Source organism: Steroidobacter gossypii (genome assembly GCF_016801985.1).
Classification (GTDB): Bacteria; Pseudomonadota; Gammaproteobacteria; order Steroidobacterales; family Steroidobacteraceae; genus Steroidobacter; species Steroidobacter gossypii.
Genome location: NZ_JAEVLS010000002.1, coordinates 576,715 through 634,385, shown reverse-complemented (window position 1 = coordinate 634,385; position 57,671 = coordinate 576,715). Strand labels below are relative to the sequence as shown.

Annotated in this window: 52 protein-coding genes and 1 pseudogene (2 of these 53 only partly in view); 17 read left to right on the top strand and 36 right to left on the bottom strand. The window is 62.0% G+C overall.

Features of this window, described 5'->3' with window-relative positions; genetic code table 11:
• The 7 genes from ispC to rpsB form a co-directional block, all read right to left on the bottom strand.
• Window positions 1-920, bottom strand: the 5' portion of a protein-coding gene (gene ispC / locus JM946_RS09925; protein WP_203167133.1) for a 1-deoxy-D-xylulose-5-phosphate reductoisomerase. 286 nt of this gene lie to the left of the window's left edge; only the first 920 of its 1,206 coding nucleotides appear in the window; the start codon lies at window positions 918-920; its stop codon lies beyond the left edge, outside the window.
• Window positions 917-1,711, bottom strand: coding sequence for a phosphatidate cytidylyltransferase (locus JM946_RS09920; RefSeq protein ID WP_203167132.1), 795 nt, complete (start codon window positions 1,709-1,711; stop codon window positions 917-919). Before JM946_RS09920 ends, ispC begins: the two co-directional genes overlap by 4 nt.
• The gene (uppS, locus tag JM946_RS09915) at window positions 1,711-2,463 is read right to left on the bottom strand and encodes a polyprenyl diphosphate synthase (protein WP_322110920.1); all 753 of its coding nucleotides are present in this window, start codon (window positions 2,461-2,463) and stop codon (window positions 1,711-1,713) included. Before uppS ends, JM946_RS09920 begins: the two co-directional genes overlap by 1 nt.
• Window positions 2,464-2,483: 20 nt before the next feature.
• Entirely contained in the window at window positions 2,484-3,041 is a 558-nt protein-coding gene (gene frr, locus JM946_RS09910) for a ribosome recycling factor (protein ID WP_203167131.1), read from the bottom strand.
• A 35-nt stretch (window positions 3,042-3,076) separates the two neighbouring features.
• Complete coding sequence (gene pyrH / locus JM946_RS09905) at window positions 3,077-3,823, bottom strand: UMP kinase (RefSeq protein ID WP_203167130.1); 747 nt, start codon at window positions 3,821-3,823, stop codon at window positions 3,077-3,079.
• 204 nt (window positions 3,824-4,027) lie between these two features.
• A complete protein-coding gene (gene tsf, locus JM946_RS09900; protein ID WP_203167129.1) occupies window positions 4,028-4,927 on the bottom strand; it encodes a translation elongation factor Ts in 900 nt (299 codons plus the stop codon).
• A gap of 7 nt (window positions 4,928-4,934) precedes the next feature.
• Window positions 4,935-5,957, bottom strand: coding sequence for a 30S ribosomal protein S2 (rpsB, locus tag JM946_RS09895; protein WP_203167128.1), 1,023 nt, complete (start codon window positions 5,955-5,957; stop codon window positions 4,935-4,937).
• Window positions 5,958-6,267: 310 nt separating this feature from the next.
• Here rpsB and map point away from each other — a divergent pair, with 310 nt between their 5' ends.
• Genes map through dapD form a run of 4 tightly spaced genes read left to right on the top strand, consistent with a single transcriptional unit; the run spans window position 6,268 to window position 11,854 of the window.
• Window positions 6,268-7,035 (top strand): type I methionyl aminopeptidase, encoded by a 768-nt coding sequence (map, locus tag JM946_RS09890; protein ID WP_203167878.1) that lies wholly within the window; start codon window positions 6,268-6,270, stop codon window positions 7,033-7,035.
• Between the two features lie 52 nt (window positions 7,036-7,087).
• Entirely contained in the window at window positions 7,088-9,784 is a 2,697-nt protein-coding gene (gene glnD / locus JM946_RS09885; RefSeq protein ID WP_203167127.1) for a [protein-PII] uridylyltransferase, read from the top strand.
• Window positions 9,781-10,980: a succinyldiaminopimelate transaminase gene (gene dapC / locus JM946_RS09880; protein WP_203167126.1), complete on the top strand. Its 1,200-nt coding sequence runs from the start codon at window positions 9,781-9,783 to the stop codon at window positions 10,978-10,980. The genes glnD and dapC overlap by 4 nt, the downstream gene beginning before the upstream one ends.
• A gap of 55 nt (window positions 10,981-11,035) precedes the next feature.
• On the top strand, window positions 11,036-11,854 hold the full coding sequence (gene dapD / locus JM946_RS09875) for a 2,3,4,5-tetrahydropyridine-2,6-dicarboxylate N-succinyltransferase (protein WP_203167125.1): 819 nt from the start codon (window positions 11,036-11,038) through the stop codon (window positions 11,852-11,854).
• Here dapD and phoU (JM946_RS09870) read toward each other — a convergent pair whose 3' ends face one another.
• The 5 genes from phoU (JM946_RS09870) to JM946_RS09850 form a co-directional block, all read right to left on the bottom strand.
• Window positions 11,855-12,583, bottom strand: a complete 729-nt coding sequence (phoU, locus tag JM946_RS09870; RefSeq protein ID WP_203167124.1) for a phosphate signaling complex protein PhoU — start codon at window positions 12,581-12,583, stop codon at window positions 11,855-11,857.
• A gap of 7 nt (window positions 12,584-12,590) precedes the next feature.
• Window positions 12,591-13,520, bottom strand: a complete 930-nt coding sequence (pstB, locus tag JM946_RS09865) for a phosphate ABC transporter ATP-binding protein PstB (protein ID WP_203167123.1) — start codon at window positions 13,518-13,520, stop codon at window positions 12,591-12,593.
• A gap of 5 nt (window positions 13,521-13,525) precedes the next feature.
• The gene (gene pstA, locus JM946_RS09860; RefSeq protein WP_203167122.1) at window positions 13,526-14,476 is read right to left on the bottom strand and encodes a phosphate ABC transporter permease PstA; all 951 of its coding nucleotides are present in this window, start codon (window positions 14,474-14,476) and stop codon (window positions 13,526-13,528) included.
• Window positions 14,476-15,399, bottom strand: coding sequence for a phosphate ABC transporter permease subunit PstC (gene pstC / locus JM946_RS09855; protein WP_203167121.1), 924 nt, complete (start codon window positions 15,397-15,399; stop codon window positions 14,476-14,478). The genes pstA and pstC overlap by 1 nt, the downstream gene beginning before the upstream one ends.
• 107 nt (window positions 15,400-15,506) lie before the next feature.
• The gene (locus tag JM946_RS09850; protein WP_203167120.1) at window positions 15,507-16,511 is read right to left on the bottom strand and encodes a PstS family phosphate ABC transporter substrate-binding protein; all 1,005 of its coding nucleotides are present in this window, start codon (window positions 16,509-16,511) and stop codon (window positions 15,507-15,509) included.
• 321 nt (window positions 16,512-16,832) lie between these two features.
• On the opposite strand from JM946_RS09850, the gene dapE reads away from it, so the two are divergent.
• A complete protein-coding gene (gene dapE, locus JM946_RS09845; protein WP_203167119.1) occupies window positions 16,833-17,978 on the top strand; it encodes a succinyl-diaminopimelate desuccinylase in 1,146 nt (381 codons plus the stop codon).
• 11 nt (window positions 17,979-17,989) lie between these two features.
• Here the strand turns inward: dapE and JM946_RS09840 are convergent, their stop codons facing one another.
• The 8 genes from JM946_RS09840 to JM946_RS09805 form a co-directional block, all read right to left on the bottom strand.
• Window positions 17,990-18,478 carry a disulfide bond formation protein B gene (locus JM946_RS09840; RefSeq protein ID WP_203167877.1) on the bottom strand — a complete coding sequence of 163 codons (489 nt, stop codon included), beginning with the start codon at window positions 18,476-18,478 and terminating at the stop codon, window positions 17,990-17,992.
• Between the two features lie 15 nt (window positions 18,479-18,493).
• Window positions 18,494-19,243: a phosphate signaling complex protein PhoU gene (gene phoU / locus JM946_RS09835; protein WP_203167118.1), complete on the bottom strand. Its 750-nt coding sequence runs from the start codon at window positions 19,241-19,243 to the stop codon at window positions 18,494-18,496.
• 183 nt (window positions 19,244-19,426) lie between these two features.
• Window positions 19,427-20,770 carry a putative porin gene (locus JM946_RS09830; RefSeq protein WP_203167117.1) on the bottom strand — a complete coding sequence of 448 codons (1,344 nt, stop codon included), beginning with the start codon at window positions 20,768-20,770 and terminating at the stop codon, window positions 19,427-19,429.
• A 176-nt stretch (window positions 20,771-20,946) separates the two neighbouring features.
• Window positions 20,947-22,281: a phosphate regulon sensor histidine kinase PhoR gene (gene phoR, locus JM946_RS09825; protein ID WP_203167116.1), complete on the bottom strand. Its 1,335-nt coding sequence runs from the start codon at window positions 22,279-22,281 to the stop codon at window positions 20,947-20,949.
• Window positions 22,282-22,284: 3 nt separating this feature from the next.
• Window positions 22,285-22,980 carry a phosphate regulon transcriptional regulator PhoB gene (gene phoB, locus JM946_RS09820; RefSeq protein WP_203167115.1) on the bottom strand — a complete coding sequence of 232 codons (696 nt, stop codon included), beginning with the start codon at window positions 22,978-22,980 and terminating at the stop codon, window positions 22,285-22,287.
• Window positions 22,981-23,151: 171 nt separating this feature from the next.
• A complete protein-coding gene (tsaB, locus tag JM946_RS09815) occupies window positions 23,152-23,823 on the bottom strand; it encodes a tRNA (adenosine(37)-N6)-threonylcarbamoyltransferase complex dimerization subunit type 1 TsaB (protein WP_203167114.1) in 672 nt (223 codons plus the stop codon).
• A 49-nt stretch (window positions 23,824-23,872) separates the two neighbouring features.
• On the bottom strand, window positions 23,873-25,879 hold the full coding sequence (locus JM946_RS09810; RefSeq protein ID WP_203167113.1) for an ATP-dependent DNA helicase: 2,007 nt from the start codon (window positions 25,877-25,879) through the stop codon (window positions 23,873-23,875).
• On the bottom strand, window positions 25,879-26,319 hold the full coding sequence (locus JM946_RS09805; RefSeq protein WP_203167112.1) for a DUF11 domain-containing protein: 441 nt from the start codon (window positions 26,317-26,319) through the stop codon (window positions 25,879-25,881). The genes JM946_RS09810 and JM946_RS09805 overlap by 1 nt, the downstream gene beginning before the upstream one ends.
• A gap of 189 nt (window positions 26,320-26,508) precedes the next feature.
• Between JM946_RS09805 and JM946_RS09800 the strand changes: the two are divergent.
• Window positions 26,509-28,278 (top strand): annotated as a pseudogene (locus tag JM946_RS09800) (phosphoenolpyruvate carboxykinase (GTP)); the annotation flags it as partial.
• Window positions 28,279-28,498: 220 nt separating this feature from the next.
• Here the strand turns inward: JM946_RS09800 and JM946_RS09795 are convergent.
• From JM946_RS09795 to JM946_RS09785, 3 genes are all read right to left on the bottom strand, one after another.
• The gene (locus JM946_RS09795) at window positions 28,499-31,180 is read right to left on the bottom strand and encodes a TonB-dependent receptor domain-containing protein (RefSeq protein ID WP_203167110.1); all 2,682 of its coding nucleotides are present in this window, start codon (window positions 31,178-31,180) and stop codon (window positions 28,499-28,501) included.
• Window positions 31,181-31,269: 89 nt separating this feature from the next.
• A complete protein-coding gene (locus tag JM946_RS09790) occupies window positions 31,270-32,847 on the bottom strand; it encodes a hypothetical protein (RefSeq protein ID WP_203167109.1) in 1,578 nt (525 codons plus the stop codon).
• Window positions 32,848-33,088: 241 nt separating this feature from the next.
• Window positions 33,089-34,003 (bottom strand): adenylate/guanylate cyclase domain-containing protein, encoded by a 915-nt coding sequence (locus tag JM946_RS09785; protein ID WP_203167108.1) that lies wholly within the window; start codon window positions 34,001-34,003, stop codon window positions 33,089-33,091.
• A gap of 309 nt (window positions 34,004-34,312) precedes the next feature.
• On the opposite strand from JM946_RS09785, the gene JM946_RS09780 reads away from it, so the two are divergent.
• Entirely contained in the window at window positions 34,313-35,662 is a 1,350-nt protein-coding gene (locus JM946_RS09780; protein WP_203167107.1) for a M20/M25/M40 family metallo-hydrolase, read from the top strand.
• A gap of 209 nt (window positions 35,663-35,871) precedes the next feature.
• On the opposite strand, the gene dusA is transcribed toward JM946_RS09780, so the two are convergent.
• The 3 genes from dusA to JM946_RS09770 form a co-directional block, all read right to left on the bottom strand.
• Complete coding sequence (dusA, locus tag JM946_RS09775; RefSeq protein ID WP_203167106.1) at window positions 35,872-36,858, bottom strand: tRNA dihydrouridine(20/20a) synthase DusA; 987 nt, start codon at window positions 36,856-36,858, stop codon at window positions 35,872-35,874.
• Between the two features lie 282 nt (window positions 36,859-37,140).
• A complete protein-coding gene (locus JM946_RS31580) occupies window positions 37,141-37,449 on the bottom strand; it encodes a DUF6572 domain-containing protein (RefSeq protein WP_407700513.1) in 309 nt (102 codons plus the stop codon).
• A 64-nt stretch (window positions 37,450-37,513) separates the two neighbouring features.
• Window positions 37,514-37,951, bottom strand: a complete 438-nt coding sequence (locus JM946_RS09770; protein ID WP_203167105.1) for a hypothetical protein — start codon at window positions 37,949-37,951, stop codon at window positions 37,514-37,516.
• Window positions 37,952-38,027: 76 nt separating this feature from the next.
• Here JM946_RS09770 and JM946_RS09765 point away from each other — a divergent pair, with 76 nt between their 5' ends.
• A complete protein-coding gene (locus JM946_RS09765) occupies window positions 38,028-38,552 on the top strand; it encodes a M14 family metallopeptidase (protein WP_203167104.1) in 525 nt (174 codons plus the stop codon).
• A 73-nt stretch (window positions 38,553-38,625) separates the two neighbouring features.
• On the top strand, window positions 38,626-39,351 hold the full coding sequence (locus JM946_RS09760) for a response regulator transcription factor (RefSeq protein ID WP_322110919.1): 726 nt from the start codon (window positions 38,626-38,628) through the stop codon (window positions 39,349-39,351).
• 1 nt (window position 39,352) lies between these two features.
• Here the strand turns inward: JM946_RS09760 and JM946_RS09755 are convergent, their stop codons facing one another.
• Together JM946_RS09755 and JM946_RS09745 are read right to left on the bottom strand one after the other, a co-directional pair.
• On the bottom strand, window positions 39,353-40,162 hold the full coding sequence (locus JM946_RS09755; RefSeq protein ID WP_203167102.1) for a helix-turn-helix domain-containing protein: 810 nt from the start codon (window positions 40,160-40,162) through the stop codon (window positions 39,353-39,355).
• Between the two features lie 1,138 nt (window positions 40,163-41,300).
• Window positions 41,301-42,308, bottom strand: a complete 1,008-nt coding sequence (locus JM946_RS09745; protein ID WP_203167100.1) for a zinc-binding alcohol dehydrogenase family protein — start codon at window positions 42,306-42,308, stop codon at window positions 41,301-41,303.
• Window positions 42,309-42,430: 122 nt separating this feature from the next.
• Between JM946_RS09745 and JM946_RS09740 the strand changes: the two genes are divergently transcribed.
• Together JM946_RS09740 and JM946_RS31575 are read left to right on the top strand one after the other, a co-directional pair.
• Window positions 42,431-43,393 carry a LysR family transcriptional regulator gene (locus JM946_RS09740; protein WP_203167099.1) on the top strand — a complete coding sequence of 321 codons (963 nt, stop codon included), beginning with the start codon at window positions 42,431-42,433 and terminating at the stop codon, window positions 43,391-43,393.
• A complete protein-coding gene (locus JM946_RS31575; RefSeq protein ID WP_407700512.1) occupies window positions 43,309-43,581 on the top strand; it encodes a BON domain-containing protein in 273 nt (90 codons plus the stop codon). The genes JM946_RS09740 and JM946_RS31575 overlap by 85 nt, the downstream gene beginning before the upstream one ends.
• Window positions 43,582-43,720: 139 nt before the next feature.
• Here the strand turns inward: JM946_RS31575 and JM946_RS09730 are convergent, their stop codons facing one another.
• From JM946_RS09730 to JM946_RS09720, 3 genes are read right to left on the bottom strand one after another with little or no spacing between them, the layout of a single operon-like run.
• Window positions 43,721-44,734, bottom strand: coding sequence for an SDR family oxidoreductase (locus JM946_RS09730; RefSeq protein WP_230979585.1), 1,014 nt, complete (start codon window positions 44,732-44,734; stop codon window positions 43,721-43,723).
• A gap of 13 nt (window positions 44,735-44,747) precedes the next feature.
• A complete protein-coding gene (locus tag JM946_RS31570) occupies window positions 44,748-44,915 on the bottom strand; it encodes a zinc ribbon-containing protein (protein WP_203167097.1) in 168 nt (55 codons plus the stop codon).
• A 30-nt stretch (window positions 44,916-44,945) separates the two neighbouring features.
• Window positions 44,946-46,157 carry a zinc-dependent alcohol dehydrogenase gene (locus JM946_RS09720; RefSeq protein WP_269140961.1) on the bottom strand — a complete coding sequence of 404 codons (1,212 nt, stop codon included), beginning with the start codon at window positions 46,155-46,157 and terminating at the stop codon, window positions 44,946-44,948.
• Between the two features lie 257 nt (window positions 46,158-46,414).
• Here JM946_RS09720 and JM946_RS09715 point away from each other — a divergent pair, with 257 nt between their 5' ends.
• The 3 genes from JM946_RS09715 (at window position 46,415) to JM946_RS31565 (ending at window position 48,308) form a co-directional block, all read left to right on the top strand.
• A complete protein-coding gene (locus JM946_RS09715) occupies window positions 46,415-46,984 on the top strand; it encodes a 3-keto-disaccharide hydrolase (RefSeq protein WP_203167095.1) in 570 nt (189 codons plus the stop codon).
• A gap of 170 nt (window positions 46,985-47,154) precedes the next feature.
• Window positions 47,155-47,625 (top strand): SRPBCC family protein, encoded by a 471-nt coding sequence (locus JM946_RS09710; protein WP_203167094.1) that lies wholly within the window; start codon window positions 47,155-47,157, stop codon window positions 47,623-47,625.
• Window positions 47,626-47,987: 362 nt separating this feature from the next.
• Window positions 47,988-48,308 carry a glycoside hydrolase family 2 TIM barrel-domain containing protein gene (locus JM946_RS31565; protein WP_203167093.1) on the top strand — a complete coding sequence of 107 codons (321 nt, stop codon included), beginning with the start codon at window positions 47,988-47,990 and terminating at the stop codon, window positions 48,306-48,308.
• Window positions 48,309-48,599: 291 nt separating this feature from the next.
• Here JM946_RS31565 and JM946_RS09700 read toward each other — a convergent pair whose 3' ends face one another.
• The 4 genes from JM946_RS09700 to JM946_RS09685 all read right to left on the bottom strand — a co-directional run bounded on the left by JM946_RS09700 (window position 48,600) and on the right by JM946_RS09685 (window position 52,445).
• On the bottom strand, window positions 48,600-49,457 hold the full coding sequence (locus tag JM946_RS09700; protein WP_203167092.1) for a hypothetical protein: 858 nt from the start codon (window positions 49,455-49,457) through the stop codon (window positions 48,600-48,602).
• Entirely contained in the window at window positions 49,433-50,779 is a 1,347-nt protein-coding gene (locus JM946_RS09695; RefSeq protein ID WP_203167091.1) for a patatin-like phospholipase domain-containing protein, read from the bottom strand. Before JM946_RS09695 ends, JM946_RS09700 begins: the two co-directional genes overlap by 25 nt.
• A 251-nt stretch (window positions 50,780-51,030) precedes the next feature.
• A complete protein-coding gene (locus JM946_RS09690; RefSeq protein ID WP_203167090.1) occupies window positions 51,031-51,567 on the bottom strand; it encodes a hypothetical protein in 537 nt (178 codons plus the stop codon).
• On the bottom strand, window positions 51,567-52,445 hold the full coding sequence (locus JM946_RS09685) for a hypothetical protein (protein WP_203167089.1): 879 nt from the start codon (window positions 52,443-52,445) through the stop codon (window positions 51,567-51,569). Before JM946_RS09685 ends, JM946_RS09690 begins: the two co-directional genes overlap by 1 nt.
• A 320-nt stretch (window positions 52,446-52,765) precedes the next feature.
• Between JM946_RS09685 and JM946_RS09680 the strand changes: the two genes are divergently transcribed.
• A complete protein-coding gene (locus JM946_RS09680; protein ID WP_203167088.1) occupies window positions 52,766-54,025 on the top strand; it encodes an FAD-dependent oxidoreductase in 1,260 nt (419 codons plus the stop codon).
• Window position 54,026: 1 nt separating this feature from the next.
• Window positions 54,027-56,039, top strand: a complete 2,013-nt coding sequence (locus JM946_RS09675) for an NACHT domain-containing protein (RefSeq protein WP_203167087.1) — start codon at window positions 54,027-54,029, stop codon at window positions 56,037-56,039.
• Here JM946_RS09675 and JM946_RS09670 read toward each other — a convergent pair.
• A complete protein-coding gene (locus tag JM946_RS09670; protein ID WP_203167086.1) occupies window positions 56,020-56,355 on the bottom strand; it encodes a hypothetical protein in 336 nt (111 codons plus the stop codon). The two genes, JM946_RS09675 and JM946_RS09670, sit on opposite strands and share 20 nt — an antisense overlap.
• A gap of 207 nt (window positions 56,356-56,562) precedes the next feature.
• Between JM946_RS09670 and JM946_RS09665 the strand changes: the two genes are divergently transcribed.
• Window positions 56,563-57,671, top strand: the beginning of a protein-coding gene (locus JM946_RS09665; RefSeq protein ID WP_407700511.1) for a glycosyl hydrolase 115 family protein. 1,522 nt of this gene lie beyond the right edge of the window; only the first 1,109 of its 2,631 coding nucleotides appear in the window; the start codon lies at window positions 56,563-56,565; the stop codon falls past the right edge of the window.

Genomic DNA, 57,671 nt, shown 5'->3' with positions numbered 1-57,671 from the left:
AAGTCCAGTCGGGCGGTCCGCACGATATCGAGCGATTCTACACCGGAGCCGATGCGCTCCGGCCAGCCGAGGGCGTGCGCAATCGGCGTGCGCATGTCCGGGTTGCCCAGTTGCGCCAGCATCGAGCCGTCGATGTACTCCACCAGCGAGTGCACGATGCTCTGCGGATGGACCACCACCTCGACCTGCGCCGGCGGCAAGGCGAACAACAGGCAGGCTTCGATCTGCTCCAGTCCCTTGTTCATCAGCGTGGCCGAATCGACCGAGATTTTTCGCCCCATCACCCAACGCGGATGCGCGCAGGCTTGTTCAGGCGTGACGGCCCGCAGGGCGCTGGCCGGCGCGCGCAGGAAAGGACCGCCCGAGGCGGTCAACAACACCCGGCGCACATCGGCGCGGGTCACGCCGGCTTGGGTTGCGCCCGGGCCACTCATGCATTGGAACACCGCGTTGTGCTCGCTATCGACCGGCAACAGCGTCGCCCCGCCCTCGCGCACCGCTTGCATGAACAACGGGCCCGACATCACCAGCGCTTCCTTATTGGCGAGCATGATGCGCTTGCCGGCACGCGCGGCGGCGAGGCTCGAGCGTAGCCCTGCAGCGCCGACGATGGCGGCCATGACAGCATCGACCTGTTCGTGAGCCGCGACTTCGCTCAGCGCCGCTTCGCCCGCCAGGACACGCGTTTTGCAGCCGGCTGCAAGCAGGTCGGTCGCGAGCCTGGCGGCCGCGGCCGCATCCACCACCACTGCAAATTGCGGACAGTGGGCAAGACATTGCTCACGCAACTTGGCCACATTGTTGTTGGCCGTGAGCGCGAACACCTCGAACCGATCGGGGTGGCGGGCCAGCACGTCCAGCGTGCTCAGACCGATGCTGCCGGTCGAGCCCAGCACGGCCACCTGCATCTTGCGGCTCATCGCAACAACCCCAGCCGCTCCAGGCCGATCAGAAACACCGGTGCGGCGGCGGTCACGCTATCGACGCGATCCAGCACGCCGCCGTGCCCGGGCAGCAGGCTGCCGCTGTCCTTCAACCCGGCGTGACGTTTGAACAGGCTCTCGGTGAGATCGCCGACCACCGAAGCGATCGCGACCACCACGCACAACGCCATGAACGGCACGGTGTCCATTTTGAACCACCATACGCCGACCGCGGCCATCAACGCCGAAGCCAGCATGCCCCCGCCCACGCCTTCCCAGGTCTTGCCGGGGCTGACCCGCGGCGCGAGCTTGTGCTTGCCGAACGCGCGACCGGCGAAATAGGCGCCAATGTCGGCCGCCACCACCAGCAGCAATAGAAACAACAGCAATTGCGGAGCCTGGGCGTGCAGCCGAACCAGTGCGAGCCACACCGGCACCAGCACAAACAGCCCCGCGATGGCGGCGGTGGCGCGATTCACATTGCCCGGCGCGAAGGCGATCCAAAGCAGCGCCAGCACCCACCACACCAGCGACGCATACAGCAGCAGATTGGACTCGACGCTGTTCACGCCGACGTACCAGGCCGCGATCACACAGCCAGCGATGAACGCCACGTAGCCCAGCCGGGCCGACTGCCGGGTGAAGCCCGGGAATGCGGACCATTCCCACGCGCCCGCAGCCACCAGCAGCGCCAACACGGCGGCGGTGACGGGATGCGGGATCCAGAGGATGACCAGAAAAACGAGGGGAGCCAGCACCAGCGCCGTAATCACCCGCTGGCGTAGCATCAGCGCGCCCCCGCCTGGCCCGGCGTCAGACCGAAACGCCGCTGACGGCGCGAGAAATGCCCGATGGCGGCTTCCAGCTCACGCTCGCCGAAATCCGGCCACAGCGTGTCGCAGAAGTACAGCTCGGTGTAGGCGAGATTCCACAGCAGGAAGTTGCTGATGCGCTGTTCGCCGCCGGTGCGGATCAGCAGATCGGGATCGGCGAGACCTTCCGGAACATGTCTCGCCAGCGACAGCTCTGCGTCGAGCGCGCCTTCATCGATCGCATCGATCTGCATCTGCCCAGCGACACAGCGGCGCGCCAGCTCGCGAGCCGCGGCCGCGACGTCCCAACGGCCGCCGTAAGCGACCGCGATCACCAGCGTCATGCCGGTGTTGTTCGCGGTCAGGGTCATGGCCGCCTCCATGCGCTCGCGCAGCGGCGTCGACAATTGCGGCAGATTGCCAATGAAGCGCACCCGGAAGCCATTGCGATGCAGGCCCTCGATCTCGTCGTCGAGCGCTTCCAGGAAACGGTTCATCAGCATCGAGACTTCTTCGCGCGGCCGCTGCCAGTTCTCGCTGGAGAACGCGAACAGCGTCAGCACTTCGATGCCACGGCGGGCGCAGATCTCGACGACCTGCTTCACCGTGCGCACGCCCATGCCATGGCCGGCCGAGCGCGGCAATGCGCGGCCCGCGGCCCAACGGCCGTTGCCATCCATGATCACCGCGATGTGCCGCGGGATACCGCCGGAGCTTGCGTTCTTCACGAGCGACTCGAGACGCGCACTCAAATCTGCATCAGCTCTTTTTCTTTTTCCTGCAGCACCTGCTCGATCTCGGCAATGTACTTGTCGGTGAGCTTCTGCACATCTTCGCCGGCGCGCCGCTCGTCGTCCTGCGACAGCAGCTTTTCCTTGAGCATGTCCTTGATCTCGGTGTTCACGTCGCGACGCACGTTGCGAACCGCGACGCGCGCATTCTCCGCTTCGTGACGCACGACTTTGGTGAGATCGCGGCGACGCTCTTCAGTGAGCGGCGGCATCGGCACGCGAATCACGGTGCCGGCGGTGTTCGGCATCAGGCCGAGATCGGACTTCATGATGGCCTTCTCGATCACGCCCACCATGGTCTTCTCCCAAGGGGTGACGGTGATCGTCCTGGCATCTTCCAATGCGATATTCGCGACCTGATTCAACGGCACTTCGTTGCCGTAGTACTCGACGCGAATGTGCTCGAGCAGACTCGGATGGGCGCGCCCGGTGCGCAGCCGTTTCAGTTCGTTGCGAAACGCGACCACGCATTTCTGCATGCGCTCGACGGCGTCTTTTTTTACGTCTTCCAACATGTTCGTTCTCCAGAACTTTGGTTGCGTGCCGCGGCTCAGCCGTTGGTCACCAGCGTGCCGACATCTTCGCCGCGCACGATGCGCAGCAGCTCGCCGGGGGTGTTCAAGTCGAATACGCGCAGCGGCAAATTGTTGTCGCGGCACATGACGATGGCGGTGGCATCCATCACGTTCAGGCGGTCCATCAGCACCTTGTCGAAGGTCAGGCGATCGTAACGAGTGGCGTTGGGATTCTTGATCGGATCGTCCGAATAGATGCCGTTCACCTTGGTGGCTTTGAGCAGCAGGTCGGCTTCGATCTCGATGGCGCGCAGCGAGGCGGCCGTGTCGGTGGTGAAGAACGGATTGCCCGTGCCGGCGGCGAGAATGCACACGCGCCCCTTCTCCAGGTGCCGCACGGCGCGCCGCCGGATGTATTCCTCGCAAACCTCGTTGATGCGGATCGCGGACATCACACGCGCGTACAGGCCCAGCGATTCGATCGCATCCTGCATGGCCAGCGAATTCATCACTGTCGCCAGCATGCCCATGTGATCGCCGGTGACGCGGTCCATGCCGGCGCGGGCCAGACCGGCGCCGCGGAAGATGTTGCCGCCGCCGATCACCACCGCCACCTGCATCCCCAGGCTCATGACCTCGCGGATCTCCATCGCCACCCGCTTGAGCATCTTCGGATCGATGCCGTAGTCCTCATCGCCCATCAGCGCTTCGCCGGAGAGCTTGAGCAGGATGCGGCGCAGGCCGTTGCCGGTGGGGGCGGGATGGGCGGGAGTGGCTGCCATGTAAACCTTCGTTCAGATAAAACTGCCGGCCATTATAAAGAACCCCGCCGAAGCGGGGTTTCTTGTTTGCAGCTCAGGATCGGGCATCCTGCCACGAGCTTCGCGCGAGTCGGCAAAGACGCGACTTTTACCTCTCGCCGCCGCCGCAGGCGGCGGGGTACATCCTTGTACCCGAGGTGGCACTCGAATGCCACGTGGGATCGGTCAGGCCTTTTTGGCGCTCTCCACCTGCTTGCGGACTTCCTCGGCGAAATCTTCCTGCTTCTTCTCGATGCCGGCGCCGACCTCGTAACGCACGATGGCCTGCACTTCGCCGCCCGCCTTTTTCAGGTACTGCTCGACCGTCTGCTTGTCGTCCTTGACGAACGGCTGGCCCAGCAGCGTGATCTCGTTCAGCCACTTGCGGACCTTGCCCTCGACGATCTTCTCCAGCAGCTCGCGCGGCTTGCCGGCGTTCTTCGGATCCTGCGCGGCCTGCTCGACGAACACGCCCTTTTCCTTGGCGACCTGGTCGGCCGGCACTTCGGCCGACGTGATGTGCGCCGGGTTGATGGCGGCGACGTGCATGGCGATGTCCTTGGCGACGGCGTCGTCACCTGACTTCATCGCCACCAGGGCGCCGATGCGCGTGCCGTGCAGGTAGGCGCCGACCACGGCCGGAGCCTCGACCAGCTGGAAACGACGCACCGTGATGTTCTCGCCGATCTTGGCGATCAGCGCACGGCGGGTCTCTTCGACCGACTGGCCGCCGGCGATGGCCTGCGAGCCCAGCGCTTCGACGTTGGCCGGGTTCTTCTCGAGCACCACCTTGGCGAGCTCGTTGGCGAAGTTCTGGAAGTCCTTCTCGCGCGCGACGAAGTCCGTCTCGCAGTTCACTTCGACGATGGCGGCGCGCTTGCCGTCGGCCGAGCGCTCCAGAACGATCACGCCTTCGGCGGCGACGCGCGAGGCCTTCTTGTCGGCCTTGGCCAGACCGGCCTTGCGCATCGCTTCGGCGGCGGCGTCGAGGTCGCCATTGGCTTCGACCAGCGCCTTCTTGCACTCCATCATGCCTGCGCCAGTGCGCTCGCGCAGGATCTTTACTGCTTCAGCTGTAACGGCCATGGATCGATTACTCCGTCGCCGTGCCGGTGTCCGTGCCACCAGTCGCTGGCGCGACGCCAGCAGCGGGCGCGGCGCCGGTCGGCTTGCGCTTGGCCAACGCCGCCTGGCGACGGGCCATGAACTCTTCGGGGGACACATCGCCTTCGACGTCATCGACCTCGGCGGCGACCACTTCTTCGACCTGCCCTTCCGGCAGCTTCTCCGGACGGCGGCGCGCCGGGGTCTTCTTCTTCACCGCGGCCGGCTTGCGGTCGCGGCGGGGCGCGGGAGCGCCAGCAGCCTTCGGCTTCGGCTTGCCTTCCTCGTCCAGCTCCACGAACTCGTCCTCGCCCGCCGGCACTTCCGGCTGCGCCGAGCGCCCCTCCAGCACCGCATCGGCGACGCCTTCGACGTACAGCTGGATGGCGCGCATGGCGTCGTCGTTGCCCGGCACGACGTAGTCGACGTCATCCGGCGTGCAATTGGTGTCGACGATGGCGACCACCGGAATGCCCAGCTTCTTGGCTTCGTGAATCGCGATCTTTTCGTGACCCACGTCGATGACGAACAGCACGTCCGGCAGCGATTCCATCTCCTTGATGCCGCCCAGGCTGCGCTCCAGCTTCTCGCGCTCGCGACGCAGGCCCTGGGCCTCGCGCTTGCTGTGCTGTTCGAGCGTGCCGTTGGTGGCCATCTCGTCCAGATTGGTCAGACGCTTGATCGACTGACGCACGGTCTTGAAATTGGTGAGCATGCCGCCCAGCCAGCGATGGCTGACATAAGGCATGCCGGCGCGCAGCGCCGCTGCCTTCACCGCCTCGCGGGCCGAACGCTTGGTGCCCACGAACAGCACGCGGCCGCCGTCCGCCACGACCTGACGGATGAAGCTCGCCGCCTCGTTGTACAGGGGCAGCGTCTTTTCGAGGTTGATGATGTGAATTCGGTTACGCTCGCCGAAGATGAAGGGAGCCATCTTCGGGTTCCAGAAGCGGGTTTGGTGTCCGAAATGAACGCCCGCTTCCAGCATCTGTCGCATGGACACGCTGGTCATCGCAAAAACTCCTAAGGGGTTGAGCCTCCACCCGCCCCAGACGACGACCCCTTCAGCCTACTTATTACCTCGTAAGGCGAATGGGCACCCCGTCGACTGTGTCGGTCAGGTGTGAGAAATCAGTTGAGAAAGAAAGAGATTCGTTGCCAAAAAAACGCGCGCTTTATACCATAAACTCCATGATCGTTCACAAATTTTTCTGCCGGGTCGCAACCTCATGATGCGTGGGCTGTTGCAATCTCTGCACCGGCGCGCCACGGGCGCCGACTCTGAACCCGGCTCGGCCGCCCTGACCTCCGCCCCACACTCCATGCAGGTGACGATCAAAAATCCCGCCGAACAGGAAGCCATGCGCGTCGCGGGGCGCCTCGCGGCCGACGTGCTCGACATGATCGGGCCCTATGTGGTGCCTGGCGTGACCACCGAGGAGCTCAACGTCCGCTGTCACGACTACATCGTGAACGTGCAGAAGGCGATCCCGGCGCCGCTCAACTATCGCGGTTTTCCCAAGTCAATCTGCACATCGGTGAATCACGTGGTCTGCCACGGCATCCCGAGCCCGGACAAGCGCCTCAAGCAAGGCGACATCATCAATATCGACATCACCGTCATCAAGGACGGCTGGCATGGCGACACCAGCCGCATGTTCGCGGTGGGCAAGATCGCGCCGGCCGCGCAGCGGCTGATCGATATCACTCACGAGGCGATGTGGACCGGCATCCGCCAGATTCGTCCGGGCGCGCGTCTGGGCGATCTTGGTGCAGCCATTCAGGCGTTCGTCGAGCCTCAGCACCTGTCGATCGTGCGCGAATATTGCGGACACGGCATCGGTCGAATCTTCCATGAAGATCCCCAGGTGCTGCATTATGGCGAGCGAGGCCGCGGCGTGGAGCTGGTCCCCGGCATGACCTTCACGGTCGAGCCGATGGTGAACGTCGGCAAGCGCCATGTGCGGCTGTTGCCCGACGGCTGGACCGTCATCACCAAGGATCACTCGTTGTCCGCACAGTGGGAACACACGGTTCTAGTGACTGACACCGGCTACGAAGTGCTCACGCTCGGCGCAGCTCAGCGCTGAGCATCCGGCGCTGAGTATCATAGCGACCTCTTCTGGTTGGTAGCTGGCGCCCATGCCTGTCGTCACGCCCGATGACCTGGACGAACTCGCCTCCACGCAGGCGAGCGATCCCTCGTGGGACTATCTCGGCACGCTCCAGGCTTCTCTGGGTGCGCAGCCGCGCGATATCACCACCTTTCGCAATGCTCTGAGCGAAGGCGACAACCGCCTCAAGCAGCGCTTCCTCGACGACGAGCCGGTCGAGCAACTGGTGCGCGACCGTGCGCGCCTGGTCGACTCATTGTTGAAAACCGCGTGGTCGATGCACGTTGGCGAACACGTCCGCGAAGTGGCGTTGATCGCAGTCGGCGGTTACGGCCGCGGCGAACTCAATCTCTGCTCCGACATCGACATCATGATCCTGCTGCCCAAGAGCGAATCCGCTCCGTGGCAGGGCTCGCTGGAGAAGTTTCTCACCTTCATGTGGGACATCGGCCTGGAAGTCGGCCACAGCGTGCGCACCATCGACGATTGCCAGCGCGAGAGCGCGGCCGACGTGAGCGTCGCCACCACCATGATCGAAGCGCGCCTGTTGCAAGGCCCGGAGCAGTTGTTCGAAGCGATGCGTCGCGCCCTCGCCCCCGAGCGCGTGTGGCCGACTCGCGATTTTTTCGAAGCCAAGGTCAACGAGCAGACCGCGCGTCATCACCGTTATCACGACACCGCCTACAACCTCGAACCGAACGTGAAATCGAGCCCGGGCGGGCTGCGCGACATCCAGACCATCGGCTGGGTGGCCAAGCGCCACTTTGGCGCCGAGTCGCTCGATCAACTGGTCGAACATGGCTTTCTCACCCGCAGCGAGCTGCGCAAGCTGAAAAGCGCTCAATCGTTTCTGTGGAAGATCCGCTTCGCTCTGCACGTGTTGACCGCGCGACGTGAAGATCGCCTGCTGTTCGATCATCAGATCCGGCTCGCCAAGATGTTCGGCTACGAGGATGCGACCTACACCCTCGCCGTCGAGCAGTTCATGCAGCGCTACTATCGCACGGCCATGGACGTGAGCCTGCTGAACGAAATGCTGTTGCAGCTGTTTCGCGAGGCCATCACCGATTCGAACGAGCCGCCGGTGCCGGTGAATGCGCGCTTCCAGATCAGGAACGATTTCCTCGAGGTCACCAACGAGGACGTGTTCGATCGCTACCCTTCGGCCATGCTGGAACTGTTCGTCATCATCGAACAGAACGCCGACAAGATCCGTGGCGTGCGTGCGTCGACCATCCGGCAGCTCACGCGGCATCTGTGGCTGATCGACGAAGAGTTCCGCCAGCATCCCCGCAACCATCGACTGTTCTTCGAGATCCTGAGCGCGCCGGTCGGCGTGACGCACGAGCTGCGTCGCATGAACCTGTATGGCGTGCTGGGTCGCTACATTCCGGCATTCGGCCGCATCGTCGGCCGCATGCAATACGATTTGTTTCATGCGTACACGGTGGATGCGCATACGCTGTTCGTGGTTAGCAACCTGCGCCGCTTCGCCATTCCGAAGTACGACCACGAGTTTCCGGCGTTGTCGCGCATCATGCAGTCGCTGCCCAAGCCGGAGCTGGCGTATCTGGCCGCCATCTTCCACGACATCGCCAAGGGTCGCGGCGGCGATCATTCCGAGCTCGGCTCGGTGGACGCCGAAGCTTTCTGTCTCGAACAGGGCCTGTCGCGTTACGACGCACGCCTGGTCGCGTGGTTGGTGCGCAATCACCTGGTGCTGTCGGTCACGGCGCAGAAAAAAGACATTTCCGATCCCAAGGTCGTCAACGAATTCGCCAAGCACGTGGGCGATCAGACGCACCTCGATTACCTGTACGTGCTGACGGTCGCGGACGTCCGCGGCACCAATCCGAAGCTCTGGAACAACTGGAAACAGTCGTTATTCGCGGAGTTCTACGAGCGCACGCGTCAGGCCCTGCGGCGCGGTCTGGAAAGTCCGCTCGACAAGGACGAGCTGATCGCCGAGACGCAGTCGCGCGCGAAAGAGCTAACGACGCGGGCCGGGGTTGGCGAGATCCTGCGCCAGTCGGTGTGGCAGCGCTTCACCGTCGATTACTTCTTGCGGCACACGCCCGAAGAAATCGCATGGCATACGAAGATGCTGTCGGAGCGCGACAGCGACGACACGACGTCGCTCGTGTCCGTTCAGCAGTTGTCGGGGCGCGGCGGTACGGGCGTTTCTACTTACACGCCGCAGACTCAGCACAGCTTCGCACGCACCACTGCCCTGCTCGATCAGTTGGGTTTGAACATCGTCGATGCGCGCATCACGCCGACCGCCGACGGCTTCAGCCTCGATGTGTATCACGTGCTGGAAGACACCGGCGCCGAGATCACCGATCAGGCGCGCATTCGTGACATCGAGCAGCAGCTGTCGCATGCGCTGTCGAAGCCCGATAACGTCGCGGTCACAGTGACACGACGCGCGCCGCGCCAGGTGCGGATGTTCACGACCGCGACGCAGGTGACGTTCAGTGAGGATCCGGTCAACGGCCGCACCATCGTCGAAATCATCGCTGGCGATCGGCCAGGTCTGTTGTCGCAAGTCGCCAAGGTGTTCATGGCCGAGGACGTGCGCATCTACACCTCCAAGATCATGACGGTCGGCGAGCGCGCCGAAGACGTGTTCTATATCACCGATCACGCCGGCGGCCCGCTCAGCGAGCAGGCCAAGCAACGGCTGGCGCAACACATCACCGAAACACTCGACCGCCGCGTATGAATCCCGCTCTGAACAAGCTGCAGCCGTATCCCTTCGAACGGCTGCGGGCGCTGCTGGCCGGCGCACAGCCGCCCAGCGATCTTTCTCACATTGCGATGTACATCGGCGAGCCGCGTCATCCCTCGCCGCCTCTGGTGGTCGAGGCCCTCACCAAAAACATGGAAGGCCTCGGCAGCTATCCGCTCACCGCGGGCTTGCCTCAGCTGCGCGAGGCGATTGCGAATTGGCTGACGCGTCGCTTCAAGTTGCCGGCGGGCTCAGTTTCTCCAGAGACGATGGTGCTGCCGGTCAACGGCACGCGCGAAGCGCTGTTCGCATTCGTGCAGGCGGTGACGGACCCGAGCAAACAGCCGCTGCTGGTCATGCCGAATCCGTTCTATCAAATCTATGAAGGCGCGGCGCTGCTGGCGGGCGCTGAGCCGTATTTCATGCCGAACGATGCCGAACATTCGGCGTTGCCCGATCTGGACGGCGTGCCGGCCGAGGTGTGGAAGCGTTGCCAGGTCCTCTTCCTGTGCTCGCCCAGCAATCCCACGGGCGCGGTCGCGAGCATCGAGTATCTGCGGCGTGCGTTGCAGTTGGCCGAGCAATATGACTTCGTCATCGCCTCGGACGAGTGTTACAGCGAAATCTATTTCGACGAGACCCAGCCACCCGCGGGCCTGCTCCAGGCAGCGGCCGCCGCTGGCAACACGTCGTACGAGCGCTGCATCGTGTTCCACAGTCTTTCCAAGCGCTCCAGCGTGCCTGGACTGCGCTCGGGCTTCGTCGCCGGCGACGCGAAGCTGCTCAAGCCGTTCCTGCTCTATCGCACCTACCACGGTTCGGCCATGCCGCCGCCGGCGCAGTTCGCCAGCATCGCAGCGTGGAACGACGAAGCGCACGTGCTGGAGAATCGCAACTTGTATCGGAAGAAGTTCGCCGCGGTGATGCCCATCCTCGGTGAAGTCATGCCGGTGCAGATGCCGCAGGCCTCGTTCTATCTGTGGCCTCGAGTCGACAACGACGAGCGCTTCGTTCGCCAGCTGTTCGAGCGACGACACATTACGTTGTTGCCAGGCAGCTACATCGCACGCCCGAATTCGGACGGGGTCAACCCGGGCAGCGGCCGCGTCCGCATCTCGCTGGTGGCCAAAGTATCGGAGTGCGTCGAAGCGGCTACGCGCATTCGCGATTTCTTCCAACAAAGGAAATAATGGCACCACTGACTTTCGTCAGTGTCGTTTGTCCATTTCGGCTACACTTCCGGCCATGATCGAGCTAGCAAACATCATTGACGACGCCTTCGAGCGTCGCGCCGAATTCAATCCCAAGAACGCACCCACCGACGTCCGCGGCGCGGTCGAACAGGCTCTGACGCTGCTGGATACCGGCAAAGCTCGGGTCGCCGAGAAACGCGACGGCAAGTGGGTGGTGAATCAGTGGCTGAAGAAGGCCGTGCTGCTGTCGTTCCGGCTGTATGACAACCGGCCGATGGAAGCGGGCTTCACACAGTTCTTCGACAAGGTGCCGCTGAAGTACTCCGACTATGATGAGGCGCGCTTCCGCGCCGAAGGCGTGCGCGTCGTGCCGCATGCCATCGTCCGCCGCGGCGCGTTCGTGTCGCCGAACTCCATTCTCATGCCCTCCTACGTCAACGTCGGCGCCTTCGTCGGCGAAGGCACCATGGTGGACACCTGGGCGACGGTCGGCTCCTGTGCGCAGGTTGGCAAGAACGTGCATCTGTCCGGTGGCGCCGGCATCGGTGGCGTGCTCGAGCCGCTGCAGGCCAATCCCACCATCATCGAAGACAACTGCTTCATCGGCGCGCGCTCCGAGATCGTCGAGGGCGTGATCGTCGAGGAAGGCGCGGTGATTTCCATGGGCGTGTTCATCGGCGCCAGCACCAAGATCTACGATCGCGAGCGTGACGAGATCACGTACGGCCGCGTGCCTGCCGGCGCGGTGGTCGTCGCTGGTTCTCTGCCTTCCGCCAATGGCAGGTGCGGCCTGTATTGCGCCGTGATCGTCAAGCGCGTCGATGCGCAGACGCGCTCCAAGGTCAGCCTGAACGAGCTGCTGCGCGACTAGCTATTTCTCGGGCGTGCCGGCTTCGGCGTGTTTTGCCTTGTGGCGCACGTCTTCGCCGCTGGCGACGAATTCGACTTGCTCGGCGATGTTCTTGGCGTGGTCGCCGATGCGTTCCAGGCCTTTGAGGGCGAACACGGTGTCGATGGTGGCGCCGAGGAAACGCGCGTCTTGCATGGCGAGGCTCATGATCTGGCGCAGGGCGGCGGCGAATTCGTGGTCGAGCTCGGAATCGCGAGCGCGAACCGCGCGCGCCATCTCAGCGTCGGACTCGTCGAGCGAGCGGACGGCGTCGCGGAGCATGCCGTTGGTGAGCTCCGCCATATGGCGCAAGTAAGGTGAGACAGCGAGCACAGGGCCCTGGGGCTCGCCGGTGGCCAGGCGAGCAGCGAACTTCGCGATCTTCTTCGCTTCATCCCCAGCGCGCTCCAGTTCGATGGTGATGCGCGAGACGGCCTTGGCCATTCGCAGATCGCTGGCCATGGGCTGATGAAGCGCGATCAACTGAAAAGCTTCGCGATCGACGAACCGCTCCAATTCATTGACGGTATGTTCTCGCGACAACACGAGCTCAGCGACCGTCGCATCGCCATCGAGCAGCGCGCGAACAGCAGCGGACACCTGATCGATCACCAGCCCGCCCATGCTCACGATTTGCAGCCGCAGATCGGAGAGCGCGGCGTCGAAGGCCTTGGCGATGTGGCCTTCGACCGGATCGGGCAGCTGCGCCATCGCGAGCTCAGCCGTAACGGCCGGTGATGTAATCTTCGGTCGCCTTCTTGCTCGGGTTGGTGAAGATCTTGGCGGCCTCGTCGAACTCGATGAGCTCGCCAAGGTACATGAAGGCGGTGTAGTCGGACACGCGCGCGGCCTGCTGCATGTTGTGAGTCACGATCAGCACCGTGACCTGGTCGCGCAAGGTCGAGATCAGCTCTTCGATCTTCGCAGTGGCGATGGGATCGAGCGCCGAGGTCGGCTCGTCGAACAACAGAATTTCCGGCTTAGTCGCCAGCGCACGCGCAATACACAGACGCTGCATCTGACCGCCGGACAACGCCAGCGCCGAATCCTGCAAACGATCCTTCACTTCATCCCACAGCGCGGCGCCGCGAAGCGCCTTCTCCACTTCCTCAGCCAATGTGGCCCGGCTGCGAACGCCGCGCAGGCGCAGCCCGTAAGCGACATTCTCGAAAATGGTTTTGGGAAACGGGTTCGGCTTCTGGAACACCATGCCGATGCGCATGCGCACCTCGATCGGATCGATGCCCGAGCCGACCAGATTGAGGTTGTCCGGATGCAGCGTGATGCTGCCTTCGTAACGCGTGTCCGGCTGCAAGTCGTGCATGCGATTGAAACATCGCAGGAACGTGCTCTTGCCGCAGCCCGACGGGCCGATCAGCGCCGTCACCTGCTTGTCCGCGATCGGAATCGACAGGTTCTTCAGCGCGCGATTCTGGCCGTAGTAGAAATTCAGGTTCTCGACCTGCGCTTTGACGCTGGTGATGGCGCGCGCCTGGCGCGTGTCGTCCACAGCGATGGCAACCCGGGGCGTCGCGGGTCCCACCGACGACTGGCTCGAGCGGGCAGGTTCTTCGTTACGCAAGGCAGTCTCCTGGATGGGTGCGCCGCCGCCTGATTTCGCGGTGCCTGGTTTGGCAGTGGTTTCCATGGCGGTCACCAATTGATCTTTTTGCGGAAGCGGTAGCGGATCCATATGGCCACCGCGTTCATGAGCAGCGTCATGGCGAGCAGAATGGCGCCGGCCGCAGCCGCGTTGGCCTGGAAGGCCTGGTCGGGACGCGACACCCAGTTGAACATCTGAATGGGCATGGCGGTGAACGGATCGTTCAGCCACTGAAACGAAATAAACGGAAACTCGCTGGTGAACGGCGAGCTCGGCAGAAACGCGATGAAGCTCAGCGCACCGATGGTGATGATGGGCGCGGTCTCGCCGATGGCGCGCGACAGGCCCAGGATCATGCCGGTGAGAATGCCGCCGGTCGAATACGGCAGCACATGATCCTTGGTCACTTCCCAACGCGTCGCGCCCAAACCATACGCCGCCTCTCGAATCGACTTCGGCACGGCGCGGATCGACTCACGCGTGGCCACGATCACGATGGGCAGAATCAACAACGCGAGCGTCAGACCCGCCGCCGCAATGCTCTGCCCCAAGCCAAACTGATACACGAACAAGCCCAGCGCCAGCAGGCCGTAGACGATCGAAGGCACGCCCGCGAGATTGGTCACGTTGATCTCGATGATGGCGGTGAACCAGTTCTTCGGCGCGTACTCTTCGAGATAAATCGCGGCGGCCACGCCGACCGGCACCGCACAGAACGCCGTCACCAGCATGATCAGCGACGTGCCCACCCAGGCGCCCAGGATGCCGGCGCGCTCGGCGCGACGTGACGGGAAGTTGGTGAAGAAGTCCCAGCCGAAGCGCTGCGAGCCGTCGATCACCAGATCCAGGAACAGCACCGCCAGGATGCCCAGACAGGCCAGCATCAGGATCAGGCCGACCAGCACGAACACCTGATCCAGCGTTTTCCGCCGCGACAAGCCGCGACGGATCGAGTCCGGGTTCAGATACGCGGGCACGTTGCCGTGAGGGATGCTCGACATCAGTACGCCTCGCGGAATCGACGCGTCAGCGAGAAGCCGATCACGTTGAAGAACAGAGTGATCAACATCAGCACCAGACCGGCGGCAAAGATACTTTGATAACCGATGCTGCCGTGAGGCAGATCGCCGAGACTCACCTGCACGATGTACGCTGTGATGGTGGCGGCCTGCTCGGTGGGATCGAAAGTGAAGTTCGGCTGCATGCCAGCGGCGATGGCGACCACCATGGTCTCACCCACCGCACGCGAGATGCCGAGAATGAAAGCAGCGGCGAGTCCGGAGAACGCGCCCGGCACGACCACGCGCAACGCCGTCTGCAAGCGCGTCGCGCCCATCGCGTACGAGCCTTCGCGCATGTAGCGCGGCACGGCGCGCATCGCGTCTTCGCTCACCGACGCGACATATGGAACGATCATGAGTCCGATCACCAGACCCGCGCTCAACATATTGAAGCCCGGCAGCTCGGGAAAGATCTTCTGTAACAGCGGCGTCACCGCCATCAGCGCGAAGTAGCCGTACACGACCGTCGGCACCGCGCCCAGCAATTCCAGGATGGGTTTCACGGTTTCGCGTAGCCGATGCGACGCGAACTCGCTCAGATAAATCGCGATGGCTGTGCCCACCGGCACCGCCACGCACAGCGCGACCATGGTGGTGGTGAGCGTACCCGCGACCAGCGGCAAGATGCCGTAATGGGCGTCGGCGAACAGCGGCGTCCACATGGTGTCGGTGAGAAATTCCTTGAGCGAGACATGCTCGAAGAACGCGGCGGATTCGATCAGCAGGATGGCGACGATGGCCAGCGTGGTGAACACGGCAACCAGGGCGGATGCAAGCAGCAGAGTCTCGATGATGCGGTCGCGGACCTTGCGATAACGCAAGCCGCTGCGCGATATCAGCTCTTCGGATTTTGTCGCCGCCATAAACACTGCGCCCGCGAAAAGGGCGCCATTGTAGTGGCATGGCGCCCGCTAGCCCAGACTTGGGCTCACATTCGGGCCCCTCACCGGGGGCCCGTACCCGATTGATTTTAGAGCTTGCCTTCCCGCGCCAGCAGGTTGTCGATGGTCACGCCGACCTCCGGCACGCCGCCGAACACCGTGCCCAGCTTGCGGTCGTTGAAGTGCTTCAACGCCACTTTGTAAGCCTGCTCCGGCAGCGGCACGTAGCCCACTTCCTTGGCCAGGGCCGCGCCCTCGGTCAGGTAGAACTCGATGAACTCCTTGAGGTCGGCGCGGGTGGCGGCGGTGTCACGCACGTAGATGAAGAGCGGGCGCGACAGCGGCTCGTACGAGCCGTCGTTCACCGCCTCGATGCTCGGCATCACGGCCTTGCCCTTGGCGTTCACGATCGGCACCGCGCGCATCTTGTCCTTGTGCGCGATGTAGTACGCGTAGCCGAAATAACCGAGCGCGTTCTTGTTGTTCTCCACGCCCTGCACCAGCACGTTGTCGTCTTCGCTGGCGGTGTAGTCGCCGCGGCTGGCCTTGGCCTTGCCGTTCACGGCTTCGGAGAAATAATCGAACGTGCCCGAATCGGCGCCCGGGCCGAACAGCATCAGCTGCTCCGCCGGCCATTCCGAGCGCACCTGATTCCATTGGGTCACGCGGCCCTGCGCTGCCGGCTCCCACATCTTTTTCAGGTCCGCCGGGGTCAGCGACTTCACCCAGGTGTTCTTGGGATTGACCACGACGGTGAGCGCGTCGAACGCCACCGGCAGCTCCATGTACTTGATGCCGGCTTTGGCGCAGGCCTCCATCTCTTCTTTCAGGATGGGGCGCGAGGCGTTGGAGACATCGGTCTCGCCACGGCAGAAGCGCTTGAAACCGCCGCCCGTGCCGGCGATGCCGACGGTGACGCGCACCTTGCCTTTCTTGGAGATCTGGAATTCCTCGGCGACCGCCTCGGCGATCGGGAACACGGTGCTGGAGCCGTCGATCTTGATGACGCTCTGAGCGTGCGAGAACTGGGGGGCGGCGGCGACCGCGAAGCCCGTCAGGAGCACGGACGCGCTCAACTTGTGCCACAACTTCATCAACTTGAACCTCGTTTCGGAGGAGGACCGACGATTCGACTTGCAGCAGTTTGAAGAGCTTCCATGACAGTCGTATGACAGCCAGCAACATTTCGACGCGGAGTCGTCATGAAGGCGTAACACACCCGTTTGGGCGGAAGACCCATCCCCTAACACCCCTCCCCGAGACGGGACCGCCAATCCAATCCTGCAGGGCCGAGTCATCGCCAACCCGATTCGGAGTTGCCAGGTCGTAGTGGCTTAGCGGACGCACTTGCGAGGTGGGTCAACCCTGGCTATAAGACCGCGCCCGCTGCCGCTTCTCGCCTGGAGTTCACGCCCTTGCCGACCCCTGCCGACGACCCGACGCTGCTGCTCACTCAGGAACTCATCCGTCGTCCCTCCGTCAGCCCCGAAGATCAGGGCTGTTTGCAACTGATCGCGCAACGGCTCGAGGCAGTCGGCTTTCGCATCGAGCGCATGCCGTTCGGTCCGGTGGAGAATCTGTGGGCCTGTCATGGCAAAGAGCGCCCGCTGCTGTGCTTTGCCGGGCACACCGACGTGGTCCCGACCGGGCCGCGCGAGGAGTGGGCGACGGATCCGTTCGAGCCGGTGATCCGCGACGGGATCCTGTACGGCCGCGGCGCGGCCGACATGAAGAGCGGCCTGGCGGCGATGGTGACCGCCACCGAGCGCTTCATCGCGCGGCACCCCAATCACAAGGGCACCCTCGCCTTCCTGTTGACCAGCGACGAAGAGGGCCCGTCGGTCGATGGCACACGACGCGTCATGGAAGTGCTGGAAGCGCGCAACGAAAAGATCGACTACTGCGTGGTCGGCGAGCCCAGCAGCACCGACAAGCTCGGCGACGTGATCAAGATCGGCCGGCGTGGCTCGCTGTCCGGCAAGCTGACGGTGCACGGCATTCAGGGCCACGTCGCCTACCCACACCTGGCGGACAATCCGGTGCACGCCGTGGCGCCTGCGCTCGCGGAGCTGGCTTCGCGCACCTGGGACAAGGGCAACGAATTTTTCCAGCCGACGACCTTCCAGATCTCCAACATCGCCGCCGGCACCGGCGCGCCGAACGTGATTCCCGGCGAGCTGAAGGCGCGCTTCAACATCCGTTTCTCCACCGAGCAGACGGTCGAGAAGCTGCAGTCGACCATCACCGAAATCTTCAATCGGCACAAGGTCAACTACACGCTGGAATGGTTCGTGTCGGGCCTGCCCTTTTTCACCGCGCCCGGCGCGTTGTCGGCGGCGGTGGTGCAGTCGATCAAGGAAAAGGTCGGTCGCACGCCGGAACTGTCCACCACCGGCGGCACCTCGGACGGCCGCTTCATCGCGCCGACCGGCGCGCAGGTGGTCGAGTTGGGTGTGCTCAACGCGAGCATTCACAAGGTGAACGAGAACGTGCGCGTCGACGATGTCGTCACGCTCTCGGGAATCTATGAGCGTGTGATGGAGTTGATACTGGCGAAGTAGCCCTGGACAGATTATCTCGGCCGGGCGGCGATATTCACGATCACCGCCCACGCGCTCAGCAGCGCCAGAGAAATCAATACCCACCAGGGCATCGACAGGCCGAGCAAGGTCCAATCGACCTTGCCGCACTCGCCCGAGCCGGTCAGCACTTTGTTGACGACTTCGGTCACCGGCAGGATGTCCAGCAGATAATCGAGGTCCGCGCCACACGCCGCGACCGTTCCCGGCGGCTGCGCCTGGATCCAGATATGGCGCGCCGAAATGCCGACGCCGATCAGCGCCGCCAGATCGATCAACACGCCGTAGCCGATCGAGCCTTTGCCCGACGGGTTATGCAGCGCGGCGATCAGGAACAACACGCCCACCACGATCACGGCCACGCGCTGAAAGATACATAGCGGACACGGCGCCAGACCAAGCACGTGCTCGGCGTACAGCGCGTAGCCCATCAACGCAGCGCATGCGACGAAGCCCAGCGCATTGCCCGCGCGACGATTCATGGTCAGCATGGGTGATCAGCGAGCAGGCGGTGGTTCGGGAGATTTCGAGGAACGCGACTGCAAATGCTTTTCGACATCTTCCATGGACAGATGGCGAATGTCCTTGCCGTGGACCATGTAGACCACGTATTCGCAAACGTTCTTGGCGTGATCGCCGATGCGCTCTAAAGCTCGCGCAACCCACAGCACGTCCAGCGCCCGACGAATGGTGCGCGGATCTTCCATCATGAACGTGATGCACTGGCGCTGAATGGCCTCGTACTCCTCGTCGATCAGACGATCTTTCTTGGCGATGGCCACGGCGCCGATTGGATCGAGCCGGGCGAAAGCGTCCAGCGCTTCGTGCAGCATGTCGCCTACCAGGCGACCGAGATGCTTGATCTCTCTATAACGGTCTGCCGGACGCTCCACCGCCGCGAGGCGTGAGCCGATGTAGCCGATCTTCTCCGCCTCGTCGCCGATGCGCTCGAGGTCGGTGATGGTCTTGATCACGGCGACGATCAGCCGCAGGTCGGAGGCTGCCGGGCTGCGCGTGGCCAGGATGCGGCTGCAGTCGTCGTCGATGGCCACTTCCATGGCGTTCACTTTCTGATCGCCGTGCGCCACCTGTTCGCCCAGCCGGCTGTCGCCCTGAACCAGCGCCTGCACCGCCAGTTTGAGCTGCTCCTCGACGAAGCCGCCCATCTGCAGCACGTTGGTGCGCACTCGCTCCAGGTCGTCGTTGTAGCGACTCAGAATATGATGAGAAAGATCGGACTTTTCCATGCGAGTCTCAATAGATGAGGCACTGGGCTGTATACCCGTCGCGGCAACCGGCCGCAAGCGCAGGGTGAGCGTGGGTGCCTTTTCGAGGCGACTTGACGTCGCCTCGAACCACGCGAACGCCGCTGCACGGATGTAGCGGCTGGCTGACGTTCCATGGACGGCTGCTTGCGGCGACGTACGCGACTAGAACTTCACGCTGAAATCCAGCTGCAGACGCTGGTAATCGACGTCCCGCTGGCCGGCGCGGTTGGGCGCGTCGACGTTGCGTTTGTTGAGGAAGTAAGTCGCGTTGATGAGCGAGTTACGCACCGGCGCATAGCCGGCGCGCAGCACCCAGCCCTCCGCGTCCGACACACCGGCCGCGAAGTCCGAATCGATCAGCTGCGCGAACAAAGCGTCCTTCTCGATGACCTGATAAAAGGTGCCGAGTTCCCAGGTGCGATAGTTGGACGCCTTGCCAAACAGCACGCCGGCCGACCAGGCCGTGTCCAGCTCGTCCGGGTCCTGGTTCTGCGCCACGTCCGCCCACAGCTGCATCGGCAGCTCGCCCAGCATGGCGCTGTATTCGGCGCTGAGGTTGACGACCTGATAGTCGTAGATCAGCTCGTTGTCGGCTGTCACCGAGTTGCCGTTAGGATTGTCGGCGAAGAACGGCGCGCGTCCCTGCCCTGCGCTCAGATCGTAGTAATGAGCTGCGAGCATCAGGCTGCTCGCGCCTAGCGGCAGACGCGTGCCGATCTGCAAGCCGTAAAGCAAGGTGTCCGCGGTCCGTGTGTTCTCCGGGCCGCTCTCTTCGTTGATCCAGTAGTTGTAGGCCGTGCCGAACCACATGCCGCTCTTGAAATTGACGGCCAGCCCTTCCGGATTGATGTCGTTGTCCCAGAACAGACTCTGACCGGGCTTGACGAACGGCTGTTTCATCTTGCCGCCGATCAGATGACCCCACTGGGAGAATTCCCAATCGAAATACGCCAGGTCGAGATCCAGGCTCTTGCGCGAAAACACGTCGTTCAACGACTGATTCGAGGAACGCGGATCCCCGTTCTCCGCCGTCGCCATGCCGATGCCGAGGGTGATGCTGTCAGTCGCTTCCACCGTCGCATTCAGCCGCGCGCGGATGCGATCGCGATAACGATCGGCGGTCTGGAGGCCGCTGCTGTTCAATGTTTCATCGCTGATCGCTTCGTAGCGATAGCGCAAGTCGCCGGTGATCGCGACTTTGCTGGCCCAGTCCGCGCCTTTCACCTTGCCGACCTCCACCGCCTGCTGCGCGGTTTCTTTACGCAGGCCGCGCGCTTCGGCCTTCAGATACTCGCTTTGCGCCTGCAGCTTCTCGTCGGTGGCCTTGAGATTCTCGTTCTCGGCTTTCAGCGCGTTGTTTTCCTGCTCGAGCTTGTCGACCCGCTGGATGAGCGCCTCGAGCTGCTGGCGGATCTCGGCCAGCTCGTTGGAGCTCGCGGCGCGGGCGCCCATCGACACGGTAAACAGTACAGTCGCAAGGGCGACTGCCAGGACGAGATTCTTCACGACTGCTCTCTCCGTTCGATGGCCGTTCGACGGCCGTTCGTTGCGTGGGAAAACGATTCCGGCGGCCCGGGGGGTCCCCACGCCGGAGCGTTATACGGAGGAGTTATTACAGTTATGTTGCAGTCGGCGCTTTCAGACGCTCGAAAATGACACCTGGATGAAGAAAATGTTGCAAGTCAGGCCGTGGCCAGTGCGCCGGCGCTTCGGGGGATGATCCGGGAGCGCGGAAAATGACAGGTGAAGGTGCTGCCCACCCCTTCTTTGCTCTGGACCTGCAACGTGGCGTCGTGCCTTTGCAAGGCGTGCTTGACGATGGCCAACCCCAGCCCCGAGCCGCCCATGCTGCGGGCCCGGCCCGGATCGACCCGATAGAAACGTTCGGTCAGACGAGGGATATGTTCTTCGGCGATGCCGACGCCGGTGTCGCGCACCGACAGATGAGCGCCTGCTTCATCGACCCACCAGCGCAACTCGATCTCGCCCTCGGGCGGCGTGTACTTGACCGCGTTGCTGATCAGGTTGGACGCGACCGAGTGCAGCTCGGACTCCACTCCCTTCAGCAGCACATCGCTCTCCAGCAGCAAACGAACATCACGGGGATGCTGGTCGAGCGCCATCACCTCCTTGCGCAGCAGCGCCAGCATGCCGGCCATGTCCACCGGATGCTCGCCCTGCGTGTGCTCGCCCGATTCGAGCTTCGACAGCTCGAGCAGATCCTTGATGATGGTGCGCATGCGCTCGGCCTGGCGACGCATCTCCAGCACCGGTGTGTTCCAGGTGGGATCGAGGTTGTCGTCATCCGCGAGTGCGTCGAGATAACCGCTGATCACGGTCAGCGGCGAGCGCAACTCGTGCGACGCATTGGCGACGAAGTCTTTGCGCATCGACTGCAGTTGCTGCTCCTCGCTCACATCGCGAACCATCAGCAGCTGTCGCTCGGCCGTGCCGGTGCGCACGATGTTGAAGGCCAGCCAGCGATCGCTTTCCAGGTCCTGCACCAGCGCGCCTTCGGTGGGATAGCCGGTCTTCAGATACTCTACGAAGGCGGGATGACGGACCAGATTCTCGATGCGAATGCCCACATCGCGCTTGCGTCGCAGTCGTAACCATTCGCCCGCGAGCCGATTGAACCAGAGGATTTCATGCTCCGGTCCGAGCAGCACGGCGCCTTCCGGCAACGCGGTGGTCAGGCGTCGAAACTCACGCAGCAGGCCGGTCACGCGCGCCCGATGATACTGCTTGCGTCGATATATGCGGCTGATGATAGTCACCACTTCTCCCCACACACCGCTGATGTCGGGCGGCGATTCGACCCGGCGGTGGCGCAGCCAGAACTCCAGGCGCAGCACGTTCCACAGCTGCACCAGCGAATAGATGCCGAACGTGATGGCGAGCGCCAGGGCGACGCGGCCGGCCATCAGACCGATCAGAAGAGCGACGATGAGCGCGATGCCGAGCCGCGAAACCGATTGCCAGCCCGACGGCGAGAAGGTGCTGAATACCTTCTTCAACGGCTACTCCGCGCGCGTTGAGAACCTGTAGCCCGAGCCTCGCACGGTCTGAATGAATCGATCGTAGTTGAATGCTTCGAGCGCCTTGCGCAAGCGACGGATGTGCACATCGACCGTTCGTTCTTCCACATAAACATTGCCGCCCCAGACGCGATCGAGGAGCTGGGCGCGACTGTACACCCGCTCCGCATGCGTCATGAAGAAGGACAGCAACCTATATTCGGTCGGGCCGAGCTGCACCGTGCGATCGCCCACCGTGACGCGGTGGCCGGCGGCGTCCAGCACCAGGCCTTCGGCTTCGATGATCTCCTCGCCCGTGCCGTTGGTCGACCGACGCAGAACGGCGTTGATGCGCGCCAGGAGCTCGCGCGGCGAGAACGGCTTGGTGACGTAATCGTCGGCGCCGCTATCGAGGCCCATCACCTTGTCCTGCTCCTCGGCGCGCGCAGTGAGCATGATCACCGGCACTTCCTGCGTGTCCTTGTCCCGCTTCAATGCGCGGGTCAGCTCCAGCCCGCTCATGTCGGGCAGCATCCAGTCGATGAGCACCAGGTCCGGTCGCTGGTCGGCGATGCTGGCCCGGGCGGCGCCCACGTCGGCCGCTTCGCGCACTTCGAAGCCGTTACGTCGCAATCCGAACGCAATCATCTCGCGGATGGGGCGTTCGTCCTCGACGATCAGAATCTGCTTGTTAGCCATGTAAATTGCGCAAATATGACCACGTACGCTGCGGGTTCACGCCACAAATTCAAAGACATGGACCACGGAGCACATTACAGCAACGAAGTATTACAGTCCGATGACGTGGTCAGCGAAAATTTGCCTGGACATGACAAAGCTGCGAACCCCGCCCCCCCGCGTCGCTTCAGTTCACGTCGCTTTAACGTGGGCAACCTGGTCGCGGACATAGACGGGTTCGGCTTCTGCGGCGGGTTTCGCGCGACCGGCGAGGAACTCGGCTTCGGCGAGCAAAGCGATGTCGCTCGCGCGCGGTAGCGTCGATTCATGAATGACGCGGCCTGCGGTGGCCAAACGTGATCGCAGGTGGGCGTAGGCTTTGAAGCCCGTGCCCGCCAACGTAGTGTAATCACCGTCAGGCACCGCATCGGGCGCATCCACCCGCTCCGGTGCGAGTGAGGTGACCAAACCCGTGATGGGGTCGCGAACGAAGCTCGACCAGTACACCTGCTCCATCCGGGCATCCATGCAAACCAGCACTCGATCACCAGGCTGCGCAACCTGTTGCGCGACGGCCGCCAGATTGGAGATGCCGACGGTATTGAGGCCGGCGCCAAACGCCAGCCCCTGCACGACTCCGACCCCAATTCTCACGCCGGTGAATGCGCCGGGCCCGCGCCCATAGGCGATTCCATCCAAGTCGCTGAGCTTGACACCCCCTTCCTGCAGCCCCGATTCCACCATTGGTAACACGAGATCGGCATGACCGCGCGGCTGTTCGCTCACGCGCTCGATGACTCGACCGTCAATGCGCAGAGCGACGGAGCAGCGTTCGGTAGCAGTATCGATGGCAAGAAGGATCATTGAAGTGACTGATGACTACTGACTGGGGACTGGTCAGAGAAGAATCTGGTTACCAATCGAATGCCGCGGCTGGATTCATGGCATCGGGGTCGGGCGCCAGGCCGATGGCGCTGAGCCTCTCATATAAGAACTGCTGAACATCCACCAGGTTCTCGGTGCGCGGCATCGACGGCAGACTGTCGAGGAAAATCCGTCCGTAGCCTTTGCTCCGCACGCGTTCATCACACAGCATGATCACGCCGAAGTCGTTCGGATCGCGCATCAGGCGGCCGACGCCCTGTTTCAGCGTGATCACCGCCTGCGGAATCTGCTCTTCGAAGAATGCGTTGCCGCCGCGACGTTCGATGGCCTCAAGGCGCGCCTTGAGCACGGGATCGTCGGGCGCCGCGAACGGCAGCTTGTCGATGATCACCACCGAGAGCGCCGCGCCTTTCACATCGACGCCTTCCCAGAAACTGCTGGTGCCCAACAGGACCGCGTTGCCACGCTCTCTGAACTTGGTGAGCAGCACCTCGCGAGGCGCGTCGCCTTGCACCAGCACCGGAAATGGCAACGCCGGTCCGAGCCGCGCAAGTAACAAGTCAGCCGCTTCACGCAATGCGCGATGACTCGTGAACAGAAGAAACGCGCGACCGCCACTTGCTTTCAACACGGGAATCGCGGCGTCGATCACGCTCGCTGTATGCCGTGGCGATGACGGTGGCGGCAGAGCCTTCGGCAGATACATGAGCGTCTGCGATTCATAATCGAACGGGCTGCCAAAGCGCGCGGTGCGCGCATCGCGCATGCCGACTCGCTGCATGAAATGATCGAAGCTCTCGCCGATCGCAAGCGTCGCGGACGTGCATACCCACGCCGCCGAGTGAGCTTGCACCAGGCTGCCAAGCTGCTCGGCCACATCCAGCGGCACGAGATGGAACGACACGCCCTGCCCCGCGCCCCGGCTGGTGCTTTGCGCCCAACGTACGCTGGGCACGCTGCTTTCAGACTCTTCTTCCATCATCGAGTCGAGGCGATTCGCCAGCTCGACGCTGCGACGGCGCAGATTCGCAAGGCCGGTGCTGTCCTTGGCGGCCTCCGTCAGCGACTGAGTGAGATCGTCGAGCGAATGGCGCAAGTTGGCGAGCGCTTCGAACGTGAGCGAGGGCCAATCCTTGAACTCACAGCGCTCGCGCCTGGCCCCGAGCGAATCCTGCAGATCGACGATCTGCCTTTCGATGGTTTGCGAAAAGGCAGCGGAGACGGACTGCTGTGGCCCGCTCAGCATCAACTCGCTCGCGAGATCCTTCGCAAGGGACTGCAGCTGGCGGCTGGAAACGGTGAAGCCGAGAAAGTTCGCTGCGACTTCCGGCAACTGATGCGCTTCGTCGATGATGATGGCGTCCGCGCCGGGCAGCAGATCGCCGAAGCCTTCCTCCTTGAGCACCAGGTCGGCCATCAACAAATGATGATTGACCACCACGATGTCGGCGCCCTGCGCCTTGCGACGTGCGTTGACAACGTGGCAACGATCGAACACCGGACAGTCGGGGCCGAGACAGTTGTCCCGCGTCGAGGTGACCCAGGGCCACACCGGATCCGATTCGCCGAGCTGAGCCAGCTCGGAGATGTCGCCTCCTTTTGTGACATTTGCCCAAGCTCTGACCCGGCTGAGCGCCGCCGCGACTTCGCGCCGCAGGCCGCGGTCCGCGGCTTGATGTTCGGCGAGATCGAGGCGATGCAGGCAAAGGTAGTTCGCTCGCCCTTTCAGTAGCGCGACCTGCACCGGCCGGCCGATGGCCGCGGAAACGGTCGGCAAGTCGCGATGGAACAATTGATCCTGCAGATTGCGCGTACCGGTCGAGACGATGACCCGCCGTCCCGACAACAGCGCCGGCACCAGATACGCAAAGGTCTTGCCCGTGCCGGTGCCCGCCTCGACGATCAACCGCCCCTGCTGCCGCAGCGCCTGCCATACATGCTCGGCCATCGCGATCTGCTCATCGCGCGTCGCGAAGCCGGGGATTGCTGTCGCCAGCGGTCCGTCGGCGCCGAAGATCTCTTCGAAGTCCTGCATCAGTGGAAGGTAGCGCGAAATCGCACGAGCGCGGTGGCTCCTGGAGCTAACGGATTGCGCAGCTGCCAGCGAATGTGGGTATAGCGCTCCGGCGGAGCGCGCGTGCCGTCGGGAAGCTTCAGGTCCTCGGCGCGCGCGAAGCTCTGACCGCCGTCGATCGAGAACTCCACGTCCGCGCCCGGTCCGCCGGCCGAACCCACCACGTAAGTCGTATTGGCAGGAATCAGCTGACTCACCTGGACCTTATTGGCGAATACCGGCGTTGGGTTGGTAATTCGAACCGTGTAGTAGACCACCTGGCCCTGCGCCAGCCGGGTCGCTGGGACCATGCGAAAGGTCGGACGCTCCGGCGTGCCGCCCGTCTCGCGAACCTCCGCGACCAGCTGAGTGCGCAACTCGACCGCCTCGGTGGCCCCAAGCACCGTGGCGAACGTTGTCATCAGACAAGCGGCTAAAACTAGGACTTTCATTCAGTTACGCAACACTCTGGCATCTCTGTCGCAAGATGTTGTCAGGCTATGCAGACCGGTGATGTCAATAAAAGCGACAGTCCATGCAGCGCGGAAAGTGCTGGGTATAATCACTACCACTAATACATCTATGAGTTTTCATGAAACCGTGAGGTTGCCGCTGTAATGACCACGTCTAATGCATCGCTCAAACGCTGGGTGGACGATGTCGCCCGCCTGACCCAGCCTGCATCGATTCACTGGTGCAACGGGTCGGATGCCGAGAACACCGCACTCATCGAAGCGATGCTCAAGAGCGGCGATCTTATCAAGCTCAACCAGGACACCCATCCCAATTGCTACCTCCACCGCTCGCACCCTTCCGACGTGGCGCGCGTGGAGCATCTGACCTTCGTCTGCACGCGCAACAAGGAAGACGCGGGTCCGAACAACCACTGGATGGATCCCACCGAGGCGCACCGGAAGATCGATGGCCTGTTCGCCGGCGCGATGCGCGGCCGGACCATGTATGTGATCCCGTACTGCATGGGCCCGATCGACTCCCCGTTCGCCCGCTGCGGCGTCGAGATCACCGACAGCCCCTATGTCGTAGTGAACATGCGCTTGATGACCCGCATGGGCGACGCTGCCCTGACGCGCATCGAGCGCGAAGATAAATACGTGAAGGGCCTGCACTCCATCGGCGACCTGGATCCCGATCGCCGCTTCATCATGCACTTCCCCGAAGAGCTCACCATCAAGAGCGTGGGCTCGGGCTACGGCGGCAACGCCCTGCTCGGCAAGAAGTGCCATGCGCTGCGCATCGCCAGCTGGCAGGCGCGCGAAGAAGGCTGGCTCGCCGAGCACATGCTGCTCATGGGCCTGCAGAGCCCCGAAGGCCGGACTCATTACGTCGCCGCCGCCTTCCCGTCGGCGTGCGGCAAGACCAATCTCGCGATGCTGGTGCCGCCCGCTTCCATGCCGGGCTGGAAGATCTGGACCCTGGGCGACGACATCAGCTGGCTGCATGTCGACGAACAAGGTCAGCTGCGCGCCATCAATCCCGAATCGGGTTACTTCGGTGTCGTGCCGGGCACGAACCGCAAGACCAACTGCAATGCCTACGACATGATCCAGCGCGACACGATCTTCACCAATGTCGCGCTGACGGCGGACAACCAGCCGTGGTGGGAGGGTCTGGAGAACGGCACGCCCGTGCTCGATTGGCAGGGCAAGCCCTACACGCCGGGCAATGGTCCGGCGGCGCATCCGAATTCACGTTTCACTGTATCCGCGAAACAGAACCCGATTTATTCCACGCTCGCCGATGCGCCGGAAGGCGTGCCGATTTCCGCGATTCTGTTCGGCGGCCGTCGTCGCGAAGTCGCCCCGCTCGTCTATGAAGCGCGCGACTGGGCGCACGGAGTGCTGGTCGGCGCGGGCATGGCTTCGGAGACCACCGCCGCTGCCGTCGGCCAGATGGGTGTCGTGCGTCGTGACTCGATGGCCATGAAGCCGTTCGCCGGTTACAACTTCGCGGACTACTGGAGCCACTGGCTCAAGCTCGGCAGCGGCGCCAACGCGAGCAAGCTCCCGAAGATCTTCCACGTGAACTGGTTCCGTCAGGACCGCAATGGTCGCTTCATGTGGCCCGGCTTCGGCGAAAACCTTCGCGTGCTGCGTTGGATCACCGATCGCTGCGAAGGCAAGGTGCCCGCCATCGAAACCCCGATCGGCCTCCTGCCCCGCAAACAGGACCTCGACATCTCCGGCCTCGACATGGATCCCTCCACCCTCGAGACCCTGCTGTCCATCGACGCCGGCGCCTGGCGCCAGGAAGTCGACGCCATCAGCAAATATCTCGATGAGTACGGCAGCCGCGTGCCGAGCCAGTTACGTGAAGAGCTGAAAGGCGTGGCGAAGCGATTGGAAGCGGCAAACGCGGCCTAGCTCCGCTTCGGATGAGATAGGGGCGGCGACACCGAAAGGGGTCGCCGCCTTTTTCTTGCAGCCGCTGCCAGCGCAACCCGGAGGCAGGTTCGCACGCATCGTTATGTTCATAAGAAAACTGCGCGCGAACTGAACGAGAGCGCAGGCCCTTGAACAAACCGGGCGGTGGATGAAGAATCCACCGCCCGTCTGTATCGAACGTTACGCCCAGGCTAGGACGTCAGAAGCTCATCGTCAGCGACGCCGAGAACGTCGTGCCGACGTCGTAACGGTTGTAGAACACCGTGTTCGGGCCCCGCTCCTGGAACTCCTTGTAGTCGCGGCCGAAGATGTTGCGAATCTCCAGCTTGCCTTCCAGGGCCGTGTCGAACAGCGTGAACGCCTCGCGCGCCACGAAATCCACACGCAGGCCGGGCGATTCGTAGATGTCCGGCAAGCCTGTGGCGCCGCGGCTCGTCACGCGATCGCTCGCATACGACAGCAAGATGGTCTGCTGCGACAGGCGGCTCGGGCTCTCCAGCCCAAACTGCAGATTGACGAGATGGTCCGACTGACCCGTCAGCTGACTGCCGTCCCTGAACACATTGCTCGCCGGCTGCGCCAGCGCGCCGAACACACGCACCGTGTCTCCATCTTCCACGTTGATCTTGGAATCCGTGAAAGTGTAGTTGCCGATCACAACCGCGCGGCGCGAGCCGAGGAACTCGTTTGCGAACAGGTCACCCAGCGGGAAATACTTTTGCACCTCGAACTCCACACCGTACAGCTCAGCCTCGGGCGCATTGGCAAAGCTGGTTTCCGGAGTGTTGTCGGTGAAGCCGGTGAACGCCTCGATAGGATCGTCGATGGTCTTGTAGAACCCGGCGACCGAGAAACGCTGCTCCGGAGCGAAGTACCACTCGTAGCGCACCTCGCCATTGAAGAACTCGCTGTCCGTCAGCAGCGGATTGCCGCGATAGTAGCGGTTGTATTCGGGATCGAAGTACAACTGGAACATGAGCTCGCGGAACTGCGGGCGCGCGATGGTCTTCGACGCGTTGAAACGCAGCTGCATGTCATCGTTGAACTTGTAGGTCAGGGTTGCGGCCGGCAGCACATAGTCGTTCTCGATGCTGGTGGCGGCGCCGGAGTTGATGGCGGTCGTGAACACCTGCAGCGGTCGCACATCCTGCTCGCCTTTTTCGTAGCGGGCGCCGGCACTGAGCTCCAGCCCGTCCATCAGTTCCGCCTGCAACTGCGCATACGCCGCCTCGGTGCGCAAACTGGCGGTGAACGCCGGGTCGGTCTCGGTGGTCTCGATCAGTCCGATATCGTACTCATCGATAATGGTCCGGCTCAGCAGCAGATCCGGTCGAAGCATCGCAATGTAGTTGGGCAAAGTCGACGGAGCGACGATCTGAAACTCGCGTCGCGTGGAGTCGCGCTGCGTGTCGGTGATGTCCACGCCGCCCGAAACCGTCAGGCGAGGCAGAACTTGCGCGGTAAGATCCACGCCGGCCGACCACAGATCCTCATCCAGATCCGAGAAGGCGATGTCGGCATAACCGGTGTTGCCGTTGTCCAAACGGTTGATGAAGTATTCGCCGTACGGGCTGGTCGCCTGGTTGGTGCGCACGTAACCGATGCCCAGTTCGTAGGGCGCTTCCCGCTTCGAAGTGGAATAGGAAGCGCGTGGGCTGAGCCTTACCACGCCAAAGCCGAACCCGCCGGTCAACTGCGTGCTCAGCAGTTCGCGCTCGTACAGCGCGGTGCTTTGATCGCTGAAGTCGGCGCCCGGCCGGGAGTTGTTTTGCCTGCCTTCCGCGAGACTGGTGCGCTTCAGCGTGTCGTGGATGTACAGGTTGGTCCAGCGCAGCGTATTGCCTTCGCCGAACTCGTAGCCGACGCCGATCATGGCATTGGCCACGGCGCGATTCTCGGTTGCGACCTGCCGGAAATCCCTATCGATGACAGACAAGTCGGCGCTGGCGGGCGTCTGCTGCGTGTTATCGCGGGTGCGCCAGCCGTTGCTGAAGCCGGCCGTGGCGACCAGGCCAAGCTCCGAATCGCTCAGCTGCCATGTGTTGCCGGCAGTGATGTTTCCGGAGAAGTTTGGCGCAGTGTCATCCATCTTCTGCACCAGGCCGTTGTTGCGGCCGACGAGCTGGCCGGCGATCTCGCCGGTATCCACCCCGCCCTGGCTGATGCGTTGACCGCTGTTGAAGAAGGCCTGGAGCGCGGCTGGCGTGTCGCGATTGCCGTAACCCGTCCAGTCATATTTATTGCCGTAGTAGTCGTAGCCAAGCTGGCCAGTCGTTTCAGTGTCGCCGCTCACACCGACATTCACATCGAGAAACGGCTGGGTCGGGATCGCCAGCGTCGTCAGGTTGATCACGCCGCCACCGAACTCGCCAGGGAAGTTCGGCGAGTACGTCTTCTGCACCAGCGAGGATGCGATCACATCGGTGGGAAACAAATCGAGCGGTACGGCACGGCGCATGGGCTCGGGGCTGGGTAGCGGCGAGCCGTTCAGCAGGGCGAGCGAGTAACGATCGCCGAGACCGCGAACGTACACGAAGCCGCTGCCCACCACGCTCAAGCCGGTGACGCGTCCGAGCGCGCCGGCGATGTTGCCTTCACCGGTGCGAGCGATGTCTTCGCTCGAAAGCACGGTGATGACCTGAGTCGTTTCCCGCTGCACTTCACGTTCGCGGCGACCGACTACGGTCACGGTAGGAATGCCGCCAGGCATGGCGACATCGACAGATTGCTGTGCGACGGGCTCGGAAGCCGCCGACGTCGCGGACACATCGGCCGCGTCCGCCTGCTGAGAACCATCGACTTCGACCGGCGCCTGAGCAAGGGCCTGAGTGGAAAACGCGGTTGCGGCGAGCAACATGCTCCACGTGCGCGGGTTGGCCATATAAGTACCTGACTGCTTTCAGAGTTATAAAACTTGAATGCGGCGGGTCGCGACTCGTCATCGCAACCCGCCGCACACCGTTGGCTACATTACTGAGCGAGCGAGGGCAGCGTGGTGCACGCCGTGCTGGCGCTACCGAAGCTGGCCGTTGCCGAGTTGCAAGTCCAACCCGCATACCAGGTGTCGTTGGCATCGCGGACCGCACCGATGTACGGCGTGGTGAGCGCGTCGAACTCCGGATCGATCGTCTGCGGATTGACCGCCACCGCGGCCGTCTCGTTCGCACCGTTGATGAACGTGCCGGTCAACGTCGGCGAGAACGTGGTGTTGTTGTTGGTGCCGGCAGCGAACAGATCCAACGCCTGCTGCGCTGTCACACCGCTACCGTCGACGGTCGGGGTGGTGCCGCACGACATCACGACGGAATGAAACACCGGCGGGCCGACCTTATCGATAGCCGGGTCGGTCGCCAGAATATTCGCGCCGTTCAAGCGCAGGCACGCCATCGGGCTGGTCAGTACGCCGTTCACCATGGTCACGTCCGCGCCGCCACGGAACAGCATGGCAGCCGTATTTGCCGTGCCCGGATTGCGATGGACGAAAGTGAAGTTCGCGACCTTCATGTGAGTACGCGGCGTCTGGCTCTCGTTCGCGTTGGTCGAATCGAGCTCGATGATCGAGTCAGCCGCGCCCGAGGTCTTCTGAACCGCGATCAAGTACTGGATGGTGCCCTTGTAGCCCGTGTCCAGATCGATGCTGTCGTCATCCGCGCCCGTCACCACGATGTGACGCATGTGCACGCGGCCGCCGAAGTTCTCGAAGCCGTCGTCGGAGCTGTTGTGCATCTGGATGTGATCGATGATCGTGCCGCTGCCCACGCCTTCGAGCGTCAGCGCTTGCAACTCGGAGTTCGCGCCGAGCACATATCCGGAATAGCGGATCTGCACATAGCTCATCCTGCCGCTGCTGTCCGTCGGAGTCGCGCCACCGTACAACGCGAGCGCGGCGGATCCTTCGGTCTGTCGATCGCAATCGACAGCGCCCGGCGTGCCGGTGCGGCAATCGGTGATCGGTGCGCGGCCCATCAACACGACGCCGCCCCACTGACCTTGTGAGTCGTCGGTCGCGAGGCCGAGGACGTTGTCACGGCTGGTGAATACGATCGGCTGCTCTGCGGTGCCGACCGCTTGAATCCTGTTGCCGCGATTCACGGCGAGCCAGGACGTACCGGCTTTGCCGAAAAGTACCACGCCCGGCTCGATCGTCAGCGTGACCGAAGCTTCGCCAGCGGTCGGTGTCGGACCGAGGTCGGTGCCAACGTCGACGCGATCGTGAAGCGCATACAGCAGGCCAGGAACACGAGGGAGCGTCGAGCTCGCAGTGAAACGGGCCGGCAAGTCACAGACTCGGTAGGTGCCGGTCGGGCCTTCGATGGTCCCGGAATTCGTGAGTGGAATGGGGTTGGCGATCGTCGGGCAACCCGCCGCCGGCTGCACGCCACCGCTGCCCGGATCCGGATCGGGATTGGGCCCCGGATCGGGATTCTGCGCCGGAGGATTGTTGATCGTAATGTTGCCGCTGCTGCCCGCCGATGAAATCTCATCCGAGCCACAGCCCGCGAGAGCCACCGCCACGGCGCTCGCAATAATCCACTTGTAGGTTCTCATCTAGTCGCTCCCGACGACGACACTTTGAAAGAAAGTGCGCGCAGTGTGTCGGGGGAATATTTCAGTTCAGCGACAGTTGGATTGCGGTTTTGTATCTCGTGATCTTTTTGTTGCCGTTAGCCGTTTAACAGTATGCGAACTTAAGGCACTGCCGCGCATGCGCGGGGCCGCGAATCTTTTATTGCAATTTGATGACGGCGGGCTGAATGCCCGCCCAGGCCGCGGCGTCGAGGGCGCTACTCTACTCTTCGCAGACGTAACGCACGGTCAGCGACGAATTATTCTCCGGGACGCGACCGAAGCCGATCAGCCCCTCCCCCTTCAACTGCATCGTGTCGCGACGAACGAAGGCCTCTTCGCCCTCGCGCGTGGTAACGAACGTGCCGTTGGTGCTCTGGTCCACCAGTTGAAACTTGTTGCGGACCAGTTCGATCTTGGCGTGCAGGCGCGAGATCAGGTTGCCCTTCACCACGATGTCGTTTTCTTCAGCGCGACCGATGGCGATGTTGGCGCGACTCTCGTCGACCACGATCTCCTGCCCCTGGAAGCGCAAACGCAAACGCCGCGAGCGCTGCTTGTCGCGACTGGCCGCCGCGGCGCCGAGTGCGATCGCGGGCAACATGCTGGTGGCGTCTTCCTTCTGCCACAGCACCTCGAACAATTCGTCTTCGCTGGTCTTGCCCTTGAGCGTGGCCACGTCGATCTGCCGAACCGCCGACTGCCACTCCGGCGCGAGCCGCTCGACCATGGCGCTGGTGATCATGATCTGCCCGGCCTTGGCCTGACTGGTCATGCGGTTCGCGGTGTGGACCGCCGCGCCGAAGATATCGCGATTCTCGAGCACCACTGGCCCGAAGTGACCGCCGATGCGAATCGCGATGGGCTGGCCCTCGACCTTGAGCTCGGCATGGATGCGAATGTCGTGCTGCATGCGGCTGCCGGCATTGATCGCGTCGTTCGCCGTCGGGAACGTCGCCATGATCTCGTCGCCGATGGTCTTGATGACCGTGCCGTGGTTGTGCTCGGTGGCGGCCCGCATGATTTCCACGCAGGTCAGGATCATGTCCCGGGCGCGCAAGTCGCCCATGACTTCGTAAATTCGCGTGCTGCCGACCACATCGGCAAACAGGATGGCTAGTTCGATGTCCTTTCCCATGACCTCTTGGCGCTCATCGTCGTCTCCCCGCCTCGTCGCCGCCCATTGGTATCCTTGCTGTTCTGCTTGGTACCGGCCGTGCGCCCCATCGCCGGGCGTAGGCGGAAGTATATACGACAACGCTACATAACCCTGCTGGATCCATGCTTTAGATGGGGCCACAGGGGGCAACAAGGAGTTCGGATGCACGAAATGGTTCCCCTCACCACCCGCTCTGGGCGTTCCACGGCTGGTTTTTGCGCCATATTTTTGGCGCTTTTGGCGATTCTGGCCGGGCAAGTCCGCCCGGCCTCCGCCCAATCCACGCCAGTGGCCGACTGGACCGAGGCGGACCTCGCCACGGCAGCCGCCCTGCGCGACCGCGCGCTCAAAGGCACCTCGGCCTACGAGCACGTGAGCTCGCTGGTCACCGAGGTGGGCCCTCGTTTGGCGGGGTCCGCGGGCGACGAAGCTGCGGTCCGCTGGGCCATGAACCGGCTGGGCAAACTGGGCTTTACCGGCGTGCGCACCCAGGACGTGCTGGTGCCACGCTGGATTCGAGGCAGCACCGAGGTCACTTTGCTGGGCCCCGCGGGCCAGCCGCTAGTTGCGGCCACCCTCGGCGGCAGCATCGGCACGCCCGAAGACGGCATCGAGGCCGCAGTGGTTGAGTTCGCCACACTGGACGCGCTGAGCGCGGCTCAGGCCGGCGACGTGAAGAACAAGATCGTGTTCATCAACGAGCGCATGGAGCGCACCAAGGACGGCTCGGGCTACGGCAAGATCGTCAAGAATCGTGTGCAAGGCGCGAGCGTTGCCGCGAATCTCGGCGCCGTCGCGCTCGTCATCCGTTCCGTCGGCACCTCCGACGAGCGCTTCGCGCACACGGGGCGAATGCAGTACGACGTGAATGCCCCGCGCATTCCCGCCTTCTCACTGTCGAATCCGGATGCCGATACGCTGTCACGTCAGGTCAAAGCGAACAAACAGGTGCGCCTGCGCCTCAAATCCACCGCTCGCGAGCTGCCGCCCGCGTGGTCGGCCAATGTGATCGGCGAAATTCCCGGCACCGATCGCGCCAACGAAATCGTGTTGCTGGGCGCTCATCTGGATTCGTGGGATCTGGGGCAAGGCGCACTGGACGATGGCGCTGGCGTAGCGATCGTGGTCGAAGCCGCTCGCTTGATTTCGCGACTCGACCGCAAGCCCTCGCGCACCATTCGGGTGGTGCTGTTCGCTAACGAAGAATTCGGTTTGTCGGGCGCGAAGGAATATGCGCGCCAGATAGGCGATGAGCACAATCGTCACGTGCTCGCGATGGAAGCCGACACTGGCATCGGCCCCGTCGTGCGCCTCGACACTCAGGTCGCCCCCGAATCGCTCGGCGCGATCGAAAAGATGCGCAAAGCCATGGAGCCGCTGGTCATCGAAGGCGGCAGCAACACCGCCTCCGGCGGTGCCGACCTCGGCCCGCTCCGCTCCCTCGGCGTGCCGGTGCTGGATCCCGTGCTCGATGCGAGCCTGTACTTCGACGTTCACCACACGATGAACGACACCCTCGCCAAGGTCGACGCCAAAGTTCTCGACCAAAGCGTCGCGGCCTACGCGGTCGCCGCGTATCTCGCCGCCACCAAGCAGGGGAATTTCGGTCGGCTCGCGCCGGTGCCGTTCAATCGTTGACTTGTAGACTGACGACGGAAGACCGGAAGACCCACCCGCAGAATTCCGGGTGGGTCTTTTAACGACCACACTTTGCCGCCAGGATTCCGAGCGAGCACTGAAGAGATCGTTCCCATCGACGAACGCGGCCGATTCGCGGGCCTTTTGCCAACCATGTGCCGCGCTCGAATGGCGGCGCCCGGTTCGTCGTAGACGGTACCGCCTGTTGATTAGGCGGCTTGCACGATGCGCAAGGCTTCTGTCAGCAGGTTCGCTCCGGCGTCGGGTCGACCTGCCCCTTCAGAAATGAATCTTCGCCACGATCGCACCCTGGGCAGGCCGGCGTACAGTCCTTGCACATGCTTCACCATGCTGCGCAATCGGTGTCCCTCAGCCAGTCGGCTGCGAACATAGTCCGCATATTGTTCGATCACTTGCTCGCGCGTCGGCAGATTCCAACCCGGATCGAACACCGCCTGCTGAAGCTGCGCCAGCAAGTACGGATTCTGATAGGCCTCGCGCCCGATCATCACGCCATGGAATGTTTGTAGATGCCTCTGCACTTCTTCAACGGTGCGGATCCCACCGTTGAGCACGAATGTGAGGTTCGGAAACTCCACGCGCAACGCAACCGCAACGTCGTACTTCAACGGCGGAATCTCGCGATTCTCTTTCGGGCTGAGCCCCTTGAGGATCGCCTTACGCGCATGCACGACGAACACATCACAGCCCGCGCTCGCCACGGTCGCGATGAACTGCTTCAAGAACTCGAATTCATCAGCCGCTCGCGGCATGGGCTCAATGCCGATGCGACACTTCACTGTCACGGGCACCTTGACCACCGCACGCATCGCGCTCACACACTCCGCCACGAGCGCCGGCTCTCCCATCAAACAAGCCCCAAATCGCCCACTCTGCACGCGATCGCTCGGGCAACCGCAGTTCAGGTTGATCTCGTCATACCCCGCCTGCTCTCCCATGCGGGCCGCCAGCGCCAACTCTTTCGGATCGCTGCCGCCAAGCTGCAGGGCCACCGGGTGCTCCGCCTGGTCATAAGAGAGCAGCCGCGCCCCGTCGCCACGAACCAGCGCGGCAGAGGTGAGCATCTCCGTGTAAAGAAGAGTGTCGGGGCTGAGCAGGCGCAGGAAATACCGACAGTGGCGGTCGGTGTAGTCCATCATCGGAGCAATAGAGATGCGGCGATCTAACTCGTTCATACAAATCGATTTTTTCTCGGCTGTCGGTGTGGTCGAGACTGGACCGACAAATCAAGCTCTGGGAGTCTTCGCGGATCGGAACTCATTGAACTCTAGAGAACTCCGAGCATCTACTGCAGCGACTCCGCTTGGAAGTCTGGGAGTAAATCACATTATAGCTGGTACAGAATTGGCACAACGCACTCGTGTACCAACTCTGAAGACTGGCGCCTGGCCGGTTCGTATTTCCCCGAAGCCAAGGCGCGTCAGTCGGCATGTGTCTCCCCATCTCCACCAGATCGGCTACGTAGCTTCCGTCCGCAGGTGTGGCCTAGCCATTCCTGGACATCGCGAGATGCTCAAGGCGCTCGCAGTGTCTGCATGGACACACCAAGCCGATTCTGTGCGGGACACGACGGTCAACTCTTCAACAAGACGTTCAAAGAACTCGCCGCTCTCGATGAACGCCAAGTGGGTGTTGAGCGTCTCCTGTAAAATCAGCAGGTGATCGTGCTCATCGCTCCAGTCGAGGTCATCCACAACGGCTAGACAAACGTGTCCGGTGTTATCGATTCCCAACCAATCTATGACGCCGGTCTGAGCCACTGTCATGGTCGCTTCACTACGACTTGGGTCGGCGGTCCAGCCTCGCCAGCCTTCTCGCCTTTGCAGCGAATCAACTTTCGATCTTGAATCCAATAAACTCCGACTCCAATATTTTTGTCAGCTCAATGGGTGAGACATCCATTATCCGCACATACTCGAAGATTGGTTCTGTCAGGTAGAAGAAATCGGTTTCTTCAGAGTCAACCAACGCACAGAACAGCATCCTGTTTAGCATCGCTTCTCTTGTCGCGCCGGCATTGTTTCTGAGGTCTCGGTTCAAGTTCGTGAGACTCGCGCTCCTGAGCTCCTCAATTCCCTGCTCCTTGAAATCCTCTCCACGCAATTGCTTCTGTCGTTCCTGCAGGACGCCCAATGCCTTCTGCGGAATCTCCTCTTTGAACAAAAAAAGCAGCCTGATATACGTTCGAAGAAATGGCTCTATATCCCGCAGCGTCCGAGATGTATCCAGATATGAGGCGAAGCGCGTCTCTATAGCACCGACGTTCATTTCTTCATTCTACTCCACACCCATGGTTCTCTTCACATTGCTGTTGTTGGCATAGGCATGAGTGTTGCTTCCCGCCGTGAGCACCCGGTGCTTGCGGGTCGCATCGTATCCTGATCTCTATCTCGACATCCATGTGACCGACGGTGTCGACCATGTTCATGACATCACCTTTTCGTTTCCTGGCTGGGGCGGCCGCAACGCGCGCAGCCCGGCGGGCGGCGAGTGGCTGGACAAGGTGTTCCGCCCCGAAGTCGAGCGAGCCCTGGAAGCCAACGGCCATCTGCCCGCGCCATATATCAGCGCGATCGATGCACGCGCTCCCGAAAAGGGCATACGCATGCGCCCGGGGCGCGCGCGAACTTCGACTGGTTATGGCGATTTGCGCCGGCTTCCCACGGTCTTCGTGGAGAACCACTCTCTCAAACCGTATCGTCAACGCGTCCTGGGCACTTACGTTCTGATCGAGCAAGCGCTCAAGACGACCGCGAAGCACGGCGCGAAGTTGCTTCAAGTGGGGCCTTGCGCCTCCATGCTCGCCTCGTCGATGAAGGCGAAGCCGGATTTGCGTCCCGCGCCGAAGCGTCGAATGTCCCGACGCTAGAGTCCATCGACGTGACGCGAGGACGAGCCTTGTGGAGGAGCATATGAGAACGACCTGTGCCCCCCGCTGTTGATTGCGATCAACGCGGCGGTTCCGTTCACACGCCCAGAATCGGAGCTTGCCTGGCTGTGCCAATCCACCGCGCATCGCGCTGGGTAGCCTGATCCGCTCGGCGGGGCACCGAGTCCAGGCCTTCGAGTCACCGGCGGATTTCCTGTCCCGGCACTGTCACAGCAGTAACGGCTGTCTGGTTCTCGATGTCCGGCTGCCCGGCATGAGCGGACTGGACTTGCAGAGGACGTTGCGCTCGGCGGGTAACGCCATTCCCATCATCTTCATCACCGGACACGGCAACATACCGATGACCGTCCGGGCCATGAAGGGCGGTGCCGTCGAGTTCCTGCCCAAGCCGGTTCACGATCAGAAGCTGCTCGACGCCGTGGACCAAGCGTTGCGTTCGAACCAGTACTCGCAGCGACACACTAAAGAGCTGGATGTACTGCGCTCGCGGTGTGCTGCGCTGACCGCACGCGAAAGGCAGGTTCTGGCTGGAATTCTCGACGGCAAGCGGAATAAGCAGGTCGCGGCCGAGCTTGGCGTGAGCGAGATCACAGTGAAGATTCACCGCAGGCACGTCATGAGCAAGATGTCCGCGGCGTCGCTTGCCGGCCTGGTGTTGATGGTTGCACGCATGTCCGCTGCCGGGCTGCAGCCTTGGATACCCAGTTCCGAATCGCGACGTAACGAAAACGGCGAGGGAATCGACGAAACTCGTGAGCGGCCGATCGGCGAAGGCTGACTTATCCGGCGTGGCGGACGCTCGTCGCTCGCTCTTGAGAGGCGAAGCTGGACGTGTACAGCTTGACGGTCCGTGACACCCTGCCTGATGCATCGGTCGGCGCGAGTGAACTTCTCCGCCGCGACTCTGCCGAGGCATGCTCGAGTGCGAGACGATCAGTGATCCGCACCTGCCGCGAGTTCGCCAGCGTGATCGCGCCTTGGGCTTTCAATGTGGTGATGGCACGGCTCACCGTCTCCACGGCCATCGCCAGGTAATCGGCGATCTCGTATCGGGACATCGGTAGCACGAGATCATCGCCGATTCCTACCGAGGGCCGCTCGGCCATCTCGAGAAGGAATGCACTTACTTTTTCCAGGGCGTTGGTGCGGCCTAGCAGGACCATGCGCGCTTGCAGGCGCGATATCGACTCGAAGGCTCGCTGTCGTATCGCGCTAGCGACTTCAGCGTCCGCAGACGCCAACTCCTCGGCCTGACGTCGGGGGTAGCGTGCGAAGGCCGTGCCATCGACGATGATCTCAACCGAGAATTCATGCCTGGATCGCGCACAGAACCCAAACAGATCGCCCGGCAACAGAAAGTTGACGATCTGTCGTCGTCCGTCCGCCGTCAGAACGCATTCGCAGGCCGCTCCCGTGAGGAGTCGATACCACGAATCGGCGGCATCGCCTGCGTTGTACAATGGTTTGCCTGTCTCGGCACCGGCTCTCGTGGCGAGAAGCTCCAAGGTTTCCGGCAACCGCCCCAACGGCGCGCAATCAATCCAACCGGCAGCAGCGCGATGCGTTCCCTTGGAGATCGATACGGCCATCTGTGCACTCCCAGACTTTGGCCATGCAGCATACTGGTCGATCGCCCGTTGCTGTATCCACCCTTGGTATAGGCGGGACCGACCGCACGGCGCTCGCGATTGTGGTGGTCAAGTCGAATGGTAATGCCAGGCGCTTGACTCACGGCTTCTATGCCGGCAGGGCCGCTACGTGCAATTGATACAAACTGTCGGACGACGAACGCGACAGCACTCACGCTGCGAGCACCTGCCATGAACAGCTTTAGTGAAGCACTGAAGCTCACCATGCACAGCAGCGCACGGAAGGCGTGGATAGGAATCGCCGGGTGATCCGGGACACGCTCGCGATGTAGTTGGTTTCGAGAATGGAGGGCGAGCTTGGACTGGCGGATGTTCGATGATCGCACAGCCAGAGGATCGACTCTGCCGGCATGCTGTCGAGATGGAGACATTGCGCACGCCGCGCACTGTGCGTGTCGAATTGCAGTGAGTCGTCAATAGACGTAACGATTCCTGCGCCGCCCGCAGGAAATCACCGCACTGTCATTCAAGCCCCGACTTGAGGTAGCTCGCCGTCCCGTCGATCCAGTCCTGTCGTACCGGAGTGAAAATATCGATGTCGACGGTCCCGTCCTCCAGCGCGCGAAACTCGTGCGGAACGTTCGCGGAAAGACGATGACCTGTCCGGCGGAAACGAAGAACCGCTTGCCCTGCGAGAACACCTCGACCGAGCCCTTCATGACCCACGTGATCTGTTCGTTCGGATGGTGTGTAGCGGAACGACGGCTCCTTTCGCGAATACCCACTTGGCCATCGTGCTCTGCGCACCATGGATGGTCTGACGCGTGACGGCGCCCAGCCGCTCGATCGACGCACGCTCGAAGTCGTAAAGATCCGCAGCGTGTGACGGAATGGCGAGAGTGTCGGCTGCTCGCCGCGTCCGCGAGCGTCGGTTATTGCGGGCTCGCCCGCGATGACGCGCGCCGCCGCCAAGATCGCAACGATCAACGAAGGGGTAGTGGAAAGGTCATGATTGGTCCTCGATCGGTTGCGAGAGGTGCACACGGCAACAGCGAATGCTGTTGCCGCCACTGTAAGGTGAACTTTCGATGACGTGGGATTCATGCAGGATCGGAACGCGTCATCAATGAACCGTCGATCAGAAGCCCTCCAGCACGATCTTGCCCCGCGCCTGATGACTTTCGATCAGCCCATGGGCACGTCGCAGGTTCTCCGCGGTAATAGCGCCGAAGTGTTCGCTCACCGTCGTGCGCAGGGTGCCGGCGTCAATCAGATTCGCGATCCGCTCCAGCAAGTCGTGCTGGCGAATCATGTCCGGCGTCTGGAACGTCGATCGCGTGAACATCAGTTCCCAATGCAGAGAAATCGCTTTGCGCTTGAGCGGAACCGCGTCCAGCGACGCAGGATCGTCGATCAGGGCGAGCTTGCCCTGCGGCGCGAGGATCTCGATGAGCTGCGGGTAGTACGTGCTCGTGTGCGTGAGGCTGGCAACGTACTGAATCTGCGGAATCCCGATCTCCTGCAGTTGCGGCGCGAGCGGGCGGTTGTGATCGATGACACGATGTGCGCCCAGCTCCTTCACCCACTCCTGCGACTGCGATCGAGAAGCGGTGCCGATCACCGTAAGTCGGGTCAGTTGCCGGGCCAGCTGAGTGAGGATGGAACCCACGCCCCCGGCTGCGCCGATGATGAGCAGCGTATCGCCGTCTCCGCCGCCTTCAGCAATGCCCAACCGGTCGAACAGAAGCTCCCAGGCCGTGATCGAGGTGAGCGGCAAGGCGGCAGCTTGTGCGTCATTCAGCGTCGTCGGCGCGTGTGCGGCGATCCGCTCATCCACCAAGTGGTATTCGGCGTTTGCGCCCGGGCGATCGATGGACCCGGCATAGAACACGCGATCTCCCGGCTTGAACAGACTTACCCGCTCGCCGATCGCCTCCACGATGCCGACAGCATCCCAGCCCAGCACGCGAGGCGCCTGGGTCGGCGCGTTGGTACGCACCTTGGTGTCGACCGGATTCACCGAGATGGCGCGGATTCCGACCAGTAGATCTCGCGGGCCTGGCCTGGGCTGAGGCAACTCGATCTCGTGCAATGAACGCGAATCTTCCGGCGGCAGGCCGTGTTGACTGTAGACGATGGCTTTCATGGCGTTTGGTCCTTGGCAGCTTGCGAGCCGAGACGACTCGTTCGATAGGCCGGTATCGTGGTCTGGTGGTCGCGGCGGAAACAGGCGCACAATCGGAGAAGACTTTCACTATAGGAATGAAAATGATCCGGCTCGATGACTTGGCGCTGTTCGTGCGGACAGCGGCACTTGGCAGCTTCACTCGTGCCGCTCGTGAAGCCGACCTTCTGCCCGGCCAAGTCAGTGCCGCCATTCAGCGCCTGGAACGCGAGTTGGATATCCGCCTGTTCGCACGCTCCACTCGAAGCCTTCGCCTGACGGCTGAGGGCGAGCAGTACCTGCCTTATGCAAGAGAGGTACTAGCCACGCTGGAGGAAGGTCGCGACCGGGTGCACGGCGACAAGAACGAGCTCGGCGGTGTGCTGCAGATCGCAGCCCCGTCCGACGTGGGACGCAACGTGCTGCTACCCTGGATCACCGAATTTCGAAAGGCTCACCCGAAGCTGGCGCTGCGCCTGTTCGTATCCGATTTCGTCACCGACATCTTTCGTGACCCGGTGGACGTCGCCATCCGTTACGGCAGCACCCAGGATGCAAGCTATATCTCGCTGCCGCTCGCACCCGAGAACCGCCGCGTACTGGTTGCGTCACCTGCATATCTGGAGAAACACGGCTATCCCCGCAAGCTCGAGGACCTGCTCCATCATCAATGCCTGTTGTACTCGTTGAGCGGCTCCGTCTACAACCGCTGGGTGTTCCCCGATGGCAACGGCCAGAGCGACCTGCTCGTCTCCGGCAACTTCGTCTGCGATGACGGCGATCTCGTGCGCCGCTGGGCGGTTGCCGGGCAAGGCATCGCATACAAGTCCTGGCTGGACGTTTGCGAGGACGTGCGCGCCGGACGGCTGAAGGTGTTGCTCCCGGAACAGCCGGGCGAGGCGGCGCCGCTGAATCTGATCTGTCCTCATCGAAAGCAGTTCGTACCAGCGATCCGTCAGCTGCATGAGCTCCTGAGGAAGCGATGTGCGGCGCTCTCGGCGGAGCAAGCTTCGTACAATTTCAATGGCAAGCCAGCCGCATCCGCAAAGAATGTGAAACGCCGATGAGCGATTCTTGTTCACGCGATGGCATCGATGCCTCTACCGTTGACGTGACCGTAACGGAGTGCGAAGTCACCTTGTCAGGAACGGTGAGCTCACGGGAGGAAAAGCGCCGTGCCGAGGCCCTGATAGAGAGGCTTGCCGGCGTGAAGGATGTGAATAACAGCTTGCGAGTGTCAGGCCGCACCGGATAGGACAATCGGCAGCAGCATTCGGTGTTCGCTAAGAGGGACGAAGCGAGCCACGCCACACTTACCGGCCTCAAGCGGCGAGATGACCTGCCAGGCTTCTCTCCGGATCACAAGCTGAACTAGTCACGGAACAGCCGGGATTCTACGGCCCACCTCGCCCGCCTACAGCGCCAAATATTTGTCCAGTGGAGTAGCTGGACTCCTGAGACGCGAGCAGCACGTATAGCGGCGCCAGCTCAGCGGGCTGCCCTGGGCGCCCTATCGGAGTGTCGGCGCCGAACTGCGGCAATTTCTCCGGCTGCTGACCACCACTCGGCTGCAACGGAGTCCATACCGGTCCAGGAGCAACGCCATTCACTCGGATGCCACGCGGTGCCAGCTGTTTGGCGAGGCCTTTCGTGAAATTCATGATTGCCGCCTTGGTCGCCGAGTAGTCCAGGAGGCCTTCAGGCGGATCGTAGGCAACCACAGACGTTGTATTGATGATGGCTGCGCCCGACGGCAGATGCGGCAACGCTGCCTTCGTCAACCAGAACATCGCATACACGTTCGTTTTCAAGGTGTCATCGAACTGTTCCGTCGTGATCTTCGCGATGTCATCCACGGCGTGCTGACGCGCGGCGTTGTTCACCAGGATGTCGAGGCCGCCAAGGTCGCGAACCGATCTCGCAATTAGATCCTGGCAGAACGCCTCGCTGCGCAGATCGCCGGGGATCGCGACAGCTCTGCGCCCTGCTTTGCGAATGAGCTGCACCACATCTTGCGCATCGGACTCCTCCGCCGGCAGATAGTTGATCGCCACGTCGGCACCCTCGCGCGCGAACGCGATTGCAGCTGCCCGGCCAATGCCGGAATCGCCGCCCGTAATGAGCGCTTTGCGCCCTTCGAGCCGACCCGAGCCTTTGTAGCTCTCTTCGCCATGATCCGGACGCGGCTGCATCTTGCTGACGAGCCCCGGCCATTCTTGCTGCTGCTTCGGGAACGGCGGTTTGGGATAAGCCTGCGCTGGATTGCTCAGGTCCGCCCCACTCGCCCTCACTTTACGAGTGCCAGACGTATTCTGCGCGAGGACCGGCGACCCAAGCCCCGCCATTAGACCCATGCCTACGCCACCAATGAACACGCGCCGGCTGGGGTCTGTCGTTTGTGAGGACATCGTGGTCTCCGGTTCAGGATGATTTGTTTCCAGGCTCGTGGTATCTGGTATCGTACGAGTCACTGCCGCAGTTCGGACACTTCGGAATGTTGTGTCCCTTGGTCACATGAGTCTGCTTGTGACACTTCTGGCAACGGAAATCACCCGCCTCCCGCGCCGTCTCACCTGCTCGTGCGGCCATCGATTGCTCCAGAACAGTTCAGTCGCGAGTTCAGGGATGCGGCAGGAGTTCGACCTTCGTCCAGCCGCTGCGCCGCTTGTCGAACGCCTCATAGGCGCTGATCACATTATCGAGTGGCTCGATCTGCGTAAGTATCTGCTCAGGTTCGATCACGCCCGATCGCACCAACTCGATCAGGTGCGGGATGTACTTGCGATGATGGCAGTTGCCCATCTTGATGGTCAGGTTCTTGTTCATTGCCTGGCCGATGGGAAATGCATTGGCGGCGGGCGAGTACACACCGATGATCGCCAGTGTTCCCGCCTTGGCGAGCGCCTCGACAGACCACTGCAACACCTGGCTCGGCGCGTCACCAGGGCGCCAATTGCCATCACCCGCCTGCTCCGGCGCAATCGACTGTACTTCCTTTTTGAATTGTGATTCTTGCTGTCGCGCCTTGTCTGCCGCGGGGCCGTGGTGCGGATGCATCGCATCGATACCAACAGCATCGATGGCGCGATCCGCGCCGATTCCGCCCGTGAGTTCGATGATCACGTCGATCGGATCTTCTTTCTCGAAATTGACCACCTCGGCTCCTTGCTTGCGAGCGATCGCGAGCCGGTCGTCATATTTGTCGACGGCGATCACTCGGCCCGCACCGAGTAGCTTGGCGCTGGCGATCGCGAACTGTCCCACAGGTCCGCATCCAAACACGACAACCGTGTCGCCATCGCGAATCTCCGCAAGCTCCGCACCGAAATAACCCGTGGGGAAAATATCCGAAAGCAATATGGCTTGGTCGTCCGTGACGTCGTCCGGCAATTTGACCAAACCCACATGCGCGAAGGGGATTCGTGCCCGCTCAGCCTGCAGTCCATGAAAGGGGCCACTCGCAGTAGGACCGCCAAAGAATGCAGTACCCGCGCGCTTCCCATGAGGATTCACGGTATCGCATTGTGCGAAGTAGCCGGCACGACAGTACGAGCAATAGCCGCACGCAATCGTTGAAGGGATAACCACGCGTTCGCCGACCTCCAAGTTGCGCACCATAGGTCCAAGCTCTTCCACGACTCCGACGCCTTCGTGCCCGAGGATCGTACCTTCCTGCATGCCGGTGAACGTGCCGCGGATCATGTGCAGGTCCGTGCCACAGATGGCGCTTGCGGTCAGCCGGACGATGGCATCGGTCGGCTCTTGAATCTTTGGCTCCGGGACGTCGTCCAATCGAATATCGCCCACGCCATGAAATACGACTGCCTTCATGCCAATAGCTCCTTCGATCTACGATGCATCATCGACTCGTGCGCTCACTCTGGGTTGCGGGCGCGGAGGCCTCGGCGTCACAATCCTGCCCATCCCTCATGTGAGTGCACTGCGCAGAGCCTGAATGTGCGCGAGCTGAGCTTGTTCCCGACTTCCGAGTGTCTTGTTGCATTAGTCTTCCGTAGTCAGGCGAGCGGACAGAGCACGCAACCGTTTCAGTCCATGCTGACTGCCGACGGAACTCACGAGGAGCACTCATGCCACTTCACAGCTTTCAAGCACTGCCATTCCAGGATCTCTCCGGCTGGAGAATGGCCGGTCGGGGATCGTTTGCTCCTGTGGAACCGGGCGTCATCGAGAGTCGTGGCGGACCGGGCCTGCTTTGGTACGCCGCTCAGGTTTACGAAAACCTTGTGCTCAGGATTTGCTGGCGCGTGCAATCACTCGAGGACAATTCAGGAATCTTCGTTCGCTGTCCACCTCTGCAAGATGAGATTCAGCCTGCCATCGACCGCGGCTACGAGATCCAAATCGACGAGCGCGGTCTCGACCCCGAGCGCAACGTTCAAGGAAGCGCTTATCACATGACTGGCGCCATTTACACAGTGTCACCGGCCGTCTGCAAAGCGTCCCGTCCGATCGGCGAGTGGAACGAATTCAACTGCCTAGTGCAGGGTTCAATCATCGAAGTCGAGTTGAACGGTGTGCGAGTTGCATCGCTCCAATCGGCGTCGCGCGAGCCTCGCGGCCACATCGCGCTACAAGCGCATCACGAAGGCTCGCTCGTTCAATTCAAAGACCTCCGGATCCGCCGCCTGGATGATTGATGACGCCACGTTGATGCCGGGACTATCTGCAGTTAACTGTCATCGTTCAAATCTGGAACCGTTTCAGATCCCAGCGATTGGAGAGCTTGATGCAACGGTGAGGCCGCTCACGGCTGTGCTTGACGGCGGCGTTTCCCTTCCCCAGGACAGCTTGTTAGGAGCACTATCAGATGGACAACTACATCGAGAAGTCGATCAATGTTCGCGTGCCAGTTCACACGGCGTACAACCAGTGGACCCAGTTCGAGGAGTTCCCGAAGTTCATGAAGGGTGTCAAGGAGATTCGTCAGTTGGACGACACCCATGTGCATTGGGTCGCTGAGATCGCAGGCAAGCACAAAGAATGGGATGCTGAGATCACCGAGCAAGTTCCTGACCAGCGCATCTCATGGCGCAGCGTCGCGGGTACTGGCAATTCCGGTGAAGTCCAGTTCCGACCACTCGGCACGAGCGAGACAGAAGTCAGAGTTCGAATGGGTTTCGAACCGGAAAGCATGGTAGAGAAAATCGGAGATGCCCTACACGCGCCTGACCGCCGGGTCGAAGGCGATCTCGAGCGATTCAAGGAGTTCATCGAATCGCACGGTCAGGAATCCGGAGCATGGCGAGGCGAAGTGCATGGCGGTGACCGTACCGCCTGAGTCAGATCTGCCGCAGGTTCCTGTCGGCCTGCAGGTCAACCTTTTCGCCTGATCGGCCGGCCGGACACTCCAAACTTTCGTCGCGTTCCGCTCCCCTTCTCGGCGATTTGCAGCCGCGGCGTTCAACAAGAACGCCGCGGCATGCGATTGGCAAAGAGCACGATCTATCGTGACGCTGTGCGCGCCGGCAGAGCGTTCCGTAAACCCCGTCACATCGATCGAGGCACCGGAAAACAGCCCCAGATCTCGGATGGTCGCGTTCGCAGGCTGGCCGACCAGATCATCGAATCACAGCAAGCGAGATCGCCGAGATGAAGTATCTGGTGAGCGACATCGAGGCACGTGAGTAACGCGATGTCGCCTTGGAGCTACCGTTCGACCAGTTCCAAGGCGGATTCGTGTGGGACTGGGTGGACCAGAGCATGTACCGCTACACGCCCGATGGCCGTCGGTACTGTGGCAACGGCGGGGAGTACGGCCCCAATTCGACCGGCGATATCGAGTTCGGTGGCGGCGTCATCCAGCCGGATCGCACGCCCAATCGGCAGTGTATACGAGTTGTAAAGGGTTTATGCACCTGTACACTTTGTCGCGGTGGATGCAGACCGGGGCGAGTGAAAGTCATCAATCGACATGACTTCCGCCGATCTGAGCGGCTTTGCGTTCGATTGAGAAATCGCTGAGTACGGCGTCGTCATTGCCCGTGCTCAAGGCCCTGCGCTTACGACAGCAGCGCGCAGCGAGGAAGAGCTCACGCTGTCCATGCCCTCGTTCGTGCGCAAAGCCGGCAGCGAGTATTTCTTGAAGGTGCGCGCCACTGCACGCAACGACTCGATTCCGCTGGTTCCGGCCGGACACGTCACAGGGTGGCATTCCGCCTCGAATCGCCGACGAACCCGTCAATCGGCAAGCGTCGGTGTCGCACGCCGACAGCCAGTCGTAGTTCATGCGATCGACCGTAGGGCAGGCTTTGGCTATCCCTCGGGCGAGTCATCAAATCCAGGCTCGACAAAAATCAATTCCCTGCCTCGATGAAGAATGTGTGGATACGGCGCGATCTTTTCATCGAACGGCACATAGATATAAACCCACATCGGCAGGTGCGCACTCAGTCTTCTTAGAATCTCGCGTCGCTGCCTGGGCTCGAGGTCTTCGGCCGTCCAGGGATAGCCGGCGAGCCAGCTGTCTCCGTCGCTCAATGTTCCCCAGAAATAGGCCTCATAGGCGCCGAGAAATTCTGGCGCTTGCTGTACGCGAGGCGGCCGAAGGTAATTGGCGAACGCTCCCGTACGAAGGGCGCAATCCTTGCAGCCCGGCAAGTCCACCCGAATGTACCGCTCATGATGAATGTATCTGCGACCCAGTGGGGGATCCTTCTCGGTTTGCCTGTGAATGAATTCAACCTTCGCTTCGGGAAGCGCGGCCGCGACGGCATTTGCCAAAACGTGCCCTAGCACGTTGATTGATTCCGGTGGCGACGCCGCCATCTCGCGTGGCATCCACACGAGCAACCGTGGCGAATCTTCAAGTCGGCGCCGGGGGCCGGACGTTGCAAGCAGAAGTGCCACTTCCGCGCCTAGAGGAAGGCCAGGAGCGCCCTTGAACACGCCTGCGACAAGGCCGGCGGCGTGCAACGTCTGCAAAGGCGAACCTTCAGCGTCAAGAAGCGAGCGCAGAACTTCCGGCGAGATATCCTTGATGTTCTCGAATCCTGCGGCTCTCGCGATGACCAGCGCTTCGGAAGGTGGCCGAGCATCTTTCGATACAGGTGCGACGCAGCCAAACAGGCCGAGCGCACAAGCCGACATCAGAATCCACTTTTCGAGATGCATTGCACCACCGTCGCTTCCTCAACCACATCGGTCATCGCCGTTTTCATGGACCGAGTGCATACGGCCAACTTCGCCAGCCATTTCCCGAGCAGCCGGTAAGCACGGAATTCCTCCGGAGTGAATGACTGCCGATAAGTCGACTCCATAGGAAAGGAGCAACGCTCAGCGGGCGGGCTGCCCTCGCACGCGGGCATCATCCCATTCCAGTTCTGCTGCATGAATCGCTGCACCTCAGGTGGATAGTGAAGACCCATTACGCGATCAACACCGAGCCTGACTAGTTGAATGTGAACTCGACGGCTGTCCTGCTGGAGCTCCGCTTCCCAAACATGATGAGGCAGATCCCAAAGTTGCTCAGCGTGCTCTGGCGGAAGCTGGCGGCTTGTCACAGCACGCAGTTCACCACCTTCGCTGATCTTCCATCCCGCTTCCTGGGGCAATCTGCTCGTGAACGTGTTCCATGCTTGGAATGCAGAGCCGTCGTCGCTGCCTGAGCTGTCGAAGACCAGAATGTCCGTGCAGCCACGTCTGAGCAACGGCAATAACGCCAGCTTTTCCGTGAAGCCACCATCGGCCAGATGAAAGCTCACATCCCGGCCAGACGCCGCTCGCATTTGAAAGCTGCTGCCAACGCCGATATTCAACATTTTCGCGACGACGGGCAAGTCGAGCGCCGCGGCTGAGATAGCAACCGCCTCGCCTGTTGTGACTTTCCGTGAGAAGTCCGAAAAGTAACCAATGGCCGGCGAGCCGCTCACATCCGGCGACATTTCGAAGTAGTAGTCGAAGGTATACTCGTGATCCGCGCCCGGTTGCATTGTACCGATGCTGCCGCTGGCACCGAAAATCGGCATGGGAAAGCCTTGGATCTTGTGAATGTCCCGGGCTCGGTTGAATGATCGCCTTCCCGACGGCTGCACAGCCGTGCCACCAAACGTTTGATCGATTTCGACGATATATTCGGTTTGCAGCGAGCCGGAATTGCGTGCGATCACGGCACCCGGCAGATCGAGAGCCTGGAACGGCAGCCAGAAATAGAGAGCTGCCTTGCCAATGAAGTCGGCGTTGCGCTCCACATCGGCAATGAATTTGCCACGTTCCCGCAACAGGTCGCGCAGCGTCATCTTGTCCCGGATCATTCGCTCCAGCAGTCCGTAAACCGGATAACCGCCACCGGATACAGTGGAAACGAGCTTGAAATGCTCAAGCGCCTGCTTCTCGTGCAAGCCTTGAATGGCGCCGAGACTGACCGCGCCGGATCGCAATCCCCCCGCCGACATCGCGAGGCAGCTCAACCGTGCGCCTGCCTTCTCGGCGGGCACGGTTCCGGATTCCCGCAGCGGCAGTCCGGAACAGGCGCTTATGACGATAGATGCCAGCGCGACCGCGACCTGCTTGCGGATCGTTGCGATGGTCAGGGAGCCTCCAACGCCGTGTCCGCCACATCCGCGGAGGACCTGTCTTGCAAGGACGATAGCCCACCCGAGGGACGAACAATATTGCAGGATGCGGCGCTCAACGTCGCCAGAATCAAAACCACAGCAGCTAGCCTGATGAGCATCTGACTCTCCCTCTACTTCACCGTGCCGAATAAGCCGGCGACGTTCTCGAAAATGAAATGGAGTGTCGGCAAGCCCCCCGTTAGCAGGGCGCACATGCCAACCACAAGTAGAACAATGTAGAAAGCCGCCCGCACCTTGATCAGCGTGTCAGTGAACGCGGTCGTAGGCGTCGCGAGGAAGCGGTGGAAGAAGTCTTTGATCGCGGGCGCCGCCTGCGAGGACAACAGAAGTCCGAGGTAGAGCAACAGCATCCGCGGCGCGAATTTCGACACGGCTTCAACAAGTGAAAGATCATTCACTTGCTGACCGGAGAACGAGTCCGTGCCAGCTGCCCACCACATCAATAGGAAACACGCGCAGATGCCGATGATCCACAGATGCAGCCGGAACGAGCGAATGCGCACTTGCGGCAGGGTTCCAAGGATCACTCCCACGCCCACCACGAAGACAGCGCCGATGAGGTAATACGTCGACAGCCAATCGAATCGCGCATTGGCAACTATGGTCGCGTAGATGAATGTCAGCCCGACGATGGATAGATTCAGCATTACAGTAAGGGTGAGAATATTTTTTGTAGAGTTGCGACGCGCGGCTCCACATCCGCGGGGTCTTCCCACGGGTGCTCGGCATCCAGCTCGACCACCGAAAACAAATCGGTGGACGGAATCTTTCGTAGGGCACGGATGCGCTCCTGCAAGTCGTTCCGGTTCGAAATCAGAATCACTCGAGGCAACGCTCCGAGCAGTGGCGGCAATATGTCTTTCAGCCAACCGCGACGACTGCAAACAATGGGCATGGGTGCCGTCTCCTGCACTCCGTCCAGGACGAGAAAATCGATGCGAACTTGTGACTGGAGCAGCCCTGCGGCGAGTGATGCGCCCATTGATGATGCGTAGATCCCCACTTTTTCATAACCATGGCGCTGCCGATAGATAGCCAGGCCCGACGCGATCCGCCGAACGATCTCATCAGAAGCTACAAACGCCGCTCCGGGATCGACGCCTGGCTGCAGGTATGGGTATTCGAAGACCGCCACCTCGGTTCTGGCTGGCACGGCCCGCTCGATATTCTCCAGCAGATACGCCGGATGAAAAGCCGATCCGGGGAGAACCAGCAGCAGATGGGAGACCTGTCCCTTTCGGGTGCGATTGGTGAAAACAAACGACGAGGCATCGGGTTGGCCGAACGGCTCCCTCAGCACGTTGAACGCATCCCGCGGAGTTTTTCTATTCGACGCATCGAAAATCTTGCGAGAAGCCAGCGCGAAATCCCGTTCGAGCCACCGCATGCATAGCGGCTTGCCTGAAGCGTTCACTGGCGCGAGCAACGGCAAAATGGCCGCAACCGAAGATGCGACGGCAGACCAGCGCCGCACGTTCCCCGCGCCACCATGCGACCGATCCCTTTGCTGATTCTTGGCACGCATGACCGGGTATCGAATTCGTGGTTGTCGCCAATGGCAAGCAATTCATTATTTATGACATACAGTACGGAGTCTTATACAAAAGGTCTGAAGCGTCGTCGATGCTGCATAGCAAAGGGTCAGCTCGAATCGTTCCTTCCTTGCGCCGATCTTCGGCGCCACCTGTATCAGGCGATTGGCGGCGGCTGGCAACCGGCCAGGCGGGGCGCGCTTTGGGTAATCCAGGCATTTCCCGCTATCACTGAGGCTATTCAGGCCCATAAAGTGTGATAAAGTCACTTTCGGAGGACACTTAACGGCGCTTAACTTAGGGGTGTCGAGAAGTGAGTCAGCGCATTGATCCTCCGGTCTCGGCGATGGCCGCGGCGACGGGCTGTCGAGTCGTCGATCTGGATTTCGTCATCGTCGGCGGCGGCATTCTGGGAACCGCCGTGGCGGCCGTTGCCAGCCAGGCCGACTACCGCGTGCTGGTGCTGCGAATGACGGACCGTGGTCGCCCCAGGGCGGACACGCTGCGCAATCAAGGATGGTTGCAATCGGGCGTTTTATATCCGATGGGCATATTTAAGGACGAAGCAGAGTATCGACTCCTCGGCACGATGACCTACTTCGGAGGACGCGAAATGCTGGCACGGTGCGGCATGGAGCCTTCCAACGAACGCGCGGTCGTGCGAGTTCGAGATCCCGTGCGGGTTCGCGAGATCGAGGCAAAGGCAAAGTTGCTCCGCCTGCGATCTGAGAATTTTCGACGCCTGGACAGCGCCGATGCGCAGGCGTCGCTGGGTGCGCTGTTCGAGCGTGGGTCGGCCTATTTTCTTTGTCCGGACTGCCCGTTCGATGAGGCGGCCGTCCTGACGCATTTTCGCGGCGAGGCCGTGAAGAATGGTGCGCAATTTCTCGAGATCGACGAACCCGTGAAGCTGTTGCGCCGTGGCGATCACATCGCGATCTGTTGGGACGGGATCACGCTCGACTCGCCGGTGACATTGATCACCGCCGGCGCCGGAGGACTGGAACTGCTACGCCAGATCGAATGTGCGGTGCCTGCGGAAATACGGCAAACGCCGCTGCTGGTGCATCCGAATTCCTGTGGAGTGCCGGTGCCCATCCTGGTGGACTTCGAGCGCCAGTTCTCGCTGGTGAAACATCCGTGTACGCCCGCCGACGCGCTGGTGATCGGCACCAAAGTGCATCAACAACCCGTCAGTTTCATAGCACCCGAACAGCGGCGAGTTTCCAAGTCCGATGCCGCCTCGTTTCGCCGCTTTCTGCATCCGCATCTGGAACAAAGCATGCAAACCGGTCGCTTCACCGCAGGCTTCGAAGTCATGCCGACCGCAACGGCCGGCGTGACCCATCTGGAGCCGTTCGTGAAAACCTTCGACAACGTGGTGTTCGCGAGCCCCGGCCGAGCCACGCTGGCGCTGCAAGCCGCGGAAAAAGCGTTCTCCGCGACCCGCGCGATCGTCGATGCCCGCGGCCGCCGCCGTTTCGAATTTGTTGCCAGATCGAGCCGCGCCTGGTGCGATCCGATCGACATGCATTATCAGCCGACCTATCAGTTCAATGATGCGGAGGTCTGATATGACCACTCGAGCGACCCTCAGGACCATCGTTCCCATTAGTCCCTTCGCGGCCGCGTTGCGAGGTCTGTTGGATCGTACCGGACTGTTCACGCGCGCCGAATGGGCGCGAGTGCTCGGCATCTCTACGGCCGCCCTGTCGCAATGGGTGAACGACAGGACCTTGCCGCGCGCCGAACTGTTACGACAGATCGTCGACATCGTACGAAATGCCGACGGCGTGCCGCCTGAGCCGCTGGCGGACTTCGAAGAACTATCGCAACAACCCGCCGACCATGTCTCGCCGTTGGGACAGCGGATGCTGCCCAATGTTTCAGCGTATCTCCGCGGAGGACGCTTGAGCCAACTCGGCAGCGAGCTGCGCAAGCTCACGCCTTCGGAGCAGCGGTCATTTCTCGAGGATGGTAGTTGGCCGGCCACAGCTACCATCACGGTGGCAAACACCGCGCCGACAGCTCCCGACGTGCAACGTCGTCAGGAAGGGATGGACATTGCACTCCTTCCGCCGGTGGAGCGAGACACTGCACATGACGGTCGTCGCGAACGCTTGAGTTGGGACACTGTACTGGGTGCGCCCCGCGTGGTGATTCAAGGCGGCCCCGGCGCCGGCAAGACGTTGGTGATGCGCACGCTTGCGAAAGTGCTGCAGGAAAGCGAAGGATCCACGGTCAAGATGGTCAACGCGGCCGACTTGTGGGGAGAGACGAGCACCTCGAGCGTTGCGGAAGCATGCGAGTCCGGGCCGCTCTGTCTCCTTCTAGATGGCCTGGATGAGGTGGGTTTCGAATATCGCCACGTTGCCACTCGTGAGATCGCGGAAGCCGCGCAGCGCTTCGAGGGGGTGCGGATGATCATTGCAACCCGCCCTATTCCAGAGTTACCGGAGCTGCAAGGCTTCGAATGGATGTCGCTTGCGCCGTTGACGGACTTGCAGATGGTGCTGTGGATCGAGCACATGTTTCATTCGGCGAACCGCTTCCGCGCCATGGAGGAGTTGGAGCTTTTCCTATGTCAGCTCGCGGAGCGCGAGAGCCTGCGCGACAACGCGAAGAGCCCATTGTTTCTAAGCATCGCGACCAAGCTTTTCGAAACCAATGCCGTGACTCCGTTCTCCGAGACGGAAATTCTGGGTGAGTACCTGCGCGTCCTGCTCGGCGGCTGGGGGCGCGAGAAGAAGGTGGTACGCGCACGCAAGCCCTGGGCGTTGCCGCACAAGCTGCTCGCCGATCTGGCCACCCTCTGCTTCCATCTGTTGGCGGAGGAACGAACCGAGTTCAACACCGCCGACGCCAGTCGCTGGCTCAAATGCGAGGCCGGTGACGACGGCATGATGCAACTGTTGCCTCTGCTTTCTATCAAGAGCGGTGTCTTTAGAGACATCGGGGAAGGCAGATGGCGTGTGATGCGCCAGTACTTCGTGAGCTATCTTGCCGCCGTCCACGCGGTCGGCAGATCCGCCGATGTCATTCGTCGGCTGCGCAGATTGGAACAACACGACGCGGTGCCGGATGTATTCAGATTGGCTTGTGGCATCAGCGACGATGCAACTTCACTTCTGCGCTACATGATCCATGATTACAGAGAATCTGAAGCCGAACGCAGCATGCTGCTATTCGAAGCGCTGGCCCAGCCCATCGTTGCCAAGCAAACAGTATTCGAAGCGGCGTATGCATTCGCATTGCGGTGGCTGGACAACACCTGCGCGCGGCTGCGCGTCGTCGGTACCGATGAGGGCGATACCGTCGATCGTCGAGCGCTATGGAAGCTTCGCGCGAGCGGCCGACTCGGAGGCGAGGACGTGCGAGAGTACCTCTTGCGAGCTTTGCGGGCGATCTATCGCGCCAGGTCGGGCCCGGCGCGCGACTTCCTCGCGGAACAACTGAAGAGTCGTTGTCGGCTGCTCGCGGAGTTTTCTGGCTCGATGGTGGTGGAAGGCCGACTGCATATCGAGCTGCATCCCGGACCGCGGTCGGATGCGCTCAGTGTTTCTGTCGTCACTCCGCAACTGGACTGAACCTTATCGCGAGATTCATTTCAGCCCGGTGCATCCGACCAGCAACCACCAACCTGCCACAGCTGGCAACGGCACCCACCTCGGCTTTCAAGCGCGCAGTCGCGAGGCGGTCGATGACGTCCACGGTGGCACTCAGGAACGGCGGCCGCAGCGACGGCGCCTCTGGCATTCGCAGCGAATCGTCATTGCCAACCACGACTGCCGACCGCCCCGCGACGCTGACGTAGCGCTGCTCCCAAGCCAATGTTCCATCGGCTTGCAATGCGTAGGTGTAGCCCAGGGAGTCCGAGACGTACAGAACACCACTGCGACCCAACGACCGCTGACGGCTGCAGAGGGCTCTAGAGCGCTACCACTCGGCGGGTGCTGGCGGCCCAGAGCAGACTGGCAGCTGACTGAGAGCGCAACAATGGCCCATGAAAGGTGCTGAGCTTTGCGATTCTGTGGCGCAACGGCTAAAGTGGTAGCGGTAACAGACGAAGGCGGTCGACTTGGGCGGTGCCTTCCGAAGCAGGGGCAGACGATGCGGTTGTACGTTGGAATGTGGATGCTGTTGGCGGCCCTGGCAACCGTGCCGGCGGCCTACTCATGTGACTCGCCGGCATCGGTCTGTCCCACCGGAAACGCGCGCAGTTTCGCTTTAATCAAAGCCGGGCAGCCGGCATCCATCCTCGTTGACTCGCTCGCGGATCCCGCCGTGCAACATGTCGCGGAAAACTTCGCCGCCGATCTGGAGCGTGTTGGCGGCAAGGCTGCGCGCCGCATAACGAGCGCTGGCGAGGCGAGCGGAAATGTCGTCGTCATCGGTGTGCTCGGTCAAAGCGCAGTCATCGAGGAGTTGGTACGGGCCGGCAAGCTCGACGCGCACGACATCGCCGGAGAATGGGAGGCATTTCGGCAGATCGTGGTCGAGCATCCTTTACCAAACGTTGCGCGAGCATTGGTCATCGTGGGCTCGGATCGCCGGGGCGCGGTCTACGGAACCTACGATATCTCCGAGAAAATCGGCGTCTCGCCCTGGTACTGGTTCGCCGACGTTCCGGTGCGACGGCAAGCGAACGTTTACATCACGGCCGGATCGCATCGTGACGCGCCGAAAGTGAAATACCGCGGCTTCTTCATCAACGATGAGGATCCGGCGTTCAGCAGCTGGGCGAACAAGCGGTTCGGCGGCATCAACGCCAGGATGTACGAGCACGTATTCGAACTGTTGCTTCGTCTCAAGGGCAATTATCTCTGGCCGGCAATGTGGCCGCCGAAAGCGTTCAACGATGACGATCCGCAGAACAAGATCGTCGCGGACGCGATGGGAGTCGTGATGGGCACGTCGCACCACGAGCCCATGACACGCGCGCATGATGAGTGGCATCGAAACAAGGAGCAAGGCGTCACGGGCGGCAAGTGGGACTATGGAACGAACGCCGCCAATCTGCGCGCTTTCTGGCGTGGCGGCATCGAGCGGATGATGTCGAAGGGTAATGGCGAGCGCTACGAGAGCCTCGTCACGATCGGCATGCGGGGCGATGGCGACGAAGCCATGGCAGAAAGCACGGCCACTCGGTTGCTGGAAACCATCGTCGCCGATCAGCGTCGCATCATCGAAGAAGTGACCGGCCGACCTGCGGATCACAC

Coding starts and splice junctions, on each gene's coding strand:
- JM946_RS09920 (WP_203167132.1), bottom strand. CDS start 1,711: ATGCTACGCCAGCGGGTGATTACGGCGCTGGTGCTGGCTCCCCTCGTT.
- frr (WP_203167131.1), bottom strand. CDS start 3,041: ATGTTGGAAGACGTAAAAAAAGACGCCGTCGAGCGCATGCAGAAATGC.
- pyrH (WP_203167130.1), bottom strand. CDS start 3,823: ATGGCAGCCACTCCCGCCCATCCCGCCCCCACCGGCAACGGCCTGCGC.
- tsf (WP_203167129.1), bottom strand. CDS start 4,927: ATGGCCGTTACAGCTGAAGCAGTAAAGATCCTGCGCGAGCGCACTGGC.
- rpsB (WP_203167128.1), bottom strand. CDS start 5,957: ATGACCAGCGTGTCCATGCGACAGATGCTGGAAGCGGGCGTTCATTTC.
- map (WP_203167878.1), top strand. CDS start 6,268: ATGCAGGTGACGATCAAAAATCCCGCCGAACAGGAAGCCATGCGCGTC.
- glnD (WP_203167127.1), top strand. CDS start 7,088: ATGCCTGTCGTCACGCCCGATGACCTGGACGAACTCGCCTCCACGCAG.
- dapC (WP_203167126.1), top strand. CDS start 9,781: ATGAATCCCGCTCTGAACAAGCTGCAGCCGTATCCCTTCGAACGGCTG.
- dapD (WP_203167125.1), top strand. CDS start 11,036: ATGATCGAGCTAGCAAACATCATTGACGACGCCTTCGAGCGTCGCGCC.
- phoU (WP_203167124.1), bottom strand. CDS start 12,583: ATGGCGCAGCTGCCCGATCCGGTCGAAGGCCACATCGCCAAGGCCTTC.
- pstB (WP_203167123.1), bottom strand. CDS start 13,520: ATGGAAACCACTGCCAAACCAGGCACCGCGAAATCAGGCGGCGGCGCA.
- pstA (WP_203167122.1), bottom strand. CDS start 14,476: ATGTCGAGCATCCCTCACGGCAACGTGCCCGCGTATCTGAACCCGGAC.
- pstC (WP_203167121.1), bottom strand. CDS start 15,399: ATGGCGGCGACAAAATCCGAAGAGCTGATATCGCGCAGCGGCTTGCGT.
- JM946_RS09850 (WP_203167120.1), bottom strand. CDS start 16,511: ATGAAGTTGTGGCACAAGTTGAGCGCGTCCGTGCTCCTGACGGGCTTC.
- JM946_RS09840 (WP_203167877.1), bottom strand. CDS start 18,478: ATGAATCGTCGCGCGGGCAATGCGCTGGGCTTCGTCGCATGCGCTGCG.
- phoU (WP_203167118.1), bottom strand. CDS start 19,243: ATGGAAAAGTCCGATCTTTCTCATCATATTCTGAGTCGCTACAACGAC.
- phoB (WP_203167115.1), bottom strand. CDS start 22,980: ATGGCTAACAAGCAGATTCTGATCGTCGAGGACGAACGCCCCATCCGC.
- tsaB (WP_203167114.1), bottom strand. CDS start 23,823: ATGATCCTTCTTGCCATCGATACTGCTACCGAACGCTGCTCCGTCGCT.
- JM946_RS09810 (WP_203167113.1), bottom strand. CDS start 25,879: ATGCAGGACTTCGAAGAGATCTTCGGCGCCGACGGACCGCTGGCGACA.
- JM946_RS09805 (WP_203167112.1), bottom strand. CDS start 26,319: ATGACAACGTTCGCCACGGTGCTTGGGGCCACCGAGGCGGTCGAGTTG.
- JM946_RS09795 (WP_203167110.1), bottom strand. CDS start 31,180: ATGGCCAACCCGCGCACGTGGAGCATGTTGCTCGCCGCAACCGCGTTT.
- JM946_RS09790 (WP_203167109.1), bottom strand. CDS start 32,847: ATGAGAACCTACAAGTGGATTATTGCGAGCGCCGTGGCGGTGGCTCTC.
- JM946_RS09785 (WP_203167108.1), bottom strand. CDS start 34,003: ATGGGAAAGGACATCGAACTAGCCATCCTGTTTGCCGATGTGGTCGGC.
- dusA (WP_203167106.1), bottom strand. CDS start 36,858: ATGAACGAGTTAGATCGCCGCATCTCTATTGCTCCGATGATGGACTAC.
- JM946_RS31580 (WP_407700513.1), bottom strand. CDS start 37,449: ATGACAGTGGCTCAGACCGGCGTCATAGATTGGTTGGGAATCGATAAC.
- JM946_RS09770 (WP_203167105.1), bottom strand. CDS start 37,951: ATGAACGTCGGTGCTATAGAGACGCGCTTCGCCTCATATCTGGATACA.
- JM946_RS09755 (WP_203167102.1), bottom strand. CDS start 40,162: ATGGCCGTATCGATCTCCAAGGGAACGCATCGCGCTGCTGCCGGTTGG.
- JM946_RS09745 (WP_203167100.1), bottom strand. CDS start 42,308: ATGAAAGCCATCGTCTACAGTCAACACGGCCTGCCGCCGGAAGATTCG.
- JM946_RS09740 (WP_203167099.1), top strand. CDS start 42,431: ATGATCCGGCTCGATGACTTGGCGCTGTTCGTGCGGACAGCGGCACTT.
- JM946_RS31575 (WP_407700512.1), top strand. CDS start 43,309: ATGTGCGGCGCTCTCGGCGGAGCAAGCTTCGTACAATTTCAATGGCAA.
- JM946_RS09730 (WP_230979585.1), bottom strand. CDS start 44,734: ATGTCCTCACAAACGACAGACCCCAGCCGGCGCGTGTTCATTGGTGGC.
- JM946_RS31570 (WP_203167097.1), bottom strand. CDS start 44,915: ATGGCCGCACGAGCAGGTGAGACGGCGCGGGAGGCGGGTGATTTCCGT.
- JM946_RS09720 (WP_269140961.1), bottom strand. CDS start 46,157: ATGAAGGCAGTCGTATTTCATGGCGTGGGCGATATTCGATTGGACGAC.
- JM946_RS09715 (WP_203167095.1), top strand. CDS start 46,415: ATGCCACTTCACAGCTTTCAAGCACTGCCATTCCAGGATCTCTCCGGC.
- JM946_RS09710 (WP_203167094.1), top strand. CDS start 47,155: ATGGACAACTACATCGAGAAGTCGATCAATGTTCGCGTGCCAGTTCAC.
- JM946_RS09700 (WP_203167092.1), bottom strand. CDS start 49,457: ATGCATCTCGAAAAGTGGATTCTGATGTCGGCTTGTGCGCTCGGCCTG.
- JM946_RS09690 (WP_203167090.1), bottom strand. CDS start 51,567: ATGCTGAATCTATCCATCGTCGGGCTGACATTCATCTACGCGACCATA.
- JM946_RS09685 (WP_203167089.1), bottom strand. CDS start 52,445: ATGCGTGCCAAGAATCAGCAAAGGGATCGGTCGCATGGTGGCGCGGGG.
- JM946_RS09675 (WP_203167087.1), top strand. CDS start 54,027: ATGACCACTCGAGCGACCCTCAGGACCATCGTTCCCATTAGTCCCTTC.